Below are 57,671 nucleotides of genomic sequence, written 5' to 3' on the forward strand. Positions count from 1 at the left end.
CATAAAAAGAAGATATAATATCAGTACGGATAGTCATACCTATAATATAAAAGAAATATTAAAAGATAAACTTAATGAAGAAATTAACCTAGACGAAGGCACCGATATTAAAAAGTTTAGGCGGTTAGAAAAACAGATACTTTTAAAACAATTAATAGATGATGAAAGTTTAAATAAAAAGTTTTATAAACTAGAAAATAAGTATATTAGAGAAGATGAAATACATAGGCATATAGAAGCACTACTTAATAAAAATATCTATTTTGTTATTTTAGAAAAAATACTTGTTTATTGCAGAAATGATAAATTTTTACCTAATATTAATGAAGATACTAAATGGAATAATATTATAAATATAGTAATTGATTTAATTAATATAGAAAAACAAGAAACTAGTAGTCACATAGGGATATATTTATATCAAGAAGAGTTTAATCTGGCATATGCATCAAACTACTTCATAAATCGGGGGTATGAACTTTTCATTAGTAATAATATTATTAAATTTTGTAATGAATCTGATGCTGAAAAGATCGAATCTAAAATAGAAAAAGAAGTCACAGAAATTGGTGGGTGGAGTTTATCAAAATATATTTTTGAAGGAATTAATATATACTATAATGAAGAGTTTAAACGTTATGATTTAGTAAGAAGGCCAAATAGTTATCCTAAAAATGAAAAACTACTAAATTTACAAGAACCGTGGCCATATTTACTTTATTTGTCTTTAAAAAATTTTAAAAAATATACACCCAACCATGAAAGAATGAGAAATTTAGTAGATTTATCAACAGCATATATAGCATTATTTAACTTGCAAAAATTCACTATATATGATGGATTATTTATGGAAGCAGATGAATTACCTTATTTTATTCAAAAAAATATTTACTATGATAGATTATTTACTTTTAAACAATGGAATCCATTATTAATAGAAGACATAACTAATGGAATGTTTAAAAACATTTTTCAAGAATATAGTTTAAAGGATAGAATTGGATATTCTTTAGAAGAATATATTATTTTAATCAATGAAATATTAAATTCTAGTACTAAAAATTTAAGCATAATTAACCTTAAAGATATTTATAGTAAGTTTAATAAAAGAAGACAAAAAAATATAAAAAAAATCATAGATGAGATAAGTCATGAAAAAAATAAAATTAATTGTGATTTTAAGTCTTTGGACAGTAGAATAACATTTTATGAAAAACCATTAATTAAAATTGATGATCAAAGAGTTTTACTAGTTAGTCCATCACTATGTTCTTTTTCTTTCGTAGAAGCGATACAAAGCATTATAAGAAAATCTCTTAACGATGAAATTAAAGAAAAAAATCTTAATATAGAAAGTTTATTTGGAATTGAATTAGAAAGATCCGTAAAAAATAAATTAAAAGAAAAATCTATTGAATTTAAGGATGGATATTATAATAAAGATGGAGAATGTGATCTAATTCTCGAAGATAAGGATAAAATTATATTTATAGAGATAAAAAAGAAAATGTTAACTGAAAATGCTCAGAGTGGAAATGATATAAAATTTTTTGATGATGTGGCTAGTAGTTTACTTTCTTCACAGTCGCAAATGTTAAATCATGAATACGCGTTACTAAAAGATAATAAGATTGAATTAAGAGAATATCAGAGCAGAAAAAAATCTAAACATGGGAACAAACAAATAATAGAATTTAAAAATAGACAAATAAAAAAAATTAGTCTATCTTTAAGTGATTATGGATTTATAAGCTCTATAGAGATAACGAGAAAATTTCTTGAGTTAATCTCTATATCTAATATAAATACGATTGATATATCCAAATGTCATGAGTTGGAGAATGTAGAAAAATATATTGAAAAAATAAACAAATCTATTAAAAATATCGTAGATTTAAAGATATATGGTTATTCGAATATAAAAGATTTTTATAAAAATTCATTTTTTATGAGTATTCAACAACTCTATATGGATATAGAAAATTCATCATCTAAAGAAGATCTAATTAACAAATTATTAACTAATAGTAATATAATAACTGGAAGTAATGATTCTTATTTCGACAAATCTTATTTGCAAAAAATAAAAAAATAATTTAGTTTATAAATATTATAATCTATAAATTATATAAATAAGAGAATAATTATATGACTGATATAATTGATATGTAAAAAGTATTATTATAATATAAATACGTGTATTCTGAATGATATAAAATTAAACAATCATTTAAAATATACATATAAGATGATTTAAAAGCGCCTTCAACAATTTATAATGTACTCGAGAGAAAAAAGAGATCTATATTTATAGATTAGAATTTTTAGACGAGTTTTAAATATATTAAGTTATAACATAGCCTAGAGAGCATATAAACGCCTAGGCTTTTTTTATGCTATACAGTTAATACATTACAAACACATACTTAGATTATAAAATAGTACAATATCAGAGAATTATACTAATAAATAAGATAGAGAAAATATTATAGAGATCTATAAACACTGGTAGGAATTAAATATTCTCTAAAAGACAAAATAAATGCGATATATTGAAAACCATGTCGATAAATGGTAATATATGTATATTAATCTAACTATTAATAGAACTGGGATAGGGTTAGCAAGGGGTGTATACTCCTGTCTAAGTAAGAATATAGCTGTATTTGGGGGATAAGAATACATGAAAGTTGCAGAATAGAGTGCTAGAAAAATATACCATGCTGGGTATATTGCAATTAATTTAGGCTGTGTTTTATGGTCTAACTATGCCAGTGACACCCCCTATGTACATTAGTCCAGTGTATTTAGATACTTTAATTACTATTTAATAGTATTAATACAGGCTTATGTTAGGAGATATAAATAGGGGGTAATATGATGGATAAAATACTAGATATGATTGATTGTTTGTGGGATAGTGTTGGGATATTAGGCAAATTTACAACTGATGATAAGTGGTCACAGGGTAAAAAAAGTATTTCTTATTTAAATAAGAGTGTAGGAATTTATAAAGCAACACTGGATAAAAAGGTTGTTTACATAGGAAGAGCATTAGAGCATGATAATGGAGCACTAAGAAAGAGATTAATGGATTATGTAAGAGAAAGTAATAGTGGAAGAGATTGTGACTCTGGTAAGGAAATGTTTAAAAATAAGGATAAAATATCAATAGAAGTTATTATTGTTGGGGTTGGAGATGATTGTCTCTATACAGCTGAACTTTTAGAGAAGTTATTTATAAAGAAATACAATCCTGAATGGAATGTGTTAGATAATATTCAAACTAGTGTAACAAATATTGTAACTAAAGAAATAATTACTTAAATCAATATGGAGAAATATATAATGCTGTTACTTGGGTACTAATATTTAAAACGAAAATAGCTATTAAAGTATTAGTTTTGTAACATAAATTATAGAGAAATAATACAATTTGTAACAAAATATAAAAATCTTAATAGCTATATTATATGCTGTAATTAAGTAATACTAATAGATGGATCTATTTTATAAGATGAAATTAATAAAGATGATGTTGCAAAAACAAACCGACCTAATTAATGCTATAACTATAGTAAATATAGAGTGATATTATCTAGTTTACATAAATTAATAAATAGTTAGGCGTGATAGTTTTGGAGAAGAATTTAGAGCATTACATGAAATTAAAATATCCATTTAATATTGAGATAGAAGAGGATGATATATTCTTTGCTAAATACCCAGATTTAGAGGGATGCTTTAGCTGTTGGGACAGATTAGAGGATGCTTATAGAATGGGAGAAGATGCAAGGAAATTATAGATAGAAACAAAACTAGAATATGGAGAGTCTATACCAGAGCCAAAGAGCCTGATGTAAAATTTAATTTAAAAAGGTACACCTTTACAGATAGAAATATTATCTAGTATTTATGCTGTTTTGAATTTATTTTCCAGACAGATTTTTATAGTGAACTTATTAGATATATTTATAGAAAAACTCCTCCTAAATTGATTAGATTTAATATAATTAAATTGGTTAAATAAGGGCTAGTTAGTAAAGGTAGTAAAACTCTGTAAGTATTGGTTTAAAGCCTTTTTGTTAATTTATGATTCTATATATTCCCTAAATACATATTTAGAGGATAGTTGTATTAATTGCATTAATTGTATTATTAAATAATGCTATAATGATTTTGAGGTGATATGATGGAAATTAAACATAGGATTTTAAAATATATAGAAGAAAAAGGTATAGCTAAAAAAGCATTGAATTATTTGAAAAAGCAAGGGATTGTGGAAATTAGTTTAGTTGGTTTAAGAGGTATAGTGTTTTTATGTATTGTTTCTATTTTAATGAACTTTTATTTTATAGTTCAATCAGGAGTAATTCAACAAAGTATAGCATTTTTATTTAAATTTTTAGGTTATGTTATAAAAGAGTTTATGTATATACTTAGAGATTTTGATAAAAATTCTCCAGGTACATTATCATTTATAGGAGCTGTTATAGGTGGTGGATTAGGTTTTTATGGAGCAACAAAAGTGTTTAAAGACCAGCTAAAATCAAACAAACAACAATCTGTTGATAAATTAATGCACTTATTATTATATACATATAGAATGATTAGTCAGTTCCTAGAAGTTTCACCTACCTATGAGGGTTTTCAAAATGAACTTAAGGTAAGTAAATTATATAAGGAATTGGTATATGATAGAAATTGGACAGATTATATATCAGAAATAGATAATTATGATGATGCTGAAAATATACTTACATGGTTGTTTAATATAGAGCATCAGATTGTACCAAATGAAGGTCCTATGAAAAAATATTTATTAACTATAGAAAAAATACTAGAAAAGTATGGATTTACAAAACAACTAAATAGAATTAAGAAAGAAAGCAGAAAAAAAGTAAAAGAGAAAGAAGATAAGGCTGAGATAGAATATTCTAACTAGGGGGATTAGTTAATATGGATAGGACTACTTTAGACAAATTAGACTTAATCGATCAAGTAGAATACTTTAATAAGAAGTTAAAAGAAGGAAAATCATTGACTAAGATTTGTAATGATATAGGAATGACTAGGAAGTAAATAAAAGTAAGTTATATAGGTAAAGGTAATACAGTTGAGTATCATGGAGAGAAACCTATAACTGTTAAATTAGAGTTAGAAAATGAAGTCCCTACAAGTATATATAATGAATTTGTACAAAAAATATAATCTTCTTGTTTAAGAAGATTTTTATTTTTCATTTATTAATTGTTCTACAGCTGGAATATCTGCAGGTGCCCAAACTAATGAAGATAGGTTTTCTCTTTTCATCCATATAAGTTTTGAGCGTTCACTTGCTATAGGAGCTCCTTCTGTGATTTTGCACTTTATAATATTAGGTTTATTATGACTTTTTCGTATTCATGAGTATTATCATGGAATACTTCACAAGCTTTTATACTACATTTTAGCTCTTCTTGAATCTCTCTTTTTATGGCTTTATATATATTTTCATTTTCTTCAACTTTTCCTCCTGGAAACTCCCACATGTTTGGAAGTATCATTTCTGGAGATCTAAGAGCACATAGTATTTCATTTGCTCTATTTTCAATAATTGCTGCTACGACTTTTAGTTTCTTTTTCATGTTAATCACCTCTAGATACGATTATTGTATTGATACTATTAGATTATACTAAATTCAGCTATATAAATGTGAGTTATATATAATCATTTTGTATAGAAGTTTTTTATTTTGAACAATGAGTTACGACAAATATTGTAATAATTGTCATATAAGAATATTAGAGATTTTACTTATAATAGGACATTTAAGATATACTTATGTAAATTTATTTAATAATTATTTGAGCGATTATATATATGTATAATGAGATATTAATAAAATTAATGAAATTAAAGAGGGAAAAATATTAAATAAATGAACTTTTCATGCAGTAGCTAGACTTCCTTTGCTTAAATCATTAAAATACACGATAGAATGTACAGGATGTTAAATTTTTTCTATAGATATATGCAGCGAGGTTTTTTATTATTTAGAATTTTTATTAAAGTCCATAAAGTAGTAAAGTTAATAATTTAAAAGATTTGAATAAAGAATAAAGAAGAAAAAAGTAAAAATATGGTATAATGTTGATGAAAATAAATAATATGGAGGAGCTATGAGCCTAGAAATTGTAATAGGGGAAGCATTTAATGGTGAGTGCATTTGGATAAGATATGGGGAAAAACTAAAAACAAATATTATTATAGATTCTGGGCCAGCTATTTTTGTTAATGGATTTATAAATTTAGTTAATAAAATAATTAAAAATAATGAAGAAGTAGATTTACTAATTTTAACACATATTGATGATGATCATATTAATGGATTTAGAAAATATATAAATAGTAAAGATTGTAAATATATAAAAAAAATATGGTTAAATGGAGAGCCAATTCATTACTATGAGAATCAATCACATTCACCAAAAAATATTGGGGGATTAGTACAAGCAATAAAGAATAAAAATATTGATATAATAACACCGATAGTAGCAGGGCATGTTGAAGAGATTAACGGTGCAAAGATAACAGTACTTACACCCACAGATGAGGCTGTGATTACCGTAGCTAAGGAAATTGAGCGGGCAATACCACATTCTACGAATATGAAATATAGTTTAAGTCTTGATGAATTATATAAGATAGATAAATATGAACAGGATAAAAGCGATACTAATAAAGCATCTATTTCTTTTGTTTTTTCGTATATAGAACAAGACATTGCATTTCTTGGAGACGCTCATGCAGATGATATTGTAGATGGAATGAATAAATATTGGAATGAAAAAGAAATTAGTATTGTAAAGTTGTCACATCATGGAAGTAAATATAACATAAGCAATGACCTTCTTAAAACAATGAATAGTAATAAGTATATTGTTTGTAAAAAGTCGCCAATTCACAAAGAGACAATAAGCAGAATAGTAAAATACAATAGAAATGCAGAGGTATATTGTAATTATGATTGGTGGACAAGTAGTAGGTTTTTTACATTAAAAGATAAAGAGAAATATTTAGATACAAACAAACTAAAGATGATAGCTGTAAATAAAGATGGAAGAGTTATTTGAAAATGAGGGTTAGAATATGGTAAATAATAGCATGATAGAATCGTTATCCGTAAGATTGGAGATTGAAAGAGAAAGTGGAGAATGGGAAATTATAGGGAGTGGGGTTATTTGGGTTCCAAGTGAAGGTAGCGAATATACATATATTTTCACCGCAGGACATGTAATTAAGAATTATCTAGAAGATAACTTAAAATTTATTGTAAGATACTATGATATAAATAAAAAAGAAGCATATGAAATTATAGATAAGGAAGATATTGAAGTTCATAAAGACTATAGAGAAAGAAGTAACCCCAATGGAAGAGAAGAAAATGATGTTGCAGTATTAAGAAGTAAAAATATAAACTGTAAAAAAACAAAATACTATCTTAGTATACCGTCTAACGTAAATAGAGGGTCTAACTTAAATTTTTATGGATTTACTAAGAAATTAAGTTATTTAGGTTTTGAAGTTAATTGCAATGAATATAAGGGGAATTTCAATAATGCAGTTTGTAAATCAAAAGAATTCAAGTATAAGCTTGATGTCACAAATGGACTAAGTGCAGTAATGAAAAATGACGATTTAATAGGTACATCTGGATCAGGCATATTTGTTGAGAATGATGGTTATATTTCGTTAATTGGAGTACATACTCATGGTATAGGTGAAGAAATTACACTAAATATCGCTATAGGAATGAGTGCAGAACTTTTGGTAGACATATGTATTGATAAAGAATGGGATATACCTGAGATATCGTCAAATATTAATGGGAATCTTTCGAAGTATATCAAAGAGTTTGAAGAAATTATTACCAATCAAGATATAATCGATGTAATGTTTGATATTGTAACGGAGGATTTTTCACAGTTAATAAAGCTTGATTTTTGTGAATACTCTAAAATGTGTGAGCACGGAGATTTCTATCATACATGTGATGTGTTTAGATTTTATCTATTAATAATTATTACCTTAATTAAGTATTTTAATGAAGGCATTACAATGGATATATTAATTGATAAAATCCGCTCGATGAAATTAAAATATGTATGTAGTGATGGGGTTGGAGAAAACATAAGTGGTTTTACCGTAACAAGTTTTATTAAATCAATGGAAAATGACTATTTCAATCGAAATGAAATTATGGATGAATCTTTAGTTATTTGGGGATCAAAATTTCATGTTAGGGAACCGTTAGATTGTTCATCTGAGAACTATAGAAAAATTATTTTAAGAATATCTAGTAGTAATAATAATAAAGGATTCGATATTCTATATGGAAGAAAAAGGCCTGAAAATTTAAGCATAATACATATCGATAATATAATAAATTATATTAATGAAAATAAATTAGAACATTTAAAAGACTATATGGTTTTATGATGTGTAGTTTGGAGGTTAATATGATATTTGAGGTAGATAATAAAATAGAAATGATAAAAAAAAATGTGGAATACAGTGATATAAAAGTGAGACATTTTATAAATAATTCTGATGACTATGATATTAATATAGTTTGTTGTCAGATAAATAACAAAGATATATTAAGGTCGCAATGGATGAAACTAGTTGATAACATAGCGATGTATGTTCAAGCAGAATTAAAAGAAGAAATAGAGTGTTATAATGTATATGTAATTTTCTTTATTGAAAATATTGATAAAGAGTTAATGAATATAATAGAACAGGATAAATATTCATCAAGAAAGATAATAATTAAGGAAAAAATGCCAGAGGCAAATAGTACATTGTTAAAATTATTAGAAGATAAATTGTTTAGTGTTGAAATTGAAAATAGCAATAATAATAGTATTAGTAATAACCATTTATATGAGCATAATATCGAATTGTATAGACTTATTAATAAAAATTATGATTGTCTAGATACAAAACTAGAAGAAGTATTGAAAGTAATATCAAAGGATGAACTATTCTAGAGGATTAATTTAAAATGGGGTGCTAATGTGAATAAAGTTACACAAGTAAAGTTTAATGATTTTAGAGTATTTAATGGTGAAACAATATTTGATTTTAACATAAGTAAAAATCAAATTGCAGATTTCATTTGTATATATGGTAAAAATGGAATGGGAAAGAGTTCATTTTTTGACGGAATAGAATGGGCGTTTAATGGAAAGATTGATAGGATGGAAAAAGAACTTAAGAATGATTTGAGAAGCTTTAGTGGTAGCATTCTTAAAAATACTGATTCACTAAGTGAAAGCTGTGAAGTAAGTGTTAAATTTTCTAATGATAAAGAGATCAAACGATGGTATAAACAAAGGATAGATGCAATAAATGATTATAAACCAGGTAAAATTGAAGGCGATTATAAATGTATTCTAGGAAATGATAAACTTATACTTCCACATTCAAAGATAGATAGCTTTATTTATGCGACAAAACCGTCAGATAAATATGAACAATGGGGAGAGTTTTGGGATCCAGAAGGAGAAAATCGAAAGCAATTTAATAATATTTTTAATTTAAAAAAAGAGTGTCAAAAAAAAATATTAAAATTGGAAGAAGAAAAAAAAGAAACAGAAAATAAGTTGAGAGAAGTGCAGTTAGATGAAAGTGATATAAGAACAATTAATAACATTATTGAAGAGTACAACAATATTTTAATAGAAAGAAATGAAAATATAGATGTCATTTCTATGAGGGGTGATGGAGAATTAGTATTTACAAATTTAAAATATATTTCAGTTCAAAAATCAAAATTACTATCAGCAAAAGATAATAGTGAGAATAAGCTTCATAAGTTAGAATATGCGAAACAGAATTTTGAAAAATATAATAATGCAAAAAATAATGTAATCAATATTAAAAAGGATATAGAGAAGTATGAAAAAGAAATTTCAGATTATCAATATAAAGGTAAGCTTTTGATAGAATTAAATGTAAGAGAAAAAGAAATTAATAATCTTAGATTAGAATTTAGTGAGATAGATTCAATTAAACAGTTAGGTGAAGAGTGGTTTAGAAGATATTTAGTATTTGATAAGAGTAAAGGTACAATAGAAAATATCAATAGTGAAATAGATATAAAGAAAAGGATTTTAGAAGATATTAAACTAAAGGAAAGCAATTTAGTACAACTAAAATCAATTAATGATAATGAGTATAATAAATATGAAAAAGTTAAGGAAATATTTATATCACAATTGGAACATATAAGAAATTTATATAAAAATATAGATAATCATTTAAATTACATAAAATCAATAGAAGTTGAAATAGAATCGATTAATAAAAACATAGAATCGACTAAGGCTGTAATAAGCGAATTTAATATTTTTATTTTAGATCTAAATGGTACTCACAATAATTTAACTCATCAGTGGAATAGTATAAAAAAGAATGAAATTATATTAGATAATTTTTATAATAAATACAATGAAGAGATAGAAATTATAGATAAAGATATTACTAAATTAGATAATGAATATAAAATAAATAATACAATTTATTTAGAATCAGAAACATCTATGGAATTACTAGTTGAGATCAAAAATAAACTAAAAAGTTATGTTAGGCAAAATTATATTAATATATGTCCTATATGCAATAATCCATTTGAAGATTTCTCGCAACTTATCTCCGAAATAGAAGTAAATGAAGGAAATAATTTAAGTGACAAATTGTTAGAAAATGTAGAAAATAGTAGGCAAATCTTAGAAGATAAAATCACACAGAAGAAGAAGTTGTTTGGTGAAATAAATAAAAAAATTGATGAATTAAAATCAAAAAAATATGATGAGTTAAATAAATTAAACTTAGAGAAAAACAAGTTAAAGAACATACTTATAGAAGAAACAAATATAATAAGTACTGACAGAAAAAAAATAAAAGATTTTAAAAATATGATAAATCAACTTCTTGAAAAAAATATAAAAAATTATATGGATATTTTTGAAATCGAGAAAACTATAGATATTAGAATATATGAGTGTAAAAATCAAAAACAAGTATTAGGATCAGAAATACAAAATATAATTAAAGAAAAAAACAAGTTGGATGAAAACATTCTAAAATTACAAGAAATTATAGAAAAATTAAATGAAAGTTGTTTACAGTTTACTAGTGACAATTATAGTATGTATTATTATAGTTTATTAAAAAAGTATAATATATTAGATATAAAAACTTTACATGGAAATCTAAATGAGAGAGAGAATTTAATTATATTATTACAAAATAATATAGATGAGATACATAAAAATATATCAAGAATCGAACTTAAGAATGATATCAATATTAATAATCATGAGTATAAAGTAAAAGAGTTTAAATCTAAATTGGAAAGATATAAAGAGTGTATTAGAGACTATAACCGAATTACATCTAATTTGGTTAATAATACTATTGAATTAATTTGTAAGAGTCAACAAGAGGAAGAATGTCTATTAGAGAGTTTAGAGAAAAAGTTAGCATTACTAAATGATTTAATGGGTCAAGTATCATTTGATAACTATAATAAAGATATTAATAATCTTAAAATAAAATTAGCTCATATTGATGAAAAAATTAAATTTTATAAAGTAGGTAAAGATAAACTACAAAAAATATTTGATCAATTTAAAGAGAATATAGAGAAGAATGTAACTACAATATTTAGTGGAAAAACTATGGACTCAGTATATAAAAGGATAGAGCCACATAAAAATTACACAACTTTAAAATATGAAGTTGAATTTAATGATAAAGAGCAACCAGAATTGTATATAAAGAGTGAGAAAAATGACGGTGATTCTACTATTTTACCTCAGTTATTCTATAGTTCAGCACAATTAAACACAGTGGCACTAAGTATGTTTTTAGGAGAGGCGCTTTCGAAGAAAGATACAGAAATTAAGACAATATTCATAGATGACCCTATTGGACATTTCGATGATATAAATATATTAGGTTTCGTAGACTTATTAAGAACTATAGTTCGTGAGTTTGGGTGGCAGATCGTTATATCAACACATGATGAAGTATTATTTAATATTCTCGAGAAAAAGATGTCTAATAAGTTTTATAATTCAAAATTTATAAAATTTACATCACCTGGATGCATTGAAACAATATAAGTGAAAATAGAAATTAAATTTTTAAGTGAAACAAGCATAGTCCCTGTAATAATTGTAATAGGGACTATAGTTATATGCAAAATAATAATGACGACGAAATGGTATTGAGTTATTATTTTAAATATCAATTATCAAGAATATAATTGATCTATTGATTATGATGAAGAGGAATTAAATTCATAGATTATTTTCATAAATATGACTTAATTGATGGAGAATACTTAGATAACCTTGAGAAGTATATTGAAAAAGTTTCAACACCAGCAGACCTTGTTGAAACAGCATATATTGATTCGCTCAAATCTATTTTAGCTTATTATGTAAGACAGGAATGATTTTGTGACGAAATTTGAGAACAAGCAATTGAGAAAAAGATATTCTTGAATATTTTATTAAAGTTAAAGGATATTAAAGAGTAGGACTTATGACTCTTGTTAGGTAGGTCACAGGAAAAGTATATATAAGTGAAAACCGAGGAAATTAATCCTCGGTTTTGTTTTTAAAAATAAATTCAACTAAGTTAATTGTTTATAATAATCGTCTCCTTAACTGCATATCATACTAAGGATAGGCATTAGATTCTGGCCTAAATCAGTTAATGAATATTCAACCTTTGGAGGAACCTTAGGATAAACTTTCCTATTAATTAAATTATCTGCCTCTAGTTCTCTTAGCTATTGAGTTAGCATTTTTGAGTTACTTGAGGAAGCTGTTTTTTAAATTTGTTAAATCTATGTGTCCTATCTTACCTAAAGGCCAAATAATAAGGGGCTTCCATTTGCCGCCAATTAAATCAATTGTAATTTCAAAAGTACATGTACAAGTTTTATTTTTAAGTCCTAAAATATTATAGCTAAGTTCCATTTGTATGAGAAAAAATGAGAAAGGTATAACTGATAAAATGAATGGATGCAAAAAATGAAAGAGGCAGATGGTATATTACTAGGATCTCCGGTTCATTATTCAGCTATAGCTGGAACTATGAAATCATTTTTAGATAGAGCATTTTATGTTTCGAATTGTGGACTTTTAAAGAATAAGGTAGGAGCAGCAATAGTAGCTGTTAGACGTTCAGGAGGAGTTACTACTTTCAATCAATTGAATAATTATAGTAATTATGCTGAAATACTTATGCCAAGTTCAAATTATTGGAATGTAATACATGGAACAAAACCAGGGGATGCCTTAGAAGATGAAGAGGGAAACAAATAATGAGAATACTTGGAAAAAATATAGCGTACTTATTGAAATTAGTACAAAACGGAAAAGGAACTGTTGAAGAACCAGAAATAGAAAAAAAGGTATTCACGAAATTTATTAGATAATTTTGAAATAGACACAGTAACAATACCCACCACGCCTCTTAATAATGCGCACCAGGGTGGTTTTTTTGTTTTATATATAAACAGAGTTGGAAACATATTAGAAATACATTGAACCAATAATAGCCATTATATAATAAAGACATATACAAGTTATAACCAAACCAATGAAACTACCTATAAGTCCTTTTATAAATTCTCTTTTAGTAAATTCAACACCTAAAATATTAATCATAAAATTACCTCTCTGTATAAATTATATCAATATGAAAAACTTTCTAAACCATTTTTAAATAAAATATGATGAATAGTATATAACTAGACAACAAAAAATATAAAAGGTATACTAAACTGTGCGTTTTTATACAGTATACATGGAGACGATCGTCTTTATATAGAAGAAATAAGAAAAAACAAATAAAAATTAAAAGGAGAAATACTATTGTTATTTGAAAATTTAAATATAATTAAGCCTATACAGAAGGCTTTAAAAACTGAAGGATATACAAAAGCTACACCTATACAATCGAAAGCTATTCCACCACTACTTGAAGGAATGGATTTATTAGGATGTGCTCAAACAGGTACTGGAAAAACAGCAGCATTTGCCATACCAATTTTACAAGGTCTTTCATCAGAGCAAAAAAACTTAAGAGGAAAGAGACCAATAAAAGCATTAATACTAGCTCCAACAAGAGAACTTGCAATTCAAATAGGAGATAGTTTTGACTCTTATGGTAAACACTTAGGTCTTAGAACACTAGTGATATTTGGTGGAGTATCTCAGCATCCTCAGACTCAATCACTAGATAAAGGAATTGATATTTTAGTTGCAACTCCAGGTAGATTACTTGACTTAATAAACCAAAAATTTGTTTCATTAGGCAATATAAAATACTTTGTACTTGATGAAGCAGATCATATGCTTGATATGGGAATGCTTCCAGATGTAAGAAGAATAATGCAACATATCCCCGATAAGAGACAAACTATGTTTTTCTCTGCTACTATGCCTACTGAAATTGAAAAACTTGCAAATGACCTACTAACAAATCCAGTAAAGATAGAAATAACACCTGTATCTTCAACAGTCGATATAATAAAACAATCTGTTTATTATGTGAATAGAACTAATAAGGTACGCTTGTTAATTAATATATTAAAAGACAAATCTATAGTTTCTGCATTAGTGTTTTCGAGAACAAAACATGGAGCAGATGATATAGTGAGAGCCTTAGATGTGGCTGGAATTCAAGCACAAGCCATTCATGGGAATAAATCTCAAAATGCTAGACAGTTAGCTTTAAATAATTTTAAAGAAGGAAAAACAAGAATATTAGTTGCAACAGATATTGCAGCTCGTGGAATAGATATAGATGAACTATCCCATGTATTTAATTTCAATTTACCAGAAGTTCCAGAAACCTATGTTCATAGAATCGGTCGTACTGGACGAGCAGGTCATGAGGGAGTTGCTATTTCTTTTTGCACAGAAGAAGAAAAGCCACTTCTAGAAGAAATTCAAAAGTTAATATCAAAATCAATACCTGTAGTTGAAGGTCACCCTTACCCATTAGTAGATATGCCTGGTGAGTTAAAAGCAGTACCTAAAAGAAAGCCTTCAACTCCAAGAACTTCAACTAAAAAAACTACTGCTGTTAATAATAAAAAGGTAAAAGAAAAAAGTACATCGAAAAGTAATGAAGCAAAAACTGATAAAACTAGTGAATTAAAAGCAGTACCTAAAAGAAAGCCTTCAACTCCAAAAACTACTTCTCCTAATAATAGGAAAGGGAGAGAAAAAGTTTCAGCAAAAAGTAATGACACAAAAACTGGCACAAATCGTAATTACTCTAGAAAGAAAAAGGGAAATTAATATAACTACTATTATCAAAAGGTTGTATCTAAAAAGATACAGCCTTTTTAAATTATAAGGAAATTACAATTTCTAACTACTAAACTTGAGCAACGGACCTGCTTTTCAAGGTCGTTGGCGACATGAGCTTAGCGAATTTTTAATGGTGTACCAAAATATGTACATGGATTATATAGAAAATAGTTTGAAAAAGTATTATATTAGAACTGTAGTTAATATTAAAAATTGTGAAGGGGAACAGGGGAAATTATATGTATAAAACTACGAAATAATTGGGGGAGGGCATTATGAAGTTAAAAACAAAAGTTAAAATTATATTGTCTAGTTTAATAATAATGTCATTTATAGTAACGGGTTGTCAAAATAAACCAACTGAGGTTACAATTGAACAAAGATATGAAGAAGTAAATAAAAGTGAATTATCTTATGAAATAACAACTAATATGAATTCATATGAGACAGAAAATAGCTTTGTAGGTACAACTCTTTCAGGTGAAATACCTAGATATGATGATAAAACATATGGACATGTATTAGGAGATTTTACTTACTACTCTGAGGCAAATCCAACAAATGTGTCTTATAAAGAAGCTTTAGAACTAGCATTTTCAGTATTGCCAGATGACATAAAAGAAGAAAGAGTTAAGTATGATGAAGAAGTAGGAAAAACTTATATAGTTTATTCATCTAGTCAAGGGAATTTCGTATTAGGGTTAGTTCATGGTTTTAATGAAGATAACATAACTTACAATAAAGATAGGGTAGTAGGAATAGACTATCAAAAGGAAATAGTAGAATAGTAAACAAGGGGAGGGAATGGTAATTATAAATAAAAAAATTAATACAATGTATTTTAGTGCCACAGGTACTACTAAAAGAATAGTATGTGAAATAGGGGAAGAGATATTAGAAAATACTGATGACAAAATAACTATAAATACTATTGATTTTACACTACCAGAAAGTCGAAAGCAGCAGGTATTATTTAAAGATGAAGATATTGTTGTTATAGGGGTTCCTGTTTATGCAGGAAGAGTTCCTAATGTATTATTGAAATATTTAAACTCTATTAAAGGTAATGATGCATTAGCTATTTCAGTAGTTGTTTATGGAAACAGAAATTATGATGATGCTTTAATAGAACTTAATGATATCCTTGAATCAAATGGCTTTAAGATTATAGCAGCAGGTGCTTTCATAGGAGAACATTCATTTTCTAAGATTCTTGGTCAAAATAGACCAGATGAAAAAGACATGGCTATAGTAAAAGACTTTTCTAACAAAATATATGAAAAACTAACAACTGAGGATAAATTTGAAAGTTTAGCTGTAAAAGGAAGCAAGCCTTATAGGGAATATTATAAGCCTAATAATAAAGAAGGTATTCCTGTTGATATTAGAAAGGTTACTCCAAAGACTAATAATAGTTGTAATGATTGTAAACTTTGTGTAAGTGTCTGTCCAATGGGTTCCATTGATTTTAATGATGTATCTAAATTAAATGGAATTTGTATTAAATGTGGGGCTTGTATTAAAAACTGTTTTACTAATGCAAAATATTATGATGATGAGGATTATCTAAGACATAAATATGAATTAGAAGTTGATTTTGCTTCTAGAAGAGAACCAGAATTATTTGTATAACAGTTATAATAAAAGTAAAAGAACTATCTCAAAATAGAAAATTATTCTACATGAGATAGTTCTTTTTTAGGGGACTGTTTATAATAATCATCTCCCCAACTGCACATCATACTAAGTATAGGCATTAAACTCTGGCCTATATCAGTTAATGAATATTCAACCTTTGGAGGAACCTGAGGATAAACTTTTCTATTAATTAAATTATCTGATTCTAGTTCTCTTAGCTGTTGAGTTAGCATCTTTTGAGTTACTTTAGGAAGCTGTTTTTTTAATTCGTTAAATCTATGTGTTCCCTTAGTGCCTAGATGCCAAATAATAAGAGGCTTCCACTTACCACCGATTAAATCTATTGTAATTTCAAAGGTACATGTATAAGTTTTGTTTTTAAGCTCTAAAGCATTACAGCTAGATCCCATATTCTCATCCTCTCTATAGTATCCTTTTGGGTACTATGGTACAAAATAGTGCGTACTTGTTATAATTAAACTTAATTTTTATAATTGTAGCATGGTTTATAAAATATAGCAATCGGAAATTATATAGATAATCTAGTAATAATACCATTTTGAAGGGAAGGTTACTGTATGTATAAAGCCAAAATTAATTATTTATATCATTCTAGTTTTATAATGGAAACAAATTCAAATATTTTTATATTTGATTATTTTAATGATAAAAGTGATAGCCAAAACAGAAATATTAGTAATGGCGTTATTTGTGATGAAGTTTTTAATACTAATAAAGATATTTATGTTTTTGCTTCTCATGGTCACCATGACCACTTTGACCCATTGATATTTGAGTGGAAAAAAGTTAACCCGAAAATAGAGTATATTTTGAGCAGTGATATTGAAATAAAAGATAATTATCCTGAGCATAAGATAATTTCTGAGGGGGAAAGTATTGAGATAAAAGATATAACTGTAAAATCGTATGGATCAACAGATATTGGTGTATCTTTTCTTATTAAGGCAGATGGTATAAATATATTCCATGCAGGAGACTTGAATTGGTGGCATTGGTATGATGAAACCGAAGAATTCAATGTTAACATGGCTAAAGACTTTAAAGTTCAAATAGAAAAGCTTAAAGGTGAAGATATAGATATAGCATTTTTCCCAGTGGACTCTAGACTTAAGGAACATTATTATTTAGGTGGAGAATATTTCATTGAAAATTTAGCTCCTAAATTATTTATACCAATGCATTTTGGGGATGATACTGAAGTTACTAAGAATTTCTTTGAAAGATTTAAAAATTCTAATACTAAAATAGCAGTTATTAATGAAAGAGGGCAAGAAATACTTTATTAATTAGGAGGATACAAATGGATGCTATATTAAATAGAAAAAGTATAAGAAAGTACAAGGATATAGAAGTAAGTAATGAGATTGTTGAAGAATTATTAAAAGCAGCTATGGCAGCACCTTCTGCTGGAAATGAACAGCCTTGGGAATTCATAGTTTTAAGAGACAAAGAAATTATGAGAAAAATAACTGAAATACATCCATATTCAAAAATGCTATTAAATACAGATGTTGCAATTGTAGTTTGTGGAGATGAAGATAAAGAAAAATATAAAGGATATTGGGTTCAGGATTGTTCAGCTGCTACAGAAAATATATTAATAGCTGCTGAAGATAAAGGCTTAGGTGCTGTATGGCTAGGAGTTTATCCAACTGAAGAAAGAGTAAATGCAGTAAAAGAAATATTAAATTTACCATCTAGTGTAATTCCTTTATCAATAATACCTGTTGGATATCCAGATGAGGAAAGAAAACCAGCAGATAGATTTGATAAAAGTAGAATACACTATGATAGATGGTAATGAAAATATAAAATTTAGATAATTTATTAATTATATGGGAGGAAGAATACATGAAAGTTGTTGCATTTAATGGAAGTCCTAAAAAAGAAGGTAATACATATCATGCTATAAGAATGGTAGCAAATGAATTAGAAAAAGAAGGTATAGAAGTTGAGATTATACATGTAGGAAACAAGACTGTAAAAGGATGTCTTGCATGTGGTGCTTGTATGAGAAATAGAGATGAGAAATGTATAACTGATAATGATGAAGTAAATGAATGGATACAAAAGATGAAAGAGGCAGATGGTATATTATTAGGTTCTCCAGTTCATTATTCAGCTATATCTGGAACTATGAAGTCATTTTTAGATAGAGCATTTTATGTTTCAAATACTGGACTTCTAAAGAATAAGGTAGGAGCATCTGTAGTAGCAGTTAGACGTTCAGGAGGAGTTACTACTTTCAATCAGTTGAATAACTATATTAATTATGCTGAAATGCTTATGCCAAGTTCAAATTACTGGAATGTAATACATGGAACAAAACCAGGAGATGCGTTAGAAGACGAAGAAGGAAAACAAATAATGAGAGTACTTGGAAAAAACATGGCATACTTATTGAAATTAGTTGAAAACGGGAAAGGAATTGTTGAAGCACCAGAAAAAGAAAAGAAAGTATTTACTAACTTTATTAGATAGTTTTGATAATAAATGAAGATTAATCTTGAAATAAAAAAAATCTATAATCCATGGGTTAGAGAGAGTCAAGCAAGAATTTTGCTTGGCTCTTTTTTTATATTTAGACAAAAATTATTTGTATTACATTAAAAATAACATCGATACTTTAAGGTTAATTTAAGGTTTAACACGTAATATGAAAGAATGATGAATAGAGAATTAATAAATCGAGTTAATGATTGAAAGAAATATATATCAATGACTGAAAAAAGGAGCGTTGTTATGAATGTAAAAATCTTGAAAAAATATTTGCTTATTTCAATTGGTTCAATCTCCCTTGTTTTAGGGATTTTTGGTGTTATCATTCCTATATTACCAACTACACCATTTTTGCTACTGACTTCATTCTGTTATATTCGCAGTTCAGACCGACTATATAAATGGTTAATTAACCATAAAATTTTTGGTGAGTATATCTACAACTACATAACTTATAAAGCTGTTAAAAAAAGCATTAAAATTAGCGGTTTAATATTTTTATGGATTACACTTGTAAGTTCAATGCTGGTAGTAGCAAATGTTCATGTTAGAATATTTCTTTTCATAGTAGGCATAGGAGTTAGTATTCATCTGGTTAAATTAAAGACACTAGATAAAGACAGTATAGGTTCTTTAAATAAATATTATATTGGGAGGTAAATCAAAATGAAAAAAAATATTGTAAAGATTATTTTAGACATAATAATGTCAGTGCTACTGTTTTTAATGTATAGCAAAAGGGTTATCAGTATTAGCTTTCATGAGATAGGTGGCTTAATTGTATGTGGACTAGTTCTTATTCATATGGGGATTAACAGGAAGTGGATAGTAGGAGTTACCAAAAGATTATTTGATAAATCACTGCCAACAAAGACAAAAATAGGATATGTCATTAATAGTTTGCTTTTCATATCGGTTACGTTTATTGCTATAAGTGGAATTATAATTTCTAAATCACTTTTCCCCGGAATGTTTAATGGTGGTGCCTTTTGGAAGTCAGTACACTATTTTGCTTCAGCAATAATTATTATATTGGTTGGCATACATATAGGTTTACATTGGACCTTTATTAAGAGCATGTTCGTAAAAGCACTGAAGTTACCGAGTGTTATCGCCAAGCCTATGGGAATAATATGTCTTTCTATAATTCTAATTTATGGTGGATATAGTTTAACTACAAGTAGTCTTACAAGGTGGTTAACAGCTCCTTTTAGTATGTCTACTATTTCAAAAGGTGGAATGCAACAACATGGTAATAGACCTGAAAAAGGTGAGAGACCAGAAGGCTATGGTAAACAAAAAGGCGAGTTTGGTAAACAAGGAGAACTTCCAGGTAGTAGCTCATTAAACTTCGAAAGAATATTTGACCTAATTGCTACCTATGGCTCTATTACAGGTGTATTTGCATTTATTACTGTTATAATTGAAAAAATATTAAAAAGAAAAAAGCGAATTGTTGTTATTTAGATTTAATGAAAATGAAAAAATATTTAGATGGATTATGAAAATAGGCCATGTTTTAATATAGTGTTGAAATTAAATATATATTGAGAAAGAGGAGAATTAATTCTCCTCTTTTTACTTCATAGTATATAAAAACTCTGTAGTTCCAATGAAATTAATTTTCACGAATGGGATTCCAGTTTAAGTCTTTTTCATCATTTTCATTAGGTTTTCTTACATATTTCAAACTACCTTTATCACACGCACCAAATTCTATAAAGTTTTTTTGTGCCTGTCTTAATGAAACATCATTTGCTCCTCCTTCATAATCAGGCTCATCAAATTGCAGCATATCATCTTCCCAAAAACATATGTTACAAATATCATAAGTGCCTGGTGGTTCTTCATCTAGAGTTTTATAGCCACAACAGGGACAAGTGTATTTTTTCATTTTTTCCTCCATTTTAATAATGATAATATACGGTATTATACAACTGTACAATAAACTATGGTTTGATTATATACTAAATATAACATTACTTATAATGCATTTAAACTTATACATTCATTTTTTCAAATTTCAACACTGAGTTAAAACATAGCCTAAAAATATAAATGAAATTGCCGATATAATTATAAAAGACTAAAACGAAATAAATTCAAGAAGGAAGTGAGATAAAATGATTAAATTTAAAACCTATCGTTACATAGACAATGATGTATTTAAATGTGAGGCTTTTTCTATGTTAATACCAGAAGATTGGTCTGTTTCTGGAGGTATTACTTGGAGGCAACACGCTACTATGCCTGGAGCAATCAAACTTTCCATTAGAAGTTCTGATGGGCTATATGAATTAAACTTACATCCATCAATACCTTATTATTGGGGTAAGAGTTCTTTTTCTTTTTTCGGTCCAAAGGAAGGATCATATTATATGGGCAATGAAGTAAGACGCCCTGTTTCTGGATATTTGCAGTATCTTGAGCAATATATTTTGCCTAAAGGGGGATTTAGAACTAGAATTGTGGAGCATAGGAAATTTCCTGAGTTAGAAAAGGCTTTGTATGGAGAAAATCAAGGAGGACTTGGAAGCAGTGTTTCTGTTGATGGTGGAATTGCCAAATTAGAATATGCTCATAGTGGTTATTTATTTGAAGGAGATATCACTTGCGGCATAGTAGTTAATAATATGATGTATGGACAAACCTCTTGGATTGCTGATAAAATTATTTCCACTCGCGCTCCAAAAGGAAAGTTTGAAGAAGCTAATAAAGTATTTGCTATTATGTTAAAATCCTTTAAATTTAATCTTCAATGGTTTAATCTATATAATCAATTTGTGGGATCACTTACACAATATGTAATGCAGGATATTTATAATGCTGGTGTAATTAGCAGAATTATAAGTACAACATTTGACCATGTATCTGATACAGTGAGACGTAGTTATGAAATGCAGCAAGCATCTAATAATAGGGTTTTTACAGGTATTAGTGAAAGTATAAGAGGAGTAAATTCTTATTACGACCCGTACAAAGGCTATTCTGTAGAAATTCCAAATGAATTTCAATACGTATATGCCAATGCATTAGGAGAATATATTGTAACAGACAACCCTAACTATAATCCTAATGTGAACTCTAATCTTAACTGGACAATTTTAAACAGAAGATAAAATTAACTTAGTGTTGAGTTAGCATTTCTTGACCAAATAGCTCTATGTAGCCTTTTAGTTATTCATATAAAAAGTGGGCTAATGTTATTAATAACTTAGCCCACGTAAATATGTTAATTATTTTGCCATTTCTAATATTTTAACAACATCTTCTTTATAAAGTTTTACAAATCTACCAACAGAACCTGATCTAGTACATTTTTCAGCCATAATATCAAAATCATCATAAGGAATGCCTTCATCCTTCAAACTTATAGGTACGTTTATATCCTTTAAAAACTCTTCAAATTTTTCTATTCCCAACAATGCGATTTCTTCATCTGTTTTGCCGCTGTCATTAACATTAAAAACATGTTTTGCAAACCTAGCAAATCTATCTATATTTTCTTTATAAACATATCTCATCCATGCTGGGAGAACTATTGATAAAGTTATTCCATGAGTTGTTCCATACAATGCTGTTATTTCATGACCTATTCTATGGCTAGCCCAATCTTCCTCTCTACCAAGACCAAGGATTCCAGAGTGGGCAATAGTTCCACTTAACATTATTTCAGCCCTTGCTTCATAATCATTAGGATTTTCAAGTAATTTATATCCATTATCTATAACAGTTCTCATAGTTCCTTCACATAAATTATCAGTAAGCTCTACATTATTAGTATTTGTAAAGTATCTTTCCATAACATGGGATAAAATATCTACTACACCTGCAAAAGTTTGTTTATATGGAAGTGTTAAAGTAAGCTCTGGGTTTAATACTGCAAATTGAGGTCTTAAAAGGTCATTTTCCAAACCTAGCTTTTGAAGTGTTTCCTCATTTGTAATTATTGTAGCAGAACTACTTTCACTTCCTGTTGCTGGAAGGGTAAGTATAACACCTAATGGCAGGGCTTTTTCTAACCCTATATCTTGTGTGAATAACTCCCAAACATCATTTTCATAACATACTCCAGCAGCTATTGCCTTTGAAGAGTCTATAACACTTCCGCCACCTACTGCCAATATAAAGTCTATATTTTCATTTTTACAAATTTCTATACCTTTCTTTACTAGGCTAAGCTTTGGATTTGGAGTTACTCCAGAGAGTTCAACAACTTCTATTTTATTATTATTTAATATTTCTACTATTTCATTGTATAAACCAGATTTTTTTATACTGTCTCTTCCATAGTGGAGAAGTACCTTATTTACATCTTTAGGGATATAGTCTTTTATTTGTGAAACAGAATCTTTTCCAAAAAGTAATTTTGTTGGATTATAATAATAAAAGTTATTCATACTAAGCCCCCTGAGTTTTGACTTTATTACAATTACTTTTAAATATTTCTGTGTAGTTCTTACCATTTTTAATATTATCTCTGTTTTTAATAAATGTTTTAGCACTTAAAATTAACATCCGTTCAGCATTAACCCTTGATTCTATATCATCAATACTTGTAATATCCAAAACTTTAGAATCTCCTACAACTCTTCTAATAATTTCAAGACCGGCGCATCCAGCAGTATCAGACAATACAGAGTCTAAATACCAATTCATATAATATTCTTCCTTTGCCATTACATCAGTTACTATTTCTTTATATAGTTTTATAAATTTACTCTTAAACATTTCTATAGTATCTTCTATAGTTTTTTCAACCCAAGTCGTAAATTCTTCTATGTCTTTAGAGTCCCCAGTTACATAGGCATTTGCCCATGAGAAAAATAAGTTTCCTATTACATTTCCTAGATCGTATCCAATAGGTCCATAAAATGCAAACTCTGGATCTAATATCTTAGTTGAATTTTCTTTTACAAAAATAGAGCCAGAATGTAAATCTCCATGGATTAGAGCTTGTGCATTGTTCATAAAGTTATTTTTAAGTTTTCCTGCCTCGAGCACCAAGTCTTTGTCTTTATATAACTCATTTACTACAAACTCCATATTTTCCTCTAAAACAATATTTCTACCTTTATAATCTATATATGGCTCTGTAAAAACAAGGTCTTCAGATATTTTACAAAGGTCTTTGTTAATATATCTTTTAACATTATCTTTCTTTTTGTGTGAATCCATAGCCAGGTCTGTAGTTGGTAGAAGAGTGTTTACAATAAATGTAGTTATATGGTCTGCAAGATATGGGAAAGTCTTTCTATTTAATAACTCTTTTCTTAAATTGCTATGATCAGATATGTCTTCCATTGAAAGAGCACACATTATAGGGTCGTATTTGTATACTTTTGGAACTAGAGTAGGAGCTAATATTCCTTGCATCATTAAAACTTCTGATTCTATTCTATTTCTATCAACATCTAAAGGTCGTCCTGATGCTCTAAGAACTTTATCTGCTTGTTTTATTACAACTGACTCATTAGTATCTACATCCCAAACCTTAAACACATAATTTATATTTCCATCCCCAATTTCCTTAGCTTTTAAATTAGCATTTTCATTAAATATAATTAATTTTCCCTTTGCATAAAGTATTGCATCATTTTCTTCCATTTTGAAATGCGAGTTAAATTTAGACAAGTTATATCCCCCCTTAACCTTAATAAAACTTTTCGACATCACTATCAAAATATCTATGTAAATCATAAGGACTAAATATTCCTTTGTCTGTAACCACGCCACTTACTAAATGAGGAGGAGTAATATCAAAGGAAGGGTAGTACCCCTTAACTCCATCTAATGTATTTTTTATACCTCTAAATTCTAATACTTGATTAGGATCTCTTTCCTCAATTTTAACCTGTGAAATATTTTTATAATCTTTATCTGGAATACCTGTTACAAAGTAAGGTACTTCAAAGTACTTAGCTACAATAGCTATTTGAAGTGTACCAACCTTGTTTACTATATGTCCATCTAAGCAGATAGAATCTGCAGCTGATGTGAATACATCTATATTTTTATTTTTCATAGTAAATGCAGGCATATTGTCAGTTATTACAGTAACATCAAATCCTTGGTCATAGGCTACACTTGCAGTAAGTCTAGCTCCTTGCAGATATGGTCTAGTCTCTGGGCAAAATAGTTTAATATTTTTATTTTGATTTTTTGCTTCTTTTAACATCATACCGACAATTGTTTCTCCAAAACATTGTGTCATTACATTTCCATTTTGAGGGAACATATCTACTAAATACTTTGCAACAACACCCATTCTAGTGTAGCGATTGTTTATAGACTTAAGTGTATGATTAAAAATTGCCTCATCAACCTTTTTACCATTTTCTAAAGCTAATATTGCAACTTCTAAGCATCCATTAACTATTAATGTCATTCTATTTGCAGTTGTAGGTCTTGCATTTGCCAATGTATATGCTGCATTTTCTAAATAACTTATTTGTTCTTTATATGGTAAGTTTCTACATTCGTAACCGGCCAAAGCCATACCCATTCCTGCTGCTGTATAAGGGCCAGCACTTTGAGTTACCATATCTGTAATAGCTTGAGCAACTTCTACATGGTTATTACATGTAACAAATTTAACTTCTGTAGGATAAATTCTTCTGTCCAATATTCTAACTTTCCCATTATCATACCAAGCTACATTTTCATATTTAAGCATAAAAGCTAGGCCTTCATCAACTCGCTCCATATTTTCACGCCCTTCTTATTATATTTATCAATATAGAGCTAGATATCAAATGATCTCTAGCTCTAGTATTAATATTATTTAGTTGCTTTTGCCTTTAGTCTTGGGAAATTAAACATAATTGCTAATAAGCCGAAAACACCCATTAATATTGAATATATTGAAAATGGTACTATTTCTACTGGAGATATTTTAGCCATACCTGCAGCTAGTAATAATTGGCCACCAAATGGAATTACACCTTGGAATGCAGAAGAGAATATATCTAAAATACTTGCTGTTCTTCTTGGATCTATATCATATTCTTCAGACATATCCTTTGCTAGTGGTCCTGCAGTAATTATAGATATTGTATTGTTAGTTGTTGCTATATCTATTAAGCTTACTAGAGCAGCTATACTAAGTAATGCACCTTTTTTACTTTTTACCTTAGATGTAACTGTTTCTAATAGATAATCAATTCCACCATAGTAATTCATAAGACCAACTAATCCACCTACAACTATGGCTATTATAGCTAAATCTTCCATCCAACCCATTCCTGTTTGTAAAACTTTAAAAAGACCAACCATATTAAAATCACCCATTGCAAGACCTATTACAGCTCCAGAACCTATACCTATTCCTAAAACTAACATAACGTTTAGGCCTATTAATGCAGTAACAATAATTGCTATATATGGAAGAATTCTTACAAATGAGTATTCATAAGTTCCTAATTGAGCATTTCCACCAGCTCCACCAGAGAAGAACATTAATATAACTAAAGTAAGTATAAAAGCAGGTAATATGATTAAAGCATTCACTTTAAACTTATCTTTTAACTCTACACCTTGGGTTCTTGTAGCTGCTATTGTAGTATCTGAAATAAACGATAAGTTATCTCCAAACATTGCACTACCTACTACAGTTCCTAAAACTAAAGGCATACTAAGACCTGTTTGTGTTGCTATTCCAACTCCTATAGGAGCAAGAGCAGTTACAGTTCCCATTGAAGTACCCATAGCAAATGATAAAATACTTCCAACTATAAATAGTCCAGGTAATATCATATTTGCCGGTAAAATACTTAATCCTAAATTAACCATTGAAGTAACGGCACCCATACCATCAGCAATTGAGTAGAATGCTCCTGCTAATATAAAAATAACAACCATTAACATAAGAGTTTGTTCTCCACTAGCCTTACAAAATATATCTATTTTATCATTTAATGATGTTTTTGTTCCTTTTTTATCTAAGAACAAAGCAAAGGCAGAAGAGAAGATAAACGCTAATAATAGTGGCATACTACTAAAGTCGCCTGTTATAATTCCAGTTCCCATAAATAATACTAAGAAAAACACTAAAGGTAGTAATCCTATAAAACTACTGTTCTTATTTCCATTTAGTTTACTCATTACATTACCCCCAATTATAAATACTTTTTATTCTTTTACTTGACCATAGCTTTGAAATAATACTAACATTTTCTCCATTTCCTTATCTGAGAGTATTTTAGGTTCTCCTAAGGCCTTTGCTCTACAGTATATTTCTGCACAAAACTCAATTTCTTCTGCTTTATTAAAAGCATTAGGTAAATCATTCGCACCAGTTAATAAACCATGATTAGCTAGAAAGACACCATATCTATCTTTCATTGATTCAAGTGCATTTTCTGCAAGTTCTTGAGTTCCAAATGTTGCATATTCTGCACATCTTACGTTATTTCCACCTGAAACAGCAACTAAGTAATGTACAGCAGGTAATTCCCAGTTCATACAAGATAGGGTAGTTGAGTATTTGGAGTGGACATGAACTACTGAGTTAATATCACTTCTTTTTTCATAAAAGATTTTGTGCATTGAATATTCACTAGATGGCTTTTGGCTTCCATCGACTACATTTCCATTAAGATCCATAATTAGAATATCTTCTGGTTTAGTTTTAAAATAATCAATGCCACTTGGAGTTATAGCCATTAGATTTTCGTCTCTTATAAAAATACTGATATTACCTCCTGTTCCTGTGGTTAAGTTACTTTCAATTAACTTTTTACCATACTGGACAATTAGTTCTCTTTCTTTTTTGAATATCAAGTATATACCTCCTTTCTTAGTAGATATTTTCATTGATTTTGTAAAAGTTCCTAGCATGCTGTCATTACTAAAGTATGATAAAAATTATACAAATATACTAAAATACAACGCAAAGATATTAAATGTAAGTTATTTAGTATTTGATTATTATGAAAATTATGACAATTCTGATTTGCATATGTAATTAATACATGATTAGGAATTATTTATAACAATGGTATTGAACTAAAGGATTGTATAAAAAGATGCAGCCTTTTTCGTTTTTGAAAATATTTTTCAAAAACCCCTTATAAATTGGAAGGAATTAGTATATAATGAATTAGAACGTATGTTCGGAGGATGAAAAATTGAGATTATTAAAAAGGTGATGTTATATGGGTAGATTAATTTTTCATATTGACGTTAATAGCGCCTACCTAAGTTGGGAGGCAACGTATAGAATTCAACAAGGTGAACAAATAGACCTTAGAAATATACCTTCTGTGGTTGGGGGAGACGAATGTAGTCGACATGGGATAGTACTTGCAAGATCAATTCCTGCTAAAAAGTACAATATTAAAACAGGTGAAACATTATATAATGCTAGAACAAAGTGTCCAAATTTAACAATAGTACCACCAAGGTACTGGCTATACACCCAATGTAGCTGTGCAATGCATGAAATATTAATGGAGTACACTCCACAAATTCAAAGATTTAGTATAGATGAAAGCTTCTTAGATTTTTCTAATATGGAGCATTTATATCCAGATTATATAAAGTTAGCACAAACTATAAGGCAAAGAATTAAGAATGAGTTAGGTTTCACCGTAAACATAGGAATATCAAATAATAAGTTACTTGCAAAAGTTGCATCTGACTTTAAAAAGCCAGATAAAGTCCATACTTTATTTCCACATGAGATAAAAGAAAAGATGTGGCTCCTTCCAGTTGAGGAACTATTCATGGTAGGTAGAGCAACAGCACCAAAATTACATAAGATAAATATACATACTATAGGAGATTTAGCAAATTATGATATAAACATTCTAAGAAGTATCCTTAAGAGTCATGGCCAATTAATATACAATTATGCCAATGGTATAGATAATTCAGAAGTTAGAAGAAGCAATTATATTGAAATGAAGAGTATAGGAAATTCAAAAACTATAGCCTTTGATGTAGAAGATAAAGAAACAGCACATAAGGTTTTGTTATCTTTGTGTGAAACAGTAGGTATGAGGTTAAGAGATTCTAGGAACTGTTGCAATGTAGTGTCTATAAGTATAAGAGGGAATGATCTAATTTCATGTTCTCGTCAAAAGAAATTAAGCACAGCTACAGACTCTACAAGAAAAATATATGAGGTAGCTTGCTATTTATTTGATAATTTATGGAATGGAAATAAAATAAGGCATTTAGGTATACATGTAACTGATTTTTGTTCAAATGATTTTCATCAGTACTCATTATTAGATACTTTTGACTACGATAAAGACAATAAATTAAATAAAGTAATTGATGACATAAGGGTAAAGTATGGTCATAAATCTGTTTTTAGGTCATGCTTTCTACATTCAGGATTAAGTTCTATGAGTGGTGGTTCGGGGGATGAAGACCATCCTTTGATGAGTTCTATATTATAAAAAAAGGGGAATTATTATGAAAGTTATAGCAAAGCCAATTGAGGTCATTTCATATACAAACAATAAGGGTGATATAAAACCTTTGAGATTTAGGATTGAAGGAGAAGATAATAGTGGAAAAGTGGTAAGAGTAGATAATGTTATTATTAAAGAACGTGAAAAATTAGCAGGCAACTCAATGTTAGTTTTCAAATGTCAAAGTTTAATTGACGATGTAGAAAAGCAGTTTGAAATTAAGTATGATCTTAGAACTTGTAAATGGATGTTATATAAAATTTAGTAATAAAAACAGCCTCCTATGATAATTTGATTTTGTAATCTACAGTATCCTTTCGGATACTATGGTACAAAATAGTGCGTACTTGTTATTACTAAACTTAATTTTTATAATTGTAACTACACTAATGCATTTTTTACAAGGAGAGTGTTTATGCTCACATTCAAAAAATTAACTATTGATGACAAGCCAATACTTGAAAAGTACTTGGGGAATTATACGTTTACTACTAGCGAATATTCTTTTACAACGTTACTTGCTTGGAGAAAAGCTTGTGATGTCCAATATACTATACATGAAGGTGTACTTATAATAAAGCAGAAGGACTTTAAAGAAAAATATTACTTTATGCAGCCTATTGGATATAAAATGGAAAATCTAAAAAACATAATTCAAGATCTAAAGGAATACAAAAAAGAAAATAATATGGATTATTTATTCAAAGATGTAGAAAATTCATTCCTGGAAGATCTTAAATATATATATGGAGATATGGCTCATATAGAAGAAGATATAGATAATTTTGATTATATATATTTAAAGGAAAAGCTAGTTAGCTTATCTGGAAATAAGCTCCATAGGAAAAAAAATCATTATAACTACTTTGTAAAAAACTATGAGTATACTGTAAAGGATCTTTATGAAATAGGAGTAATGGAAGATTGCATTAAGTTAACTCACCAATGGTATAATGATAACTACAATGGGGATAAATTTTTAACTTATGAACTAGAAGGTATTATGGAAGTTTTACATAATGCTGCTGAATTAAATTTAAAAGGTATGGCAGTTTATGTTGATAATAAAATATCCACCTTCACTGTAGGTGAAATTGTAAATAATAATATGGCTATAGTTCATTTTGAAAAGGGAATAAAAGATATAAGAGGGATATATGCCTTTACTAACAAAACATTTGTGGAACGGTATTTGAATGAGGTAGAGTACATTAACAGAGAACAGGATTTGGGTATTGAAGGTTTAAGAAAAGCAAAAAAATCCTATTATCCAATAAAACTGGAAGAAAAGTATTGCGTGAATTTATAGGTGCTATAGTACAAAATAGTGGTTACTTGTCATAATAAAACTTAATTTTAAAATAAAAAAGTGTGAACCGAGGGAAATAATCCTCGGTTTTTAGTTATTTAAAAAATAGATAAAATTAGGAGAAATCAATGAGAAATGGTATATTAAAGACTATGGAAGAGGTCTTAAGTATTTACATTTTACTCAAAGATTTAAAACATAGCTAAAAATAAAATTTTATTTGTATACAAAAAAGAAATGTGCTATAATTTAAAACATTAAATTATTTGATATAATTTAATATACGAATTTAATATATTCGGTTGAAGATAACGGGATATTTAATAAACCGTTATTGGACGAAACTCTGGAGAGACTCAAAAGAGCACCGAAGGGGCAAACCAGCAAAACTGGTGAAACTCTCAGGTAAAAGGACAGAGGATTTAATATGAAAAGCATAAATGAACGCTACATATTTTTAATTCTTAGCGAGTAAAATTTTTCATTTCTTTTTAATATTAAAATCCTGATCTTCAGAGACTAAATTTTTAAATTTAGTCTCTTTTATTTTTAAATAAAAAAGCATTTATTTAAAAAATTATTCAACTAAGGAGAGGTGATTATAGCTAGACATTTATAATAGTAGTTTTTAAAATTAAAATTAATATATTCGGGTGAAGATAACGGGATATTTAGTAGACCGTTATTGGACGAAACTCTGGAGAGACTCAAAAGGGCACCGAAGGGGCAAGCCAGTAAAACTGGTGAAACTCTCAGGTAAAAGGACAGAGGATTTAATATGAAAAGCATAAATGAACGCTATATATTTTTAATTCTTAGCGAGTAAAATTTTTCATTTCTTTTTGATATTAAGATCCTGATCTTCAGAGACTAAATTTTAAAATTTGGTCTCTTTTATTTTTAAATAAAAGAAGTATTTGCTTTAAAAAATACTTAATTGAGGAGAGATGGTTAAAATGAAAGCATTTATAACAGTAGTTGGAAGTAATGCGGATGGCATTATTACAGGAATAACATCTATACTTAATGAAACTAATGTTAGTATCCTGGATATTGGTCAAATTCGTTTAGAAAAAAATTATTTTACCATGATCATGGCTACAGATGTAACGGATATGAAAATAGGTTTTGGTGAATTAAAAGATACTCTAATAGATACAGGAAATGAATTAGGAGTTACTGTTAAAATTCAACATGAAGATATATTTAATTCAATGCACAAAATATAGAATAGGGGGATGGAGAATATGATTAATTACGAAAATATAATGGAAACAATAAACATGATAGAAGAAGAAAATCTTGATATAAGAACTATTACAATGGGAATATCTCTTTTAGATTGCTGTGATAGTGATGGAGACAAAGCCAGACAACAAATTTATGATAAAATTACTAAATATGCAAAAAATCTAGTTAAAGTGGGAGATGAGCTTGAAGCTAAATATGGAATACCTATAATAAACAAGAGAATTTCTGTTACACCTATTTCTTTAATTGCACAGTCAAGTAGTGATACTGATTATGTTGAATTTGCTAAAACCCTTGATAAGGCAGCTGATGCTGTTGGAGTAAATTTTATTGGTGGTTTTTCAGCTCTTGTACAAAAAGGATATTCAAAGGGAGATAAAATACTTATAAACTCTTTACCAGAGGCATTAGCTGTTACTAATAAAGTTTGCGCATCTATTAACGTTGGATGTACAAAATCGGGAATAAATATGGACGCTGTGCGTGATTTAGGACATATTATAAAGAAAACAGCTTATCTTACAAAGGAAAGTGAGAGTATAGGTTGTGCCAAATTGGTTGTCTTTGCTAATGCAGTAGATGATAATCCATTTATGGCAGGTGCTTTCCATGGAGTAGGAGAAGCTGAATGTGTTATAAGCGTTGGAATAAGTGGACCAGGGGTTGTAAAGTCTGCTCTTGAGAATGTTAGAGGACAAAGCTTTGATGTTTTGGCAGAAACTATAAAGAAGACCGCTTTTAAGATAACAAGAGTTGGACAACTTATTGCCACTGAAGCTTCAGAAAAGTTGGGAGTGCCATTTGGAACTGTAGATTTATCTCTTGCACCAACTCCAGCTATAGGGGATAGCGTGGCAAGAATTTTAGAAGAAATAGGACTTGAAAGCTGTGGTTGTCATGGAACTACTGCTGCCTTAGCACTTTTAAATGATGCTGTTAAAAAAGGTGGTATTATGGCCGCTTACCATGTAGGAGGACTTAGTGGTGCATTTATTCCTGTAAGTGAAGATGAGGGAATGATTAACGCTGTATCTGTTGGTTCTTTGAATATAGAAAAATTAGAGGCTATGACATGTGTATGCTCAGTAGGTCTTGATATGATAGCCATTCCAGGAGATACACCAGCAGAAACAATATCTGCAATCATTGCAGATGAAGCTGCTATTGGGGTTATAAATAATAAAACTACAGGAGTAAGAATAATTCCTGTTTATGGCAAAAACCTTGGAGACCAGGTAGAATTTGGAGGCTTACTTGGTAGAGCTCCTCTTATGGCAGTAAGTAAATTTTCAAGTACGGATTTTATAAATCGTGGAGGAAGAATTCCAGCTCCAGTTCACAGTTTTAAGAATTAGAAAGAAGAAGTAACGAAGGTGCAAGGCATATGCCTTGCACCTTTTGTATAGTATCCTGTATTCTTAGATGTAAGATTTTTTATTATAATATTGAGTACCTAAATTGCATATAATCAGGGGGACGATATGAGTAAGAAAAAGTTTAAATCCGCTATTTATTCTATATTAATCTTAATTTTATATGGTTTATTTTAAAGTAAGTGCAAACTCAGTTGAGTATAGAATCAAGGAATTGTAAGAGAAAAGTATTGCGTAATCTTTATATATTTACTTTCAAAAATATATTAAAACATAGCTAAAAATATAAATTTATTAGTTTGAGGGAATTATTAACATTTCATGATTTACGCGTTGTTGATTTTTCCGACGTATAGTGTTATAGTATAGAAAATATTTGAGATTTGAGGTGAAAAGATGATTCAATTTTCTTGCTAATTTTTAAAGTACAATATGACAGAACGGAAAGCAGATATGTTTTGCTTGTTTTGTTGTACTTATGCAAGAAAGTTGTTCTTCTTTCTCTTAATATATATTCCTGTGTTATGCTATAATTATTAGTTTAACTATGTATATTTATGAGCTGTAAGAATGAAAATTTCTTGCGGCTCTTATTTTTTTACAAACAATGATAATATGAAGGAGGGATAATATGATGAATAATAAAGACACTGTGATAACACATGATAATCTCCATACAGAGCCGGATACTGCAGGCGACATTTGTATGGAGTAATACTAGTCGCCAATCGTTCCGACTTTGTTATTTGTACTATTAAATTACAAGGGAGGACAAAAATATGTCTTTAATAAATATTACAAACTTAACCTTTGCTTATGAAGGCTGCTATGATACTATTTTTGAAAATGTGAGTTTTCAAATTGATACAGATTGGAAACTTGGTTTTACAGGAAGAAATGGAAGAGGAAAAACTACTTTTCTAAATATTTTACTTGGGAAATACGAATATAAAGGAAATATTTCTGCTAATGTAACTTTTGAATATTTTCCTTATGAGGTGCAGGAACAAGAATTATTCACAATAGATATAATAAGGGAAATCAGTCCAAATTCAATGGATTGGGAAATAATGAAAGAATTATCGTTGTTGGATGTAGACGATGATGTTTTATACAGACAGTTTTATACACTATCAAAAGGTGAGCAGACCAAAGCATTACTTGCTGCTTTGTTTTTGAAGGAGAACTCATTCTTACTTATTGATGAGCCTACAAATCACTTGGACGTTGAAGCTAGAAAAAAACTTAGTAATTACTTGAGAAAAAAGAAAGGATTTATTTTGATATCTCATGATAGACTTTTTCTAGACAATTGTGTTGATCATATTTTGGCCATTAATAAAACTAATATTGAAATACAAAAAGGAAATTTTTCTTCATGGTGGAGAAACAAAGAGTTACAAGATGGTTTTGAACTTGCAGAAAACGAAAAACTGAAAAAGGATATAAGCCGACTTTCGTCTTCGGTGAAACGTACATCTGCATGGTCAGATAGTGTGGAAAGTAGCAAGAATGGAACTACTAATTCGGGGAGTAAATTAGATAAAGGGTATGTTGGACACAAAGCGGCAAAAATGATGAAACGTGCTAAGAATATAGAATCAAGACAACAAAACATGATTGAGAAAAAATCAAAACTGCTTAAAAACATTGAAAGTAAGGAAAGGTTAGAAATAGTACCGCTTACTTTTCATCATAATAAGATTGTGGATATTATGGATGTTTCAATTTATTATGATGATAGAAGTATTTGTAAAGGTGTGAACTTTACTATAGAACAAGGGGATAGAATTGCTATTCAGGGAAAGAATGGTAGTGGAAAATCAAGTATTTTGAAATTGATTTATGGGCAAGATATTCCTCATAATGGAATTGTGAGAAATAATAATCAGTTAATAATTTCGTATGTTTCGCAGGATACATCAGATTTATATGGCAGTTTATCTGAGTATGCAAATAAACAGTGTATTGATGAAAGTTTATTTAAATCGATTCTTAGAAAACTTGATTTTTCAAGAGAACAGTTTGAAAAGAATATTGAGAATTTTAGTGGAGGACAGAAGAAGAAAGTATTGATTGCAAAAAGTTTGTGTGAACAGGCACATTTGTATATTTGGGATGAACCATTGAATTTTATTGATGTCATTTCTCGTATGCAGATTGAGGAATTGTTGCTTGAATATCAACCGACAATTTTGTTTGTTGAGCATGATTGTGCATTTTGTGAGAAGGTTGCTACTAAAACGATAAAACTGTAAATGATAAAAACACAATAGGCTCCATGCAAAGCCAGATGCATTTCATGCATTCTTCACACGATGAACAACGCCATGCATCATGGTTTCAGTATATATTAATGAATTTGTAAAATAATTAGGTCGTATCTCAAAAGATACGGCCTTTTTTGTTTTTGAAAATATTTTTCAAAAACCCCTTATAAATTGGAAGGAATTAGTATACAATGAATTGGAACATATGTTCGAAGGGTGAAAAATTGAGATTATTAAAATGAAAGTAATTGCAAAGCCAATTGAGGTTATTTCATATACAAATAATAAAGGTGATATAAAACCTTTGAGGTTTAGAATTGAAGGAGAAGATAGTACAGGTAAAGTAATAAAAGTAGATAACGTTATAATCAAAGAACATGAAAAGTTAGCAGGTAATCCAATGTTAGTATTTAAATGCCAAAGTTTGATTGACGATGTAGAAAAGCAGTTTGAAATTAAGTATGATCTTAGAACTTGTAAATGGATATTATATAAAATTTAGATATACAAGTGTAACCGAGGAAAATAACCTCGGTTTTTGTTTGCAAAAAATTATAAAAATCTGTTTACACAAAGGCGAGAGGGATAATATGAGTTACTTTTGAAAAAAATGCGTTAACCTAAAAAAAAACAAGGTTGACAATTCTGATTTGATTTATTATTATTTTCATAGAAGATAGAAGGAGGAGATTTTATGAAAAATATACGGGATTTAATCTTAGTTGCTATGTTTGCAGCACTAACCGCAATTGGAGCATTTATAAAAATACCAGTACCATATGTACCGTTTACACTTCAATATTTATTTTGTGCTTTGGCTGGAATGATTTTAGGATCAAAATTAGGGGCTTTATCACAAATAGTTTATGTAGCAATTGGACTTGCTGGTTTACCAGTATTTACTGAAGGTGGAGGTATAAGCTACATATTTAAACCTACATTTGGATATCTTATAGGATTTATTGTAGCAGCTTATGTAATAGGTAAAATAAAAGAGAATATAAAAGAGCTGAATGTTATAAAGGCTATAGGCATATTGCTTGCAGGGTTATTTTTCATATACTTATTTGGAGTTGTATACTTGTATATTAGTTATAATTTGTACTTAGGAATAAATACTACTTTTCATTTTGCGTTTTTTTATGGTTTTGTAGTCTGTATAGCTGGAGATTTGGTATTAACAGTATTTGCAGCTTACATTTCAGTGAAAGTATTGCAACTATTAAAGAAAAGTGGATACATACAATAAAAAGGTGGGGGAATAGAAAATGATAGAATTTATTAAAGAAATAAAGAAAAAGGTTTTAGAAGAAAAAGACATTACTTTTGAAGAAGCTATGAGGTTATCGACTATTGATGAAAAAGAAGATTTAGAACAATTATGCAGTAGTGCAAATAAAGTACGAGAAATTTTTCTAGGTAAAGAAATAGACTTTTGTACCATTATGAATGCAAAGTCAGGACGTTGTTCTGAGGATTGCAAATTTTGCACTCAATCTGCTCACTATAAAACAGATATTGATGTATATGGGTTGGTTTCAAAGGAATCTGTCATAAAATTGGCAAACGAAAATGAAAGTGAAGGAGTAAATAGATTTTCTTTAGTTACAAGTGGTAGAGGACTTGATGGTATTGATTTTGAAAAGGTTCTAGATATATATGAAGTACTTAATAAGGAATTAAAAATGGATTTATGTGCTTCATTAGGAATAATAGATTATGGGCAATTTGTTAAGTTGAAAGATAAGCGAATAACTATGTATCATCATAATTTAGAAACTAGCAGAGGTTATTATAAAAATATTTGTACAACCCACAGTTATGATGAAAGAATAGATACTATAAATGCAGCTAAGAAGGCTGGTTTGGATATCTGCTCAGGTGGAATAATTGGACTTGGAGAAAGTTTTGAAGATAGAATTAATTTAGCTTTTGAATTAAAGGAGTTAGGAGTTAAATCTATTCCGATAAATATATTAAATCCTATTAAAGGAACACCTTTAGAAAATGCAAAAAGTTTAAGTCAGGAAGAAATATTAAAGACCATTGCAATTTTTAGATTAATAAACCCAAAAGCCTTTATACGATTAGCGGCAGGAAGAAACCTTATTAATGAATTTGGGAAGGATTGCTTTAATTCAGGAGCAAATGCTACAATCACAGGAAATTATCTAACAACATCAGGAAATAAGATATGTGATGATATGAAAATGATAAAGGAATTAAAGCTGGAGGTTAGGAAAAATGGCTAGAGGCATATTTGTAGTTGGAACAGATACTGATGTAGGCAAAACAATTGTAACTGCTGGCCTTATGCATATTTTAAGAAGTAATGATTACAATGCTACATATTTTAAAGCTGCATTAAGCGGTGCATTAAAAAGAGGTAGTAAACTTATCCCAGGTGATACGGAGCTTGTAAGTAAAGTAAGTAAATTAGAAGAATCTTATGAAAACACAACACCTTATATTTATAAGGCGGCTGTAAGTCCCCACCTTGCCGCAAGATTAGAAAACAATCCTATGAATTTAGAAATTGTACAAGAAAAATATGCTTATTTAAAAAATAAATATGATTATATAATTGCTGAAGGTAGTGGAGGGATAGTATGTCCATTAATCGATGATGGCAGAGGGTTGTATAAGCTAGAGGATCTCATTAATGAATTAAATATGAGTGTTATTATCGTTGCAAGAGCTGGAGTTGGAACAATAAATCATTCAGTATTGACAGTAAAATACATAAAAAGCTTAGGAATTAAAATTAAAGGTATCATAATAAACAACTATAAAGAAGAAATGATTTATGATGATAATATAAATATGATAGAGAAACTTACTAACATACCTGTTATAGGAAAATTTAAAACTATTGAAAATCTAGAAAATAACAAAATAGAAGCTATAAGAATAAATGCAGAAGAAGCTTTTAATGTTCTGAAGGTATTAGAATTTATGGAAGAATTATAATAAGGATGGTATATGAATATGAATGATTATGTTAAAAAAGATTTGAAATATATATGGCATCCTTGTAGTCAAATGAAAGACTATGAGGAGCTTAAACCAATAGTAATAGAAAAGGGAGAAGGAGTTTGGCTATACGATATTGAAGGAAATAAATATTTAGACTGTATATCATCTTGGTGGACAAATACACTAGGCCATAGTAATAAGAGAATAAATGAAGCTATAAAAAAACAGATAGATAATATTGAACATGTTATATTTGCTAATTTTTCTAACAAACCTGCTATTGAATTAGCTGAGAAGCTTGTAAATATAACACCTGATAAACTTACAAAAGTATTTTTTTCTGACAATGGTTCATCTGCAGTAGAAATAGCTTTGAAGATGAGTTTCCATTATAATATGCAGAAGGGAAAAATTAAAAAGAAGAGATTTGTTGCTTTAAGTGGTGCATATCATGGAGAAACAATGGGTGCCTTATCTGTTTGTGATATCGATGAATATAACATGATATACAAGCCTCTTCTTTTGGACACCATAAGAGTAGCTGGACCTGATTGCTATAGATGTGAATATGGATGTAATAGAGATAACTGTAATGCTGAGTGCTTTGAAGAAATGGAAAAATGCATAATGAAAAATCATGAAGAGATAAGTGCTGTTATAGTTGAACCTATGGTTCAAGGAGCTGCAGGTATGAAGATCTATTCAAGTATTTATTTAAAGAAGCTTAGAGACCTTTGTGATGAATATGATATACATCTTATTGCAGATGAAATTGCAATGGGATTTGGTAGGACGGGGGAAATGTTTGCTTGTAATCATGCTAAAATAAGCCCGGATTTTATGTGCCTTTCAAAAGGAATTTCTGCTGGATATATGCCAATGTCTGTTGTTATGACAACAGAGGAAGTATATGATTGCTTTTATGGTGATTACAATGAGCGAAAATCATTTCTACATAGTCATACTTATTCAGGTAATGCTCTTGGTTGTGCCATTGCTTTAGAAAATCTCAAGATATTTGAAGAAGATAATATTATAAAAATTAGCAAAGAAAAAGGTAAATTAATAAGAGAACTCACACTAGAAAAATCAAGATATTCAAAACATGTAGGTGAAGTGAGAAGCATAGGTATGATAACGGCTATTGAAATAGTAAAAGATAATATTACAAAAGAATGTCATCCATGGCAAATGAGAGTAGGGTATGAGATTTACAAAATTGCTCTTTCTAAGGGACTATTATTAAGGCCAATGGGGAATGTGCTATATTTTATTCCGCCATACATTATCGGTGAAGAAGAGATAAAGTTTATGGTAGATACATGCTTTAATAGTATTGAAGAATATTTTATAGGGAGTAACCTATAAGTTAAGATATAGTGGCATCACAAAACATGCTGTATTTAGTTTATAGATAGCTACGTAATTTTAATATTGTGAAATAAGGAGGGATAATTTTCCCTCCTTTTCTTGCTAGTCTTCAGCAGCTTGTGCATCTGCTTTAGTGTTGTGAACTGTACCACGTGGGTGCTCAGGCGGTGCATAAATAGCGTATAATTTAAGTGGTGTATTACCTGTATTTATTATATTGTGCCACTTACCAGCAGGAATCATTATTGCAGAGTTATCAGAAATATTTCTTTGATAATCCAATCTATCTCTTCTGTCACCCATTTGAACGAGACCATGGCCTTTTTCAACACGTATAAATTGATCGCCATCTTGATGAACTTCTAAACCTATGTCATCTCCAACAGCTATGCTCATTAATGTAACTTGCAAATTTTCTCCTGTCCATAAAGCTGTACGGAATGTATTGTTTTGAATAGTAGCATCTTCAATATTAACTACAAATGGATCTGGTCCATAATCTTTAAATTGAGGAAACTGGTTTGGATACATTGGTGAATTAAACCAATAAGGATTTGGAAACATTTGATAAAACTGATACATATTGTATGGATTAAACATTGGTGTGTTAGAGTAGCAAGCACCTACTGATTGTTTATAATAATTATTCATATTATTATTATTCATTCCTTTCATGGTCTTTTAAAATTATAATATGATATAAGGTTTAAAAATGTGTTTTTATTATACAGTAAATGTACATTCTATTTTATATTCCCACAAACTTATTTAGGGGAATTTTTTTTGCTTATTTTATAATGCATAAGATTTGATTAGGGTAGCAACTCATGGGGGACATGCATAATATATAGTAGTACAAAAGGGGGTGTAATATATGGAAAAATTAAATCCCGAAAAACTTAATGTGGAATTCAGATCTGGTGTAACCACCACTGAGCCAATTATACCACGACGTTACACATTAACTCATTCTGACATAACTGCTGAACTATTTCTAACTATAGGTCCAGAGTATGCATATGATAAAATCACTTGGATGAGAGATGAGGTATTAGCAGAATGGAGAATATATAACGGATATCTAACTCTTTATGTATACGTTTATGTAGGTAATTTTGGTCCAATTATGAATGCTATACGTAATGCTATTTTTGTTCGTGAATTACCTTTAGCATTGGAAGCTATAATCTATGGAGATGGTGAATTTTTTATTGCACATCCAGAATTGGATAATGCACCTATATTGATACAATTTAGTTCAGAAGATCCTAACTACAACCGATTTGAATACTGGGGAACCCCTATGGACTATAAATAGAGTCAAAAAAACAGCACTAGATTTTAGCGCTGTTTTTTTGAAAATAAGATTGCACGATCCCAGATAATATCAAATAATGCAGGGCCAACTAGAGTTTTTTTATCAACATAAATCCTAAAAGCTACAAAAGCGTCCTTATTGTTATCAACACCGTATGCTTTTCCAGATGGATTTCCAGTACTATAAGGTACTACAATTCCATCATCATCAGCCTTTCTTGTAAACTTACATACATAATAGTATTTTTGGTTTTGATAACCCTCAGGGAAATATTCAGCTGCAGAATTTTGGAACTGTAAGGAAATTTGTGCTACGGCAACTCCATTAAAAAGCTCATATCCGTAGAAACTAGCGTTATTAAATACTACTTTTCCCGTTTGTACGTGGTTAACTCCATATAATATAACAAAATCATCATCAGAATTTAATTGGAAATTTTCTGTTTTAACATAATTTGCATCTCTATTATCTCCTACAGTATCAAAATCTAATACTGTTGACTCGTAACCATCAGGTACCCACATATTTTTATTAAGATCTAAATTAAGCTCTACATGATCGTATTCTTCATTTCCATATTTATTAATTATCTCATTTCTTAGATAAGCAAGCTCATTTCTTGCATTTGGAAGAATTTTAAATTCAGTAATGCCTGTTTCCCTAGGCTTAAGAGCTGGTACTGGCCAAGGATTTAAATTATTAACAGGGCGTCTTGGGGTAATGCGAAGAACCTTGAAATATTTTCTAAGATCATCAAGATATTGGGAGCCCATATTTTGATCTTGCCAAACTATAGCCCTCATAACAAACATAAAGGTATCCCTACCTTTTTCAAGACCCATATTAACAAGTCCCATAGGAATGTTGTCATCATTCATAATATCTGGACTAAAACCAGATACATTAAGGGCGTCACGCATTTGTTTATTTATTCCTCTGTCTGCAGTACTAATAATAATGGTATTGCTTAAAAAAGAATTTCCATATATTCCTTTTGGAGTATTAGAAGTCCATATATTAAAATTATTCAATTGGTCTCCTAGGCTGTTAAAAAGCCTATGATATTCACCAGTATATTCATCTCCTATCATAATAGCTTTGCTAGCTACTGTAGTATCTTTAGTGTATTCTTTTTCTAGTTGATTTTGGGTAAATCCAATATAACTTCTAAAACCAAAATAACATGTTGGTGGAGGTGTCTTCCCAATTAATACAATAGCCTCATCAGGGCGTAGTTTATAGGTAAGCCCTGGAATTCCATAAGTTATATTGGCTGGATAATTATTTGGGTTATTAGGATTGTATCCTATTGGAGGCTTCTCTCCTTTTGCTGGATCCTGGTTTGGAGCTGGTGGAAGCATACACATTGCATATGGAGCACCTGCGTGATTTCCAACACAATCCTCAAATACACCAATACTGCACAGCTTTAGAATGTCAAAATATCTTAATTCTCCTTCTTGAACAATAAAGCCTCTTCTATTTAGTGTAGAGATAAAATCATTTATATTTCCAGTTTTGTCATTATTAACTGGAAAGTGCTGTGGTGTATACATTGGTGGATTGTAATAAGGATATTGGTTATAAAAGTACATATTAATCATTCCTTTCATAGAAGTATATATTAAAATATGATTAATATTTAGGTGATGTGCTTGACTTAAAGAAATACAGTGTTTCATAAACTATAGGTTAACAAATCAAATGAATAACATATTGTATTAGTAACAAAGAAATTTATGCGAAAGGAGAATACAAATTGAATAGATCATTACTTGACTTACTTAGACAGGGCGGATATATACTATATGTTAGACATGGAGAAGCAATAGTAGGAGAAGACCAGCCTAATTTAAATTTTTGGTACTGTTCTACCCAAAGAAATCTTTCTGAATTAGGTAGACTACAATCTATTTATTATGGGCAGACTCTTCGAAATTTACAAATTCCTATTAGTTATCCAATTCTAGCAAGCCCTTATTGTAGAACTATAGAAACTGCACAATTGGCCTTTGGAATGGGAAATATTCAAATTAACCTATATTTGTTTGAAATTCATAAATTGAATGAAAATTTATCAAGTGAAGAGAAACAAAGAATACTAGACTATATTAAGTCAATGTTTGAAATAAAACCTCCTGAGGGAATTAATAAGGTTATTATTGCTCATACTTTTAAAGAAGATATTGGTTTGGGTGAAATCCCAAATATGGGAACAGTAATTGTTAAGCCTCTAGGACCTGGAAATGGTTATGAAGTTGTTGGTAGATTATCATTAGAAGATTTAGGGAATTATAGCATGAATAACTAAATACGAAGAGAGCTTCCTTAATTTTAGGGAGCTTTTTTATGGAATTTGCATTGATGAAGTGAAAAAACTGGGATATAATGTATAAAAATATATGTATTTTTTATATAAATTTATATTAAGATAATAACAATACATAAAATATTAAAATATAAAGGAGATAGCCATGTCATTAATTAAAGTTGCAAATATTCAAATGAATGTTAATGAAAATAAAGATGAAAATTTTAAAACTGTAGAAAAGTACCTTGAAATTGTTTCAAAAGAAAATGTGGATTTAGTATTATTACCTGAAATGTTTAATTGTCCTTATGAAACTAGTAACTTTCCAATCTATGCAGAGGAAGAAGGTGGCTCAAGTTGGCAAAAATGCGCGTCACTTGCTAAAAAATACAATATTTATCTTGCTGCTGGTTCTATGCCGGAGAAAGACTCATCAGGACATGTGTATAACACTGCATATATTTTTGACAGACAAGGAAATCAAATTGGCAAACACAGAAAAGCACATCTCTTTGATATAAGTATTAAAGGTGGCCAAACATTTAAAGAGTCAGATACATTAACAGCTGGAGACAAAGCTACTGTATTTGAAACAGAATTCGGAACTATGGGAATTTGTATATGTTATGATTTTAGATTTCCTGAGTTAATGAGACTAATGGTTGACAGGGGAGCTAAGGTAATTTTAGTCCCTGGAGCCTTTAATATGACTACTGGACCTGCTCATTGGGAGATATTGTTCCGTAACAGAGCATTGGATAATCAAGTTTTTGTTATGGGTACGGCTCCAGCAAGAAATGAAGATTCTGGATATATATCATATGGGCATTCTATAGTAGTATCACCATGGGGCAATATCATAGAACAAATGGAAGAAAAAGAAGGGTATATAATAAATGAGTTGGATTTAAGCCAAGTAGATAAAGTTCGCGAAGAATTACCATTACTTTTACATAGAAGAAAAGACATGTATAAACTGACAGAATTATAATAATAAAGTCCAATTGAAAAAAATCATAATGGGTAGGTGGTAGACTTATGAAAGATATTACTGTGCTTGTAACAGATTGGTGCCCTCATTGTAAAAAAGCGATTAAATGGATTAATGAAGTAAAGAAAGAGAATCCGAAATATAAAGACATTAAGGTAGAAATCATTGATGAAGAAAAGAATCCTGAAATTGCTAAGAAGTACGATTACTATTATGTTCCAACTTACTATGTAGGAGATCGTAAGGTTTTTGAAGGTGGTACTACTAAAGATATTGTACTTAAAGTTTTTGAAGAAGCCAGTAAATAAGTCTCTAAATGAATTTGTATAAAGTTTAATAGCTATATTGAAGGTGATAAAATGATGAAAATTTTTAGAAGTATTATGATTTTTATATTTGCATTTATTATAATTACATGTTTCCCATAGCAGGTAAATGCAGAAGAAGACTTAGAAATTCCGCAATGGATGATAAATGCAAATCTTATTGAAAATGGAGATCTAAACATTGTAGAAGATATTACATTTAAGTTTAATGATGAATTTAATGGTGTATTTAGAGAAATTGTACTTAATAAAACTTCAGGAGTGTCAGATATTAAGGTACAAGAACTAATAGGAACTTCCACAAGGGAATATTCTCAGGTTGAGGATGCCCAAAAAGGAGATTCAGATGTATTTTTAACAAAAGAAGAAAATGATAAAATCATTATTCAAATATTTTCTCCTTCAGAAAACCAACAAAAGAAATTTAGAATAAGTTATTTAGTAAAAAATGTAGCAATAAAATATAACGACACAGGAGAATTATATTATAAATTTTTAGGAGATGAAAATGAAACGCCAATAGGAAGTTTTATTGTTAGTATTAAACTTCCTCAATCTGATACAAATAATAAAGTAAAGGTTTTTGCTCATGGGCCATTAAATGGGCAAATTAACAAAGAAAATAATACTACATATTCCTTATATGTGGATAATGCACCTTCAGGCACTTTTATTGAAGGAAGAATGCTTTTTCCAAGGGAGTTTATTCCTCTATCAAATAATGTTCAAAATATAGATAATTATTCTAATATAATAGAGGAAGAAGAGGCTTTTCAAAATAAATTAATAGAAGATAAAATAAAAAAGGCAAAAATAAAAAGTGTTCTAGAAAATCTATCTATTTGGACATCTGGATTTGGCTTTGTGGCATTTCTTATTTTCCTTACTTCATTTAGAAGAAAAGATAAATATCAAAGTGAGGAATATACTAGTATACCTGAGGATTGTACACCTGCTATAGCTTCTTATATAACAGGTACAATTATAAGTACTAATACTATATTTGCAACTATCCTAGATCTTTTTAGGAAGGGATACTTAAGAATAAATGAGATAGAAGGTAAACAAGACCAATATGTTATAACTAAAATTAAAAAAGAAGATTATTCATTATTAAACCATGAAAAACACTTTATGAACTGGTTGTTTAATAAAATGGGAAATGGAGATTCTGTAAGTACTAAGGAAATAGAAAGCTTTAGTAAAAATTCTGCTTCTAGATTTGTAAGCTTATTTACTGAATGGAAAAATAAAATAAAAGAAGATATTGCACTTAAAGGGTATTACGACAAAAGCAAAAGAAAGTATGGAGTATTTTTATTAATATCATGCGTTGTATTCTTCACATTAGGGGTATTTAGTTTAGTTTATGGAAGCTTGTTTGGATTGGCTAGCTTAGCCATTTCTGTAATATTTCTTATATACGGAATAATGTTGTTATATAGGCTTTCAGATTATGGATATCAACAATATAAGAATTGGATTAGTTTTAAGAAGTACATGAAGAAATATAATGAAGATTTATCTATAGAGGATTTTATGAAGTATTCTTCAGATGTATCCTTAATTTATACATTGAGTTTAGACGTAGGAAAAAAATTAACTGGATTTAATTATAATAAATCTAATTATTCTAATGAGTTATATTCTCATAATGGTTGGTTAATATGGTATATCTTATTTATGAATAATGAAAACAATGCCTTTAATAAGAGTATGAATAGTTCATTTGGAGGCACAACAAGTTCATATTCTGGAGGAGGCTTCTCTGGTGGCGGTGGCGGAGGCGCTGGCGGCGGTGGAGCAGGTGGATTTTAGTAAAAACCGGGGAAAATAATCCTCGGTTTTTTAGCTTCTAGAAGTTAGATAAGATTATGGGAAATAGTATAACTGGACAATGTAAAATATAAGAGTTATACTATAAGGTATGCTTTCATATACAGCATAATTTATTAATTACAATCAAAATTAAAATCAAAAGGAGAAATACTATTGTTATTTGAAAATTTAAATATAATTCAGCCTATACAAAAGGCTTTAAAAACTGAAGGATATACTAAAGCTACACCAATACAGGAAAAAGCTATTCCATCATTACTTGAAGGAATGGATTTATTAGGGTGCGCTCAAACAGGTACTGGAAAGACAGCAGCATTTGCCATACCAATTTTACAAGGTCTTTCATCTGGGCCAAAAAACTTTAGAGGAAAGAGACAAATAAAAGCGTTAATATTAGCTCCAACAAGAGAACTTGCAATTCAAATAGGAGATAGTTTTGAAGCTTATGGGAAACATTTAGGCCTTAGAACACTAGTGATATTTGGTGGTGTATCTCAGCATCCTCAGACGAAATCTCTAGATAGAGGAGTTGATATTCTAGTTGCAACTCCAGGTAGATTACTTGACTTAATTAATCAAAAGTTTGTTTCACTAATTAACATAAAATACTTTGTACTTGATGAAGCAGATCACATGCTTGATATGGGAATGCTTCCAGATGTAAGAAGAATAATGAAATATATTCCAACTGTGAGACAAACTATGTTTTTCTCTGCTACTATGCCTACTGAAATTGAAAAACTTGCAAATGAGCTACTGACAAACCCAGTAAAGGTAGAAATAACACCTGTATCTTCTACAGTTGATATAATAAAACAATCAGTTTATTACGTAAACAAAAGTAATAAGACATCATTATTAATTAATTTATTAAACAACAAACCTATAAATTCTGTCTTAGTATTTTCTAGAACAAAACATGGAGCTGATAAAATAGTTAGAGCTTTAGATGTTGCTGGACTTAAAGCCCAAGCCATTCATGGAAATAAATCTCAAAATGCAAGACAGTTAGCTTTAAATAATTTTAAAGAAGGAAAAATAAGAATATTGGTTGCAACAGATATTGCAGCTCGTGGAATAGATATAGATGAATTATCCCATGTAATTAATTTTGATTTACCAGAAGTTCCAGAAACCTATGTTCACAGAATAGGCCGTACTGGAAGAGCAGGACATGGAGGGGTTGCTATTTCTTTTTGCGATCAAGAACAAAAGCCTTTATTACATGAAATTGAAAAACTAATATCAAAATCAGTACCTGTAGTTGAAGAGAACCCGTTCCCATTAGTAGAGATGCCTCTTGAATTAAAAGAAGTACGTACTAAAAGACCTTCGACTCCAAGAACTGCTGCGCCTAATAATAGAAGAGGCAAGGTAAAAGATTCGTCAAAGAATAATACAGGAAAAAGTGATAGAACTCGCTATTATTCTAAAAAGAAGAAAAAGGAAAGTAATAGTGAAAGACCAAACTAATAATTAAGTAAATGCAAGGAGTTACCCATATGGAACAACAGCCCAAATTCAAATGTTACTATCTAGGGAAAACTTATCCTTTATATACAAAAGTAGATCCATCGATAAAAAAGATTATTATAGAATGGGATGGTAAATCATTTGTATGTACCAGCCCACAAGAGGATGACACTGATATTGTAGGTGCTCTACAATCTTTTTATAAAAAAGCAAGTAGAAAATTAATTGAAGAAAGATTGAAATTATACCAGCCAAACTTTAAAGTAAAATACAAATCTTTCTCAATAGAAAGCCATAAAAACAAATGGGGAAGTTGTAGTTCAAAGAGAGACCTAACTTTCCATTGGCAATTAATCTTATTTCCATTAGATGCCATTGACTATGTAGTTGTACATGAGCTTTGTCATTTGATGCACATGAATCATGACCGCTCATTTTGGCGTTTAGTAGGAAAAGTATATCCAAACTACAAAGAAGCTATGGCTATTTTAGGTACGGAAAAAACTAGAGATGTTTAGAAACTATCTATAAATAAATCATTAGAATTTTAAAAGCCACGATACCTAGTATCGTGGATTTTTGAGTTTTAGATATATGAAAATACTTCACCTAAACGCTTCATACCCTCTTCTATATTTTCAGGAGTATTGGAAGAGAAGTTTAAACGCAGTGAATTTTTACCATCTTCTGGATTGATAAAAAATGGCTTTCCTGGAACAAAGGCAACTTTATATTCTTGCGTTGCTTTTTGTAACAGTGCTTGAAGATCAGGCTCACCAGGAAGTTCTGCCCATATGAAGAGACCTCCTTCAGGTTGAGTATATTTAGTGCCAGTTGGGAAATATTTTTTAATACCCTCTAGCATTGTATCTAATCGCTTAGCGTACATCGGTGTAATAGCATTGAGATGTCCTGGAAGTAGACCACGATTTAAAAATTCAGCACAAATCGCCTGTGTTAAATTTGTTGTATGGGTATCTGAACATTGTTTTGCAACAGTGATTTTTTCAATAATTTCTGGTTCTGCAATAACTGTACCAACGCGAAGACCAGGAGAGATAATCTTAGAAAAACTATTTAAAAAAATCACATGTCCAGTTTGATCAAAAGATTTAATAGGTGGCAAAGCTTCACCCCTATATCTCAAATCACAATAAGGGTCATCTTCCATTACAATAACATTATATGTAGAAGCAAGTTCTGCTATTTTTTTACGTCGTTGTAGCGGCAATGTCTTGCCAGTTGGATTTTGAAATGTTGGAATAGAATAAAGCATTTTAGGATTATATTTTTTCATCTTTGATTCCAAATCCTCCATAATCATTCCATGCTCATCTGTTTCAACAGCTACGCATTTTACAAAATACTTATTAAATACCATCAAAGTACCTAAAAAAGTAGGAGCTTCTACTAATACAACATCGCCAGGATCTAAAAATACATCTGCAGATAATTGAATACCCTGAGTGGCACCAGTAGTAGTAATTACATTCTCTAATGAAGCTTTTACGCCTTTTGGGTAGGCAATATGTTCCAAATAAGCTTCTCTTAATGGTTTCCAACCTTCTGTTACACCATATTGGAGTACCTGATTTCCGTTGTCTTTCAAGGCTTTGTCTACGATACCTCTAATTATGTCAATTGGAAAAGATTCTTTTGCAGGACTTCCTCCTCCAAAGGATATAATTTCAGGATCTCCCATCAATTTTAGGATTTCTTTAACTGCACCAGCTGATACGTTATCCATACATTTTGCAAAATTATACATAGTTATGCCCCTTTCAAAATCATCTATATAACAAGTTATGAACTTTTAAAACAAGTTATGAATTTTTTTATATATTTAAAATACAAATTGAAATGTTTAATATAATAATTAATAATTTTAAAATATTTAAATATATAAATTAAAATATTTAACTTACGCATTGATTAATCTGAAAATTGATGTTATTATAAAAATATAGCAAAGGGGATGAAATTTATGGCATATAGATTAATAAGCAAATGTCCAGTCTGCAATGATAATCTAAGGGTTGTTAAACTTAAATGTAATAAATGCAGCACTGTAATCGAAAATGAATTTGAACTTTCTAAGTTTGAATACCTGGAAGAAGACCATCTTAACTTTATGGAAGTATTCTTAAAGTGTAGAGGAAATATTAAAGATGTTGAAAAAGAGTTGGGTATATCCTATCCAACTGTAAGGGCTAAGCTTGATGAAGTTATTTCTGCTCTTGGTTATACCTTGGTAAAAAAGCCTACACCTGATAATAAGGAGACGCTTGATCTTCTTGAAAAAGGAGAAATTTCAGTCGATCAAGCGATAAAAATGATGAAAGAAAATTAAAATAAGGAAGGATGGTTAAAAAATGAAAGAAGAAATTAGAAGAATTTTTAAAATGGTTGAAGACGGAAAAATTGATTCTGATAAGGCTGTAGAACTTATTGAAGCTATTAACAAGTCTACTGAATCACACCAGTTACCTGTATCAGGAAATTCAGAGAAAATGCTTAGAGTTAGAGTATTATCGTCTACAGACGATACTGTAAATGTAAATGTCCCTATCAAGTTTTTGAAGGCAATAGGAAATGCTGTTAATAATATTAAGATACCAGGAATTTCAGATCAAGAGGGAATAGATATAAGAATGATTATGGATGCAATTGACTCAGGACTTGAGGGAAAAATAGTGGATGTAAAAAGTAGCAATGGAGACATAGTAGAAGTTACTATAGAATAATAAACTGTTAATCGTAGCATATCTATTAAATGAAAGGAAGAATAAAGTTGAAGATTTATGTAAAGCTTGACAGTGGGAGAAGTTTTAAAATACTGGCGCCAATAAGTATTGTGAAGGCAGTTCTTGGTTTTGGAGGTTTTGGAGTATCATTTGCTAAAAGGTATATCCCTGAAGAGCAAAGACAATATGTTGATAGTATTGATTTTAAGGAGCTTAGAAAAGGTATTGATGTTTTAAAGGACTATAAAGGTTTGACAATGGTGGATGTAAAAGCTGGAGACGGAACAGAGGTAAAAGTAGTTATTTAGGAGACGGATTTCGTAGATTTATATACCTAGTTCTTACTTATAAGGGTAAGATAGCGTAAATCATATATCATAGAATATAACCGCTGATTAAGGTGAAGTTAGTATCTTAGTTTGCGGTTTTTTATTTTCTACTAAATAATAATTTATATTTAGTAAACGGCATAAATTATTATATATAGAAAATATAGGAGGTTACATTATCGGGGGGTATATTATGAATTTTAATTATAAAAAGGACCAAGAAAAAGTAGCTGTGGATTTAAGAAAAAATGCAACACGTAGAACAGGGTTAATAAATCAAGAAACATACAAAAAAATGAATTGGAGTAAAATAGAAAACGAAAACAACTTGGCAAAAGAAGGAATGATTGTTAATGGAGGATTGCCCGTAATTAGAAAAGAGGGTTCTTATATTCCTGCATGGGATTTAAGTAGATATTCTTTTTTATTTAACAACTATATACCTTCTACGGTTAATCCAAAACTGTGGGTACAAGGTAACTTAAATTTAAATACAGGACTGTTTAAGGTTACTGACAATATATATCAGGTTAGAGGTTTTGATTTTGCCAATATGACTTTGATTAAAGGAAATACTGGTTGGATTGTAATTGATTGTTTGAGTTCAAAAGAAACGGCGGAGGCGGCTCTAAGTTTTGCTAATAATTATTTTGGAGATATTCCTGTAAGTGCAGTTATTATTACCCATTCTCATGAAGACCACTATGGAGGAATATTAGGTGTTGTAGATAATTTTGCTAAAGAAGATATTGAGATTTATGCACCTCAAAATTTTATAAATTCCGCTTTAGAGGAGAATGTAACTGTTGGCGTTGCAATGTCTCGACGTGGTATTTATATGTATGGCGTAGAGTTACCTAAAGACGAGAAAGGTAAGATAGATAACGGAATTGGAAAAGGCACATCAACTGGAACGGTAACTTTCACAAGAAACATTAATGAAATTAATGAGGAATATACAGAAAAAGTAGTTGATGGTGTTGAAATGGAGTTTAAATTAGTTCTAAATACTGAAGCACCGTCAGAAATGTTTGTATATATACCAAGTGAACAATCTCTATGTATTGCGGAGGATTGTAATGCAACTCTTCATAATTTATTAACTTTAAGAGGTGCTAAAGTTAGAGACGCAGTTGCCTGGGCAAGAGGTATACAGAGCGCAATTGATTTATGGGGGGATACTCTAACTTCAGTGTTTGGAGTTCATAATTGGCCTCGTTTCGGAAATGAATCATGTATTGACTATCTGGAGAAACAAAGAGATTTATATCAATACATAAATGATCAAACTTTAAGGCTAATAAATAAAGGACATACAATAGAAGAGGTTGGAAGGATGGTTAAACTTCCTAATAGTCTTTCGGATGAATGGTACAATAGTGAATTTTATGGAACTGTCATCCATAATGCAAAGGCAGTTTATCAAAGGTATCTTGGCTGGTACAATGGAAATCCTGTTGATCTAAATAAATTACTACCAGAAGAATCAGCAAAAAAATACGTAGAATATATGGGTGGAGAGTATAGTGTTTTAGAAAAGGCTAGAAAGTCGTTCATGGACGGAGAATATCAATGGGTTGCAGAGGTTACTAAACAAGTTATATATGCAAACCCAAATAATAAAGATGCAAAGTTGCTTTGTGCTGATGCCTTAGAGCAATTAGGATATATTGCTGAATCAGGGCCTTGGAGAAATGAATATTTAATGGGTGCTCAGGAACTACGATATGGAGTTATTCCAATTAGTGGTTCGTTTATTTCTGAGGATGTATTAAACAATTTATCCATTGAAGATGTTATCTATTTACTTAGTATACGAATAGAAGGATTAAAAGCTGGTGATTTTGATTATAAAATTAATTTTGTTATTCCAGATAGAGAAGAAGTAGCTTCAACAGAGGTCAAGCGAGGAATATTTAGATATTTAAATAATGAGTTAGATGAAGATGTAGCTGTTACTGTTACTATGCCAAAAGAGATATTGTATGATTTAGCAACAACTAATAAAAAGATAGATAGTTCAAAGATAATAGTAGAGGGAGATATCAATAAGTGGAATATATTTTTAGATCTACAAGATACTATAAATCAAAGATTTAATATAATGACACCTGTATCAAAGTAGTTGATGAATATCAAAAAGTAAAGTTTATAGTCAAGAGTTGCTTTAGTATTAAGAAGTTCTTAATACTAAAGTAACTTTTTTTGTGCAATAAAAAAAAGCATATTGGTATGCCTTTGGTGTGTTGACAAATATATATAATCGTAATACAATTAAGGTTATGCAAGAAATCTAGTATAAATACCTATCAATATAATAATAACACAAAACTAATACAAAGTCAATATATATTTTCAAAAAGGGGATGATAAAAATGGCTTCATCAATTATATTAAGTTCATTAAATTCAAGCTTAAATACTATACAAAAAAATGAAATTCTACAAATGAATAGTGAATCAGAACAGTATGGATTAAGTTTAAGCAAAGATGATGTTGAAGAGATAATAAAATCACGAAAGCATACATTACAAAGCTATGGAAGAATAGATCTAAATATAAACGTAACAAAGCAGCTTATAGAGAATTTGTATATATCTCAATATACTGACAAGGATGATTATGTGGAGTTAATAAATGATTTGCAGGACATTTTTTATTATTTGAAAAATGAAACTTTAGATGAAATAAGCGATATAGAGATATTAGAAATAATAGATGAATTTTATAATGAATGTAGTGGTAGAATCGATAACGTACAAAATAAGGTTGAGAAATTTGCACAAGATTATAAATGGGGAAAGGATAGAGATAGATAATGAATTTACAATTTAAAAACACTGAATTTGATCCTAGCAATCTCATTAAGAGCCAATATACTATCTCAATTATTAAGGAATGTGTAAGAGCGAAAATTTTAGATGAACGTACTACTTACAATATTCAAATTAAAATATCAGAAATTTTAAAAGATGTTATCATGAAGTATACTAGAGGGCAAAGTAGTTCTGTAACTATTGAAACTGCTGAAAAACTTATTATTGCAATTTGGTATACAATAGATGCGTATATAGATAGTTTTGAAAAATTAGGAGACGGCATTGAAGCAATAAAAAATGAAGATGTTGAAGAAATGTATTTAAAGGGACAAAGTATTTTACAGGAAGAGTTTGATAGAACTAAGGATCTTTATAATGTTATAGTAGATAACAAATTAAAAACCCAACTAATAGCTTATAATGATACTTTAATTAATGGGATAGGTGATTTCTTTAGAAACTATAATATTGAATTTGAACCTCATGAAATACCTGGAAGTATAGATTATCCTTTAGCTTTTGATGATTGGGATATTCAAGGCCTATGTTATATCAAAAATTATCTTTGGAATATATATATAGAAAATAAGATTTGTAGTTATTTTGGAGATGAAGATGTAGAGAGTATACTAGATTTTTATGGAAATATGTATGATACAAACTATAGGGACTTGCTTATAAATATTTTTGAACTAACTATAACTAATGCTATATTTTCTATTATGGCAAGAAATCCTAGTGGAAGATTGGACATTAGTGAATTTCAATATAATTACCTAGAAGAGAACCTTAATAATTTAAATAAGGAAGATGTAGAAAGGTTAATAAATTCATGTGTAGATAAGCTAATATATGATATGAAAATAGAAGATAAATATGAAATAGATTATATAGAAAAATATAAGAACAGTATAATAGCTACAACTATATCAGCACTTGAGATAAATAATCTTAGAAATATATTAGTGGTAACTGAAATAAAAGAAGTAGGTAAGAGTAATTTTATAATAGATGAAGAGAATAAGTTATCTGATGAAGAATTTAAATTAGTTATTGAAGAAATAACAGAATCTGAATATATATCTAAAAAAATAGATCTAATTAGGGAACATCTAAATTCTACAAAAGATTTTATGGATATGTTAAAAAGCAATTGCTTATTTGAAGAAGAATTTATAGAGTTATTTAAATCATTAGGTGATATAGAATTATCTATGTTAGGTAAGTACGTATTTCATGGTGAATATAGGATGGACAAGCTATATTTAGAAAAAATGTTATTGCACAAAATCAGTATAGATCATGAATGGCAAAATCATTATATAGAGTTTTTAAAAAGCTTAGAAAAAACGAGGCTGAAAACTATAGAGGATATAATAAATAATATATAAACTTATAGACTTGAGGAAAGTTATTATTTAGGTGGAGAATATTTCATTGAAAACTTATCTCCTAAATTATTTATACCAATGCACTTTGTAGATCATTGAGAACAAAATATCATTTGACATAAACATTGATACCCCAAATACTGTTTTTGCTACTGCGATAGAAAAAGGTAGATGTGCTGCTTATGATGATGCTGTAGAGAACTATTTAAACGTGAATGAATTGAAAAAGACATTTGAAGTATGAAGTACAAGATTAAGTTTACAAGTCAAAAAAAAGATTTGAAACTAGTTAATAGACAGAATCAAATTTTTAAACTTTAGCTCTAATAAGTAAGAATCCGACTCAAAATTGAGGTCTCGTGACATATTGAAAATGTGATGAAATTGATTAAAAAGTAAAATATAAAGTCCTTGAAAATGCCCAATTTATTGGGTTTTTAAGGGATTTTTTATTTTATGCAATTTTAGTTTTAAAGATTATAGACTATGTTTTTGATGATTTTAGGCTTTCAGAGGGGTGAGATATTTCAATACAATAATATAAGTGGGGTAATATATCTATTGACTAAAATAAATAATAGTTCTGTTATATTGTATAGAAATTACGTTCTCACGCACGTTGAGACTATAGTGAAGCTTAAGAAGAAAGAGCTTTATATCAACGTTTTGAAGGATTTTAAGTAAAAATTGAAGTGTGTTTTATGTTCCTTAAAACTTTATAGGTTTTAGGGGAATTTTTGTTATGGGGGTTTATAAAATTCATCTTGTCGAATATAAACTACTTTTGTAGAAAGTATGAAAAATAATTATATATTTGCTATAATTAATATTATTATAAGAAAATTCACATAAAATAAGTTTGCTTTTTTACATTAATATTATGTATATATCTAAAGGATTATAATAAAGATCGGTAGCATTATAAATATTATTGATGAAAAAGATATAAAAGTAAATCGCATTTAACAATATCTCAAAATTAGTCGCATTTATTATGGATATAAGAGTATTATTATGTATGTTGTTTGTGGTTATCACAATATTTTTATCTTATAAAGAAGATGAATATAAATTGATGGGAGATAAAAATGGGGAATTTAAGCATTAAGAAAAAGCTGCATTTTATGATTTTAGTAATATTCATTCCGAATATCATTTTTCAGGTTTTTAATATGCATAGTGAATTTGAAAAAAGCATAGATCAAGAATTAAAATCTAATGAGGATTTTGCCCAAGCTGTAAGTTCAACTTTCACAAATTATGTTGATGGGATATGGGATAATGAACTTTCTATGGGACTCACAATTTCTAATAACAATATTGTAAATAGTGAAGAAATAGGAAATTATATGAGATCTATATCGGAAAATCAGGCAACTATAAAACAATACTCATGGATAGACATATCTACACTGAAAATTACTGCAAGTTCTAATCCGAAGGCCCTTGGCGTTTCACTTGCTGGGCGAGATTATCTTAATAAAATTAAAAATGGTGAGAATAAGGTACTTTCGGATATGGTAATTTCTCGTGTGGATGGTAAACCAGTTTTTGTAGTTGCAAGAGGTATAAGAAAAGATAATGTACTAAAAGGGATAATCATGGCTACTATAA

Annotated in this window: 57 protein-coding genes and 2 riboswitches (2 of these 59 cut by a window edge); of the genes, 44 read left to right on the forward strand and 13 right to left on the reverse strand. The window is 29.2% G+C overall.

Features of this window, described 5'->3' with window-relative positions:
* From ACUSRV_RS03190 to ACUSRV_RS03210, 5 genes are all read left to right on the forward strand, one after another.
* A protein-coding gene (locus tag ACUSRV_RS03190) for a hypothetical protein (protein ID WP_490140476.1) crosses the window boundary here: on the forward strand, window positions 1–2,095 show its 3' portion. Its footprint begins 80 nt before the window's first position; the window shows 2,095 of its 2,175 coding nt (coding positions 81–2,175); its start codon lies off the left edge, out of view; the stop codon is at window positions 2,093–2,095.
* 785 nt (window positions 2,096–2,880) lie between these two features.
* On the forward strand, window positions 2,881–3,327 hold the full coding sequence (locus tag ACUSRV_RS03195; protein ID WP_490140477.1) for a GIY-YIG nuclease family protein: 447 nt from the start codon (window positions 2,881–2,883) through the stop codon (window positions 3,325–3,327).
* A gap of 311 nt (window positions 3,328–3,638) precedes the next feature.
* Window positions 3,639–3,806: a type II toxin-antitoxin system HicB family antitoxin gene (locus ACUSRV_RS03200; protein ID WP_490140478.1), complete on the forward strand. Its 168-nt coding sequence runs from the start codon at window positions 3,639–3,641 to the stop codon at window positions 3,804–3,806.
* Window positions 3,807–4,192: 386 nt separating this feature from the next.
* Window positions 4,193–4,945, forward strand: coding sequence for a hypothetical protein (locus tag ACUSRV_RS03205; RefSeq protein ID WP_490140479.1), 753 nt, complete (start codon window positions 4,193–4,195; stop codon window positions 4,943–4,945).
* A 14-nt stretch (window positions 4,946–4,959) separates the two neighbouring features.
* The gene (locus ACUSRV_RS03210; protein ID WP_490140480.1) at window positions 4,960–5,082 is read left to right on the forward strand and encodes a hypothetical protein; all 123 of its coding nucleotides are present in this window, start codon (window positions 4,960–4,962) and stop codon (window positions 5,080–5,082) included.
* Between the two features lie 287 nt (window positions 5,083–5,369).
* On the opposite strand, the gene ACUSRV_RS03215 is transcribed toward ACUSRV_RS03210, so the two are convergent.
* Window positions 5,370–5,627: an NUDIX domain-containing protein gene (locus tag ACUSRV_RS03215; RefSeq protein WP_490140481.1), complete on the reverse strand. Its 258-nt coding sequence runs from the start codon at window positions 5,625–5,627 to the stop codon at window positions 5,370–5,372.
* Window positions 5,628–6,162: 535 nt separating this feature from the next.
* On the opposite strand from ACUSRV_RS03215, the gene ACUSRV_RS03220 reads away from it, so the two are divergent.
* Genes ACUSRV_RS03220 through ACUSRV_RS03235 form a run of 4 tightly spaced genes read left to right on the forward strand, consistent with a single transcriptional unit; the run spans window position 6,163 to window position 12,177 of the window.
* Window positions 6,163–7,116, forward strand: a complete 954-nt coding sequence (locus tag ACUSRV_RS03220) for a ComEC/Rec2 family competence protein (RefSeq protein ID WP_490140482.1) — start codon at window positions 6,163–6,165, stop codon at window positions 7,114–7,116.
* Window positions 7,117–7,132: 16 nt separating this feature from the next.
* Window positions 7,133–8,482, forward strand: a complete 1,350-nt coding sequence (locus ACUSRV_RS03225; RefSeq protein WP_490140483.1) for a trypsin-like serine protease — start codon at window positions 7,133–7,135, stop codon at window positions 8,480–8,482.
* A gap of 20 nt (window positions 8,483–8,502) precedes the next feature.
* Window positions 8,503–9,036: an ABC-three component system middle component 1 gene (locus ACUSRV_RS03230; RefSeq protein WP_490140484.1), complete on the forward strand. Its 534-nt coding sequence runs from the start codon at window positions 8,503–8,505 to the stop codon at window positions 9,034–9,036.
* 27 nt (window positions 9,037–9,063) lie between these two features.
* Window positions 9,064–12,177 (forward strand): AAA family ATPase, encoded by a 3,114-nt coding sequence (locus tag ACUSRV_RS03235; RefSeq protein WP_490140485.1) that lies wholly within the window; start codon window positions 9,064–9,066, stop codon window positions 12,175–12,177.
* A 545-nt stretch (window positions 12,178–12,722) separates the two neighbouring features.
* Here the strand turns inward: ACUSRV_RS03235 and ACUSRV_RS03240 are convergent.
* The gene (locus ACUSRV_RS03240; protein WP_490140989.1) at window positions 12,723–12,824 is read right to left on the reverse strand and encodes a winged helix-turn-helix transcriptional regulator; all 102 of its coding nucleotides are present in this window, start codon (window positions 12,822–12,824) and stop codon (window positions 12,723–12,725) included.
* Window positions 12,825–13,095: 271 nt separating this feature from the next.
* Between ACUSRV_RS03240 and ACUSRV_RS03245 the strand changes: the two genes are divergently transcribed.
* Window positions 13,096–13,389, forward strand: coding sequence for a flavodoxin family protein (locus ACUSRV_RS03245; protein WP_490140486.1), 294 nt, complete (start codon window positions 13,096–13,098; stop codon window positions 13,387–13,389).
* Between the two features lie 210 nt (window positions 13,390–13,599).
* Here the strand turns inward: ACUSRV_RS03245 and ACUSRV_RS03250 are convergent, their stop codons facing one another.
* A complete protein-coding gene (locus tag ACUSRV_RS03250; protein ID WP_490140487.1) occupies window positions 13,600–13,734 on the reverse strand; it encodes a hypothetical protein in 135 nt (44 codons plus the stop codon).
* Between the two features lie 207 nt (window positions 13,735–13,941).
* Here ACUSRV_RS03250 and ACUSRV_RS03255 point away from each other — a divergent pair, with 207 nt between their 5' ends.
* From ACUSRV_RS03255 to ACUSRV_RS03265, 3 genes are all read left to right on the forward strand, one after another.
* Window positions 13,942–15,375: a DEAD/DEAH box helicase gene (locus ACUSRV_RS03255; RefSeq protein ID WP_490140488.1), complete on the forward strand. Its 1,434-nt coding sequence runs from the start codon at window positions 13,942–13,944 to the stop codon at window positions 15,373–15,375.
* Between the two features lie 287 nt (window positions 15,376–15,662).
* Window positions 15,663–16,175 (forward strand): hypothetical protein, encoded by a 513-nt coding sequence (locus tag ACUSRV_RS03260; RefSeq protein WP_490140489.1) that lies wholly within the window; start codon window positions 15,663–15,665, stop codon window positions 16,173–16,175.
* Window positions 16,176–16,191: 16 nt separating this feature from the next.
* Entirely contained in the window at window positions 16,192–17,019 is an 828-nt protein-coding gene (locus tag ACUSRV_RS03265; protein WP_490140490.1) for an EFR1 family ferrodoxin, read from the forward strand.
* A gap of 41 nt (window positions 17,020–17,060) precedes the next feature.
* Here ACUSRV_RS03265 and ACUSRV_RS03270 read toward each other — a convergent pair whose 3' ends face one another.
* Window positions 17,061–17,435 (reverse strand): winged helix-turn-helix transcriptional regulator, encoded by a 375-nt coding sequence (locus ACUSRV_RS03270; protein WP_490140491.1) that lies wholly within the window; start codon window positions 17,433–17,435, stop codon window positions 17,061–17,063.
* A 168-nt stretch (window positions 17,436–17,603) separates the two neighbouring features.
* On the opposite strand from ACUSRV_RS03270, the gene ACUSRV_RS03275 reads away from it, so the two are divergent.
* The 5 genes from ACUSRV_RS03275 to ACUSRV_RS03295 all read left to right on the forward strand — a co-directional run bounded on the left by ACUSRV_RS03275 (window position 17,604) and on the right by ACUSRV_RS03295 (window position 21,012).
* Complete coding sequence (locus tag ACUSRV_RS03275) at window positions 17,604–18,332, forward strand: MBL fold metallo-hydrolase (RefSeq protein ID WP_490140492.1); 729 nt, start codon at window positions 17,604–17,606, stop codon at window positions 18,330–18,332.
* Between the two features lie 14 nt (window positions 18,333–18,346).
* Complete coding sequence (locus tag ACUSRV_RS03280; RefSeq protein ID WP_490140493.1) at window positions 18,347–18,847, forward strand: nitroreductase family protein; 501 nt, start codon at window positions 18,347–18,349, stop codon at window positions 18,845–18,847.
* Window positions 18,848–18,897: 50 nt separating this feature from the next.
* Window positions 18,898–19,527 carry a flavodoxin family protein gene (locus tag ACUSRV_RS03285; protein ID WP_490140494.1) on the forward strand — a complete coding sequence of 210 codons (630 nt, stop codon included), beginning with the start codon at window positions 18,898–18,900 and terminating at the stop codon, window positions 19,525–19,527.
* A gap of 261 nt (window positions 19,528–19,788) precedes the next feature.
* Window positions 19,789–20,205, forward strand: a complete 417-nt coding sequence (locus ACUSRV_RS03290) for a YbaN family protein (RefSeq protein ID WP_490140495.1) — start codon at window positions 19,789–19,791, stop codon at window positions 20,203–20,205.
* Between the two features lie 6 nt (window positions 20,206–20,211).
* Window positions 20,212–21,012 (forward strand): DUF4405 domain-containing protein, encoded by an 801-nt coding sequence (locus tag ACUSRV_RS03295; protein ID WP_490140496.1) that lies wholly within the window; start codon window positions 20,212–20,214, stop codon window positions 21,010–21,012.
* 151 nt (window positions 21,013–21,163) lie between these two features.
* Here the strand turns inward: ACUSRV_RS03295 and ACUSRV_RS03300 are convergent, their stop codons facing one another.
* Window positions 21,164–21,439: a CPCC family cysteine-rich protein gene (locus tag ACUSRV_RS03300; RefSeq protein ID WP_490140497.1), complete on the reverse strand. Its 276-nt coding sequence runs from the start codon at window positions 21,437–21,439 to the stop codon at window positions 21,164–21,166.
* 229 nt (window positions 21,440–21,668) lie between these two features.
* Between ACUSRV_RS03300 and ACUSRV_RS03305 the strand changes: the two genes are divergently transcribed.
* Window positions 21,669–22,664, forward strand: a complete 996-nt coding sequence (locus tag ACUSRV_RS03305; protein ID WP_490140498.1) for a hypothetical protein — start codon at window positions 21,669–21,671, stop codon at window positions 22,662–22,664.
* Window positions 22,665–22,781: 117 nt separating this feature from the next.
* Here the strand turns inward: ACUSRV_RS03305 and ACUSRV_RS03310 are convergent, their stop codons facing one another.
* The 5 genes from ACUSRV_RS03310 to ACUSRV_RS03330 form a co-directional block, all read right to left on the reverse strand.
* Window positions 22,782–23,945 (reverse strand): iron-containing alcohol dehydrogenase, encoded by a 1,164-nt coding sequence (locus tag ACUSRV_RS03310; RefSeq protein ID WP_490140499.1) that lies wholly within the window; start codon window positions 23,943–23,945, stop codon window positions 22,782–22,784.
* 1 nt (window position 23,946) lies between these two features.
* Entirely contained in the window at window positions 23,947–25,179 is a 1,233-nt protein-coding gene (gene mtnK / locus ACUSRV_RS03315) for an S-methyl-5-thioribose kinase (RefSeq protein WP_490140500.1), read from the reverse strand.
* Between the two features lie 19 nt (window positions 25,180–25,198).
* Window positions 25,199–26,251, reverse strand: a complete 1,053-nt coding sequence (locus ACUSRV_RS03320) for an S-methyl-5-thioribose-1-phosphate isomerase (protein WP_490140501.1) — start codon at window positions 26,249–26,251, stop codon at window positions 25,199–25,201.
* A 74-nt stretch (window positions 26,252–26,325) separates the two neighbouring features.
* Window positions 26,326–27,648 (reverse strand): Na+/H+ antiporter NhaC family protein, encoded by a 1,323-nt coding sequence (locus tag ACUSRV_RS03325; protein ID WP_490140502.1) that lies wholly within the window; start codon window positions 27,646–27,648, stop codon window positions 26,326–26,328.
* A gap of 27 nt (window positions 27,649–27,675) precedes the next feature.
* On the reverse strand, window positions 27,676–28,326 hold the full coding sequence (locus tag ACUSRV_RS03330; protein WP_490140503.1) for an L-fuculose-phosphate aldolase: 651 nt from the start codon (window positions 28,324–28,326) through the stop codon (window positions 27,676–27,678).
* A 374-nt stretch (window positions 28,327–28,700) separates the two neighbouring features.
* Here ACUSRV_RS03330 and ACUSRV_RS03335 point away from each other — a divergent pair, with 374 nt between their 5' ends.
* From ACUSRV_RS03335 to bioA, 11 genes are all read left to right on the forward strand, one after another.
* Entirely contained in the window at window positions 28,701–29,951 is a 1,251-nt protein-coding gene (locus ACUSRV_RS03335; RefSeq protein ID WP_490140504.1) for a DNA polymerase Y family protein, read from the forward strand.
* A 16-nt stretch (window positions 29,952–29,967) separates the two neighbouring features.
* Complete coding sequence (locus ACUSRV_RS03340) at window positions 29,968–30,231, forward strand: hypothetical protein (protein WP_490140505.1); 264 nt, start codon at window positions 29,968–29,970, stop codon at window positions 30,229–30,231.
* A gap of 150 nt (window positions 30,232–30,381) precedes the next feature.
* Entirely contained in the window at window positions 30,382–31,275 is an 894-nt protein-coding gene (locus ACUSRV_RS03345) for a DUF2156 domain-containing protein (RefSeq protein ID WP_490140506.1), read from the forward strand.
* Between the two features lie 336 nt (window positions 31,276–31,611).
* A riboswitch (glycine riboswitch) is annotated at window positions 31,612–31,702 on the forward strand.
* A gap of 260 nt (window positions 31,703–31,962) precedes the next feature.
* Window positions 31,963–32,053, forward strand: a riboswitch (glycine riboswitch).
* A gap of 178 nt (window positions 32,054–32,231) precedes the next feature.
* Window positions 32,232–32,504, forward strand: a complete 273-nt coding sequence (locus tag ACUSRV_RS03350; protein WP_490140507.1) for an ACT domain-containing protein — start codon at window positions 32,232–32,234, stop codon at window positions 32,502–32,504.
* Window positions 32,505–32,522: 18 nt separating this feature from the next.
* Window positions 32,523–33,881 (forward strand): PFL family protein, encoded by a 1,359-nt coding sequence (locus ACUSRV_RS03355; protein WP_490140508.1) that lies wholly within the window; start codon window positions 32,523–32,525, stop codon window positions 33,879–33,881.
* A gap of 797 nt (window positions 33,882–34,678) precedes the next feature.
* The gene (locus ACUSRV_RS03360) at window positions 34,679–36,157 is read left to right on the forward strand and encodes an Lsa family ABC-F type ribosomal protection protein (protein WP_490140509.1); all 1,479 of its coding nucleotides are present in this window, start codon (window positions 34,679–34,681) and stop codon (window positions 36,155–36,157) included.
* Between the two features lie 250 nt (window positions 36,158–36,407).
* The gene (locus ACUSRV_RS03365; protein ID WP_490140510.1) at window positions 36,408–36,671 is read left to right on the forward strand and encodes a hypothetical protein; all 264 of its coding nucleotides are present in this window, start codon (window positions 36,408–36,410) and stop codon (window positions 36,669–36,671) included.
* 192 nt (window positions 36,672–36,863) lie between these two features.
* A complete protein-coding gene (locus ACUSRV_RS03370; RefSeq protein ID WP_490140511.1) occupies window positions 36,864–37,418 on the forward strand; it encodes a biotin transporter BioY in 555 nt (184 codons plus the stop codon).
* Window positions 37,419–37,437: 19 nt separating this feature from the next.
* Window positions 37,438–38,421 (forward strand): biotin synthase BioB, encoded by a 984-nt coding sequence (bioB, locus tag ACUSRV_RS03375; RefSeq protein WP_490140512.1) that lies wholly within the window; start codon window positions 37,438–37,440, stop codon window positions 38,419–38,421.
* Entirely contained in the window at window positions 38,414–39,139 is a 726-nt protein-coding gene (gene bioD, locus ACUSRV_RS03380; protein WP_490140513.1) for a dethiobiotin synthase, read from the forward strand. Before bioB ends, bioD begins: the two co-directional genes overlap by 8 nt.
* An 18-nt stretch (window positions 39,140–39,157) precedes the next feature.
* Window positions 39,158–40,513, forward strand: a complete 1,356-nt coding sequence (bioA, locus tag ACUSRV_RS03385) for an adenosylmethionine--8-amino-7-oxononanoate transaminase (RefSeq protein WP_490140514.1) — start codon at window positions 39,158–39,160, stop codon at window positions 40,511–40,513.
* Between the two features lie 105 nt (window positions 40,514–40,618).
* Here the strand turns inward: bioA and ACUSRV_RS03390 are convergent, their stop codons facing one another.
* Window positions 40,619–41,167, reverse strand: a complete 549-nt coding sequence (locus ACUSRV_RS03390) for a cupin domain-containing protein (protein WP_490140515.1) — start codon at window positions 41,165–41,167, stop codon at window positions 40,619–40,621.
* Between the two features lie 223 nt (window positions 41,168–41,390).
* Here ACUSRV_RS03390 and ACUSRV_RS03395 point away from each other — a divergent pair, with 223 nt between their 5' ends.
* Window positions 41,391–41,834 carry a staygreen family protein gene (locus ACUSRV_RS03395; RefSeq protein WP_490140516.1) on the forward strand — a complete coding sequence of 148 codons (444 nt, stop codon included), beginning with the start codon at window positions 41,391–41,393 and terminating at the stop codon, window positions 41,832–41,834.
* Window positions 41,835–41,857: 23 nt separating this feature from the next.
* On the opposite strand, the gene ACUSRV_RS03400 is transcribed toward ACUSRV_RS03395, so the two are convergent.
* The gene (locus ACUSRV_RS03400; RefSeq protein ID WP_490140517.1) at window positions 41,858–43,429 is read right to left on the reverse strand and encodes a hypothetical protein; all 1,572 of its coding nucleotides are present in this window, start codon (window positions 43,427–43,429) and stop codon (window positions 41,858–41,860) included.
* A 164-nt stretch (window positions 43,430–43,593) separates the two neighbouring features.
* Between ACUSRV_RS03400 and ACUSRV_RS03405 the strand changes: the two genes are divergently transcribed.
* The 6 genes from ACUSRV_RS03405 (at window position 43,594) to ACUSRV_RS03430 (ending at window position 49,292) form a co-directional block, all read left to right on the forward strand.
* Window positions 43,594–44,145, forward strand: coding sequence for a histidine phosphatase family protein (locus tag ACUSRV_RS03405; protein WP_490140518.1), 552 nt, complete (start codon window positions 43,594–43,596; stop codon window positions 44,143–44,145).
* 163 nt (window positions 44,146–44,308) lie between these two features.
* The gene (locus ACUSRV_RS03410) at window positions 44,309–45,136 is read left to right on the forward strand and encodes a carbon-nitrogen hydrolase family protein (RefSeq protein ID WP_490140519.1); all 828 of its coding nucleotides are present in this window, start codon (window positions 44,309–44,311) and stop codon (window positions 45,134–45,136) included.
* A 47-nt stretch (window positions 45,137–45,183) separates the two neighbouring features.
* A complete protein-coding gene (locus tag ACUSRV_RS03415; protein WP_490140520.1) occupies window positions 45,184–45,444 on the forward strand; it encodes a thioredoxin family protein in 261 nt (86 codons plus the stop codon).
* Between the two features lie 159 nt (window positions 45,445–45,603).
* The gene (locus ACUSRV_RS03420) at window positions 45,604–47,280 is read left to right on the forward strand and encodes a DUF2207 family protein (RefSeq protein WP_490140521.1); all 1,677 of its coding nucleotides are present in this window, start codon (window positions 45,604–45,606) and stop codon (window positions 47,278–47,280) included.
* 174 nt (window positions 47,281–47,454) lie between these two features.
* A complete protein-coding gene (locus ACUSRV_RS03425; RefSeq protein ID WP_490140522.1) occupies window positions 47,455–48,774 on the forward strand; it encodes a DEAD/DEAH box helicase in 1,320 nt (439 codons plus the stop codon).
* Window positions 48,775–48,803: 29 nt separating this feature from the next.
* Window positions 48,804–49,292, forward strand: a complete 489-nt coding sequence (locus ACUSRV_RS03430; protein WP_490140523.1) for a M48 family metallopeptidase — start codon at window positions 48,804–48,806, stop codon at window positions 49,290–49,292.
* Between the two features lie 68 nt (window positions 49,293–49,360).
* Here the strand turns inward: ACUSRV_RS03430 and ACUSRV_RS03435 are convergent, their stop codons facing one another.
* Window positions 49,361–50,542, reverse strand: coding sequence for an aminotransferase-like domain-containing protein (locus ACUSRV_RS03435; protein WP_490140524.1), 1,182 nt, complete (start codon window positions 50,540–50,542; stop codon window positions 49,361–49,363).
* 216 nt (window positions 50,543–50,758) lie between these two features.
* Here ACUSRV_RS03435 and ACUSRV_RS03440 point away from each other — a divergent pair, with 216 nt between their 5' ends.
* The 7 genes from ACUSRV_RS03440 to ACUSRV_RS03470 all read left to right on the forward strand — a co-directional run.
* A complete protein-coding gene (locus ACUSRV_RS03440) occupies window positions 50,759–51,124 on the forward strand; it encodes a DUF2089 domain-containing protein (RefSeq protein ID WP_490140525.1) in 366 nt (121 codons plus the stop codon).
* Window positions 51,125–51,146: 22 nt separating this feature from the next.
* On the forward strand, window positions 51,147–51,518 hold the full coding sequence (locus tag ACUSRV_RS03445; protein WP_490140526.1) for an SHOCT-like domain-containing protein: 372 nt from the start codon (window positions 51,147–51,149) through the stop codon (window positions 51,516–51,518).
* A 47-nt stretch (window positions 51,519–51,565) separates the two neighbouring features.
* Window positions 51,566–51,826, forward strand: coding sequence for a hypothetical protein (locus ACUSRV_RS03450; RefSeq protein ID WP_490140527.1), 261 nt, complete (start codon window positions 51,566–51,568; stop codon window positions 51,824–51,826).
* A 214-nt stretch (window positions 51,827–52,040) separates the two neighbouring features.
* Entirely contained in the window at window positions 52,041–53,972 is a 1,932-nt protein-coding gene (locus ACUSRV_RS03455) for an alkyl/aryl-sulfatase (protein ID WP_490140528.1), read from the forward strand.
* 250 nt (window positions 53,973–54,222) lie between these two features.
* Window positions 54,223–54,666: a DUF6323 family protein gene (locus ACUSRV_RS03460; RefSeq protein ID WP_490140529.1), complete on the forward strand. Its 444-nt coding sequence runs from the start codon at window positions 54,223–54,225 to the stop codon at window positions 54,664–54,666.
* Window positions 54,666–56,057: a DUF6179 domain-containing protein gene (locus tag ACUSRV_RS03465; RefSeq protein ID WP_490140530.1), complete on the forward strand. Its 1,392-nt coding sequence runs from the start codon at window positions 54,666–54,668 to the stop codon at window positions 56,055–56,057. Before ACUSRV_RS03460 ends, ACUSRV_RS03465 begins: the two co-directional genes overlap by 1 nt.
* 1,088 nt (window positions 56,058–57,145) lie before the next feature.
* Window positions 57,146–57,671 carry the 5' portion of an ATP-binding protein gene (locus ACUSRV_RS03470; protein ID WP_490140531.1) on the forward strand. 1,331 nt of this gene lie beyond the right edge of the window, so 526 of the gene's 1,857 nt are visible here — the first part of the coding sequence; its start codon is at window positions 57,146–57,148; its stop codon lies beyond the right edge, outside the window.

The sequence above is a fragment of the Sporacetigenium sp. TC11 genome (genome assembly GCF_058146105.1).

Excerpts from the sequence above, each read along its gene's own strand:
- ACUSRV_RS03195 (WP_490140477.1), top strand. The coding sequence starts at position 2,881 with ATGGATAAAATACTAGATATGATTGATTGTTTGTGGGATAGTGTTGGG.
- ACUSRV_RS03205 (WP_490140479.1), top strand. The coding sequence starts at position 4,193 with ATGGAAATTAAACATAGGATTTTAAAATATATAGAAGAAAAAGGTATA.
- ACUSRV_RS03210 (WP_490140480.1), top strand. The coding sequence starts at position 4,960 with ATGGATAGGACTACTTTAGACAAATTAGACTTAATCGATCAAGTAGAA.
- ACUSRV_RS03215 (WP_490140481.1), bottom strand. The coding sequence starts at position 5,627 with ATGAAAAAGAAACTAAAAGTCGTAGCAGCAATTATTGAAAATAGAGCA.
- ACUSRV_RS03220 (WP_490140482.1), top strand. The coding sequence starts at position 6,163 with ATGAGCCTAGAAATTGTAATAGGGGAAGCATTTAATGGTGAGTGCATT.
- ACUSRV_RS03225 (WP_490140483.1), top strand. The coding sequence starts at position 7,133 with ATGGTAAATAATAGCATGATAGAATCGTTATCCGTAAGATTGGAGATT.
- ACUSRV_RS03230 (WP_490140484.1), top strand. The coding sequence starts at position 8,503 with ATGATATTTGAGGTAGATAATAAAATAGAAATGATAAAAAAAAATGTG.
- ACUSRV_RS03245 (WP_490140486.1), top strand. The coding sequence starts at position 13,096 with ATGAAAGAGGCAGATGGTATATTACTAGGATCTCCGGTTCATTATTCA.
- ACUSRV_RS03250 (WP_490140487.1), bottom strand. The coding sequence starts at position 13,734 with ATGATTAATATTTTAGGTGTTGAATTTACTAAAAGAGAATTTATAAAA.
- ACUSRV_RS03260 (WP_490140489.1), top strand. The coding sequence starts at position 15,663 with ATGAAGTTAAAAACAAAAGTTAAAATTATATTGTCTAGTTTAATAATA.
- ACUSRV_RS03265 (WP_490140490.1), top strand. The coding sequence starts at position 16,192 with ATGGTAATTATAAATAAAAAAATTAATACAATGTATTTTAGTGCCACA.
- ACUSRV_RS03270 (WP_490140491.1), bottom strand. The coding sequence starts at position 17,435 with ATGGGATCTAGCTGTAATGCTTTAGAGCTTAAAAACAAAACTTATACA.
- ACUSRV_RS03275 (WP_490140492.1), top strand. The coding sequence starts at position 17,604 with ATGTATAAAGCCAAAATTAATTATTTATATCATTCTAGTTTTATAATG.
- ACUSRV_RS03280 (WP_490140493.1), top strand. The coding sequence starts at position 18,347 with ATGGATGCTATATTAAATAGAAAAAGTATAAGAAAGTACAAGGATATA.
- ACUSRV_RS03285 (WP_490140494.1), top strand. The coding sequence starts at position 18,898 with ATGAAAGTTGTTGCATTTAATGGAAGTCCTAAAAAAGAAGGTAATACA.
- ACUSRV_RS03290 (WP_490140495.1), top strand. The coding sequence starts at position 19,789 with ATGAATGTAAAAATCTTGAAAAAATATTTGCTTATTTCAATTGGTTCA.
- ACUSRV_RS03295 (WP_490140496.1), top strand. The coding sequence starts at position 20,212 with ATGAAAAAAAATATTGTAAAGATTATTTTAGACATAATAATGTCAGTG.
- ACUSRV_RS03300 (WP_490140497.1), bottom strand. The coding sequence starts at position 21,439 with ATGAAAAAATACACTTGTCCCTGTTGTGGCTATAAAACTCTAGATGAA.
- ACUSRV_RS03305 (WP_490140498.1), top strand. The coding sequence starts at position 21,669 with ATGATTAAATTTAAAACCTATCGTTACATAGACAATGATGTATTTAAA.
- ACUSRV_RS03310 (WP_490140499.1), bottom strand. The coding sequence starts at position 23,945 with ATGAATAACTTTTATTATTATAATCCAACAAAATTACTTTTTGGAAAA.
- ACUSRV_RS03320 (WP_490140501.1), bottom strand. The coding sequence starts at position 26,251 with ATGGAGCGAGTTGATGAAGGCCTAGCTTTTATGCTTAAATATGAAAAT.
- ACUSRV_RS03325 (WP_490140502.1), bottom strand. The coding sequence starts at position 27,648 with ATGAGTAAACTAAATGGAAATAAGAACAGTAGTTTTATAGGATTACTA.
- ACUSRV_RS03335 (WP_490140504.1), top strand. The coding sequence starts at position 28,701 with ATGGGTAGATTAATTTTTCATATTGACGTTAATAGCGCCTACCTAAGT.
- ACUSRV_RS03340 (WP_490140505.1), top strand. The coding sequence starts at position 29,968 with ATGAAAGTTATAGCAAAGCCAATTGAGGTCATTTCATATACAAACAAT.
- ACUSRV_RS03345 (WP_490140506.1), top strand. The coding sequence starts at position 30,382 with ATGCTCACATTCAAAAAATTAACTATTGATGACAAGCCAATACTTGAA.
- ACUSRV_RS03350 (WP_490140507.1), top strand. The coding sequence starts at position 32,232 with ATGAAAGCATTTATAACAGTAGTTGGAAGTAATGCGGATGGCATTATT.
- ACUSRV_RS03355 (WP_490140508.1), top strand. The coding sequence starts at position 32,523 with ATGATTAATTACGAAAATATAATGGAAACAATAAACATGATAGAAGAA.
- ACUSRV_RS03360 (WP_490140509.1), top strand. The coding sequence starts at position 34,679 with ATGTCTTTAATAAATATTACAAACTTAACCTTTGCTTATGAAGGCTGC.
- ACUSRV_RS03365 (WP_490140510.1), top strand. The coding sequence starts at position 36,408 with ATGAAAGTAATTGCAAAGCCAATTGAGGTTATTTCATATACAAATAAT.
- ACUSRV_RS03370 (WP_490140511.1), top strand. The coding sequence starts at position 36,864 with ATGAAAAATATACGGGATTTAATCTTAGTTGCTATGTTTGCAGCACTA.
- bioB (WP_490140512.1), top strand. The coding sequence starts at position 37,438 with ATGATAGAATTTATTAAAGAAATAAAGAAAAAGGTTTTAGAAGAAAAA.
- bioD (WP_490140513.1), top strand. The coding sequence starts at position 38,414 with ATGGCTAGAGGCATATTTGTAGTTGGAACAGATACTGATGTAGGCAAA.
- bioA (WP_490140514.1), top strand. The coding sequence starts at position 39,158 with ATGAATGATTATGTTAAAAAAGATTTGAAATATATATGGCATCCTTGT.
- ACUSRV_RS03390 (WP_490140515.1), bottom strand. The coding sequence starts at position 41,167 with ATGAATAATTATTATAAACAATCAGTAGGTGCTTGCTACTCTAACACA.
- ACUSRV_RS03395 (WP_490140516.1), top strand. The coding sequence starts at position 41,391 with ATGGAAAAATTAAATCCCGAAAAACTTAATGTGGAATTCAGATCTGGT.
- ACUSRV_RS03400 (WP_490140517.1), bottom strand. The coding sequence starts at position 43,429 with ATGTACTTTTATAACCAATATCCTTATTACAATCCACCAATGTATACA.
- ACUSRV_RS03410 (WP_490140519.1), top strand. The coding sequence starts at position 44,309 with ATGTCATTAATTAAAGTTGCAAATATTCAAATGAATGTTAATGAAAAT.
- ACUSRV_RS03415 (WP_490140520.1), top strand. The coding sequence starts at position 45,184 with ATGAAAGATATTACTGTGCTTGTAACAGATTGGTGCCCTCATTGTAAA.
- ACUSRV_RS03420 (WP_490140521.1), top strand. The coding sequence starts at position 45,604 with ATGATAAATGCAAATCTTATTGAAAATGGAGATCTAAACATTGTAGAA.
- ACUSRV_RS03430 (WP_490140523.1), top strand. The coding sequence starts at position 48,804 with ATGGAACAACAGCCCAAATTCAAATGTTACTATCTAGGGAAAACTTAT.
- ACUSRV_RS03435 (WP_490140524.1), bottom strand. The coding sequence starts at position 50,542 with ATGTATAATTTTGCAAAATGTATGGATAACGTATCAGCTGGTGCAGTT.
- ACUSRV_RS03440 (WP_490140525.1), top strand. The coding sequence starts at position 50,759 with ATGGCATATAGATTAATAAGCAAATGTCCAGTCTGCAATGATAATCTA.
- ACUSRV_RS03445 (WP_490140526.1), top strand. The coding sequence starts at position 51,147 with ATGAAAGAAGAAATTAGAAGAATTTTTAAAATGGTTGAAGACGGAAAA.
- ACUSRV_RS03455 (WP_490140528.1), top strand. The coding sequence starts at position 52,041 with ATGAATTTTAATTATAAAAAGGACCAAGAAAAAGTAGCTGTGGATTTA.
- ACUSRV_RS03460 (WP_490140529.1), top strand. The coding sequence starts at position 54,223 with ATGGCTTCATCAATTATATTAAGTTCATTAAATTCAAGCTTAAATACT.
- ACUSRV_RS03465 (WP_490140530.1), top strand. The coding sequence starts at position 54,666 with ATGAATTTACAATTTAAAAACACTGAATTTGATCCTAGCAATCTCATT.